The following is a 53,247-nucleotide window of genomic DNA, read 5'->3' as shown; positions in this document are numbered from 1 at the left end:
GCGCGCATGCTGTCATCGACATAGACGGGCAGCGTTCCGGCCGGGTTGAGCGCCAGGAAATCGCGTCGGTTCTCCCACGGCGCCTCCTCGGCAAGCTCCGTCTGGAAGCCGTATTCCGAAAGGATCAGGCGGACGAAGCGCGACGCGGAAGACATCGGATGATGATAGAGTGTGGGCATGTACGCTGCTTTTACTCGTCTTGCGGAAGGGGCGATGCCGGGCCTGCCGCTTCATGCGGAACTGATTTGGCGACGGCTGATTTGACGAACCTATAGAAATTTGGTGGTACAAACACAAGCGAATCGGGCTTTTTGCCGTAAGCCTGCTTCACTTTCATGCCTTCCTTTCCCAGTCTCAAGGAACTTTCATGGCAGATCAATCGATTGTCAGCGCCCTTATCCTCGGTCTCATCGAGGGCCTGACCGAATTCATCCCGGTGTCCTCCACCGCCCACATCCTGCTTGCCGGGCACTTTCTCGGCTTCAAGTCGCCGGGCAACAGCTTTGCCGTCTTGATCCAGCTCGGCGCCATCCTGGCGATCCTCTCCGTCTATGCGGCGAAACTGCTGCGCATCGCCTTCGCGCTGCCGTCGAGCCCTGAGGCCCGGCGTTTTGTGCTCACCGTGCTCGTCGCCTTCCTCCCGGCGGCGGTCATCGGCGCACTCGCGCATGATTTCATCAAGACGGTGCTGTTCGAGACGCCGATGCTCATCTGCATCGTGCTGATCATCGGCGGCGTCATTCTCTATGTGATCGACCGGCTGCCGCTGCAGCCACGCTATACGGATGCGATGACCTACCCGCCGTCGCTCGCCTTCAAGATCGGCCTCTGCCAGTGCCTCGCGATGATCCCGGGCACCTCCCGCTCGGGCGCCACGATCGCCGGCGCGCTGCTGATGGGCACCGACAAGCGTTCGGCGGCGGAATTCTCGTTCTTCCTCGCCATGCCGACCATGGTCGGTGCCTTCACGCTCGATCTCTACAAGAACCGTGATGCGCTGTCGTCGGACGACCTGCTTCTGGTCGGCGTCGGCTTTGCCGCCGCCTTCGTGGCCGGTCTGTTCGTCGTGCGCAAGCTGCTCGACTTCGTGTCGCGCCGCGGCTTCACGCTGTTTGCGATCTGGCGAATCGTCGTGGGAACGCTGGGCCTGATCGGCCTGCTGATCTGGGGCTGACGCGAAAGGTTTTGGCCGATCTCAGGATCGGCCAAAGCTTACTTGACCGATGCGGTCGTGCAGGGGTCGACGCCGTAGGCCGGCGAGCAGCCATGCTTGCCCGCGGAGACCGTCGAGGGCGCGGCAAAGGATCCGGCCACGATAATCAGAGCCGAAAATCCGAAGAAGATTGCAATTGCCTTGCCCATGGGCGGAGAAGCCTCTCAAAGTCCTGAAAATACGCCGCAGAACTGTCCTTCAGGACAACGCGACGGGGGCGGTGTTTATTCGCTGGCCCGAAGACAAGCAATATCGCGACATGCTGAATCCCGCGTAAATACCGCAACGCTTTTTTTAACCGCTGCATAAGTGCAACAGGGCGATCAAAGCGCTTTCAGAAAACGACGCGGCCGCCGCGGGGAATGCCCCTGCGGCGGCCGTTTCTTACCGTCAAAAAGCGGGATCAGGCCGTCTTGTCGACGCGCGTGAACTGGCCCTGCGTGCGGTAGCGCACGAGATAGCTCGGCAGGATCGCTTCCGCGAGGGTCGGCTCGATGCCGATGGCCTCGAGCGTGCGGCCTTCGTTCCTGGCATCATCCGAAACCACGTTGTCCGAGCGCAGCAGCGTCACCTGGTCGGCGGTGAGCGGCGGCGAAATGAAGGGCACCAGCGAGGCGATGGAGCCGATCAGCGAGGCGATGCCGAAGGGCAACGAGACGAGCGGGTTCTTGCGATCGACCACGCGCAGCATCAATTCGAGACACTGGCGGAAGGTCAGCACTTCCGGGCCGCCGAGTTCGTAGATGCGGCCGCGTTCGATCGTGCCGTCCACCGAGCGGGCGACGGCTTCCGCGACGTCGGCGACATAGACCGGCTGGAACTTCGTGTGGCCGCCGCCGATCAGCGGCAGCGCCGGCGCGTAGCGCGCCATGGTGGCGAACTTGTTGAAGAAGCCATCCTCGGGGCCGAAGACGATGGAGGGGCGCAGGATGACGGCGTCCGGCACGGTGCGCAGCACGGCGGCTTCGCCACGACCCTTGGTGCGGGCGTAGGAGGACTGCGACGTCTCGCTGGCGCCGATCGCGGAAATGTGGGTGAGCTTGGCACCGGCCGCGCGGGCGGCTTCAGCAACCGCACGGGCGCCAAAATCCTGCACGGCGTCGAAGGTGTTGCGGCCGCTCTCGAAGAGCACGCCGACACAGTTGATGACATGGTCGGCGCCTTCGACGGCGCGGTCGACCGACTGGCGGTAGCGCAGGTTTGCCTGGACGAAGGATATCTGGCCGACGCCGCCGATCGGCTGCAGGAAGCCGGCAAGGTCCGGGCGACGCACGGCGACGCGGATACGGTAGCCGCGGCGTGCCAGCGCGCGCACCACATGACGCCCGACGAAGCCCGAGCCGCCGAAGACGGTGACGAGCGGCGGAAGGTTGGACAAGGTCATGGGGCTGCTCCTGAAAGGATAGGAAAGGTAGGTAGGGCCTACATAGCCCAAAGTGCTGACAAGGTGAAGCGCGGCGAAGCGTCTCTCTCGCCGGGTTTTGTGAAGGCTTTGCGCGGGCCGGTCAGAGGCCTTCGACCACCACCATCTCGGCATCGGCCACTTCCTGGCGGATGGCAGCGGCGATCTGGTATTCCGGCGAGTTGTAACAGTCGACGGCGGCCTGCAAGGAGGGGAATTCGATGATCACGTTGCGGGCGCGCACGCGGCCTTCCAACTGTGCATAGGCACCGCCGCGGGCAACGAAGTTCGCGCCGTATTTCTCGAAGGCCGGCTTGGCGGCAGCGACATAGTCCTTGTAGCGTTCGGCATCCCGCACATCGACCTGTGCAATCCAGTAGCCCTTGGGCATGTCTTACTCCCTGCTTTGTTATCGACGTTGCTGTCGGGATTCTGCCTTATCCGCCTGCCGTCGCCAACGTCCCGTTTCCCTTCTCCCCCACGGGGAGAAGGTCGTCGAAGGCCGGATGAGGGGGACCCCTGTAGCTGGCTGTTATTTCACGCTGTCAGCGCGCCGTCCATCTCGGCGAGGATGGCCCTGGTCGCGGCGAGCGGGTCGGCGGCGTTGACGATGGGGCGGGCGACCACGAGGTGACTGGAACCGGCCTTCAAGGCGTCGAACGGCGTCATCACGCGCTTCTGGTCGCCGAGGTCTGCACCCGCCGGGCGGATGCCGGGGGTGACGATTGCCATGTCGGGGCCAACGATTTTCCGCACGGCCTTGGCCTCCTCGGCGGAGCAGACGACACCGCCCATGCCGGCGATGCGCGCCTGTTCGGCGCGGCGCAGCACCAGCGTGTGCGGATCGTATTCATAGCCGGCGTCGATGACGTCCTTGGCATCCATGGAGGTGAGTACCGTCACGCCGAGCAGGCAGAGGTCGGATCCCTTGGCGGCGGACACGGCGGCGGCCATGGCCTTGGGGTAGGCGTGCAGGGTGAGCATGGACATGCCCATCTTGACGATGTTCTCGACGCCCTTCGCCACCGTGTTGTCAATGTCGAGCAGCTTCATGTCGAGGAAGACCTTCTTGCCGTCCTTGGCAAGGTCGCGGGCGAATTCGAGACCGCCGGCGAAGACCAGCTGGTAGCCGATCTTGTAGAAAAGGGCCGTACTGCCCAGCGACCGGACCACCTTTTCCGCCTCCGCGATGGTTGGAACATCGAGGCCAACGATCAGGCGGTCGCGCGCGGACATGGTCAAATCCCTTTCCAAAACTCCATTGGCGTCCAGTCGCATGTGACGGCACGGTCTGCAAGCCGGAAAGCAAAAAGATTGCCGCCGCCCGCCGGTTGATCGCCGTCTCTGCGGATCGGGGTGCCCTTGAGGTGGCATTTCAGCAAGGTGCCGACGCCGCCATGGCCGACGAAGGCGATGGGGATTGCGGGGTCATGGTCGGCCAGCACCCGCTCGACGGCCGAAACGATGCGTGCCTGCGCATCCACCGCCCGCTCCCAGCCGCGAAAACTCTGCTCGGGATGGGCGAAGAACCAGTCGGCCGCCTCCTCGAAGGCGTCGGGCCGCAGGAAACCGGTGGCGGAACGGTCGTTCTCGCCCATGGCATGGTCGGTCTCGATGGTGAGGCGGCCGGCGGACAGGATATCCGCCGTCTCGGTCGCCTTGCGCTCTGTGCTCGCCACGAAGCGGCCGATCTGGCGTGACCAGTCGGCAGAGGCAGCAAGCAAGGCACGCTCGCGGCCGCGCTCTGACAGGCCCCAGTCGGGCACCGGCACGGCCGGGTCGATCAGCACCTGTGGATGGGTGATGTAGAGGGCGTACATCGCCGCGCCTCAATGGGTGCGGCGGTAGGTCCAGAGCTGCGCCGGCGGGATGTTGCGCACGACGAAGTCGAGATGCGTGATCTGGTAGCGGTCCGGCATGGCGACGACGGGGGAGAGCGGACCATAGGAGATCTGCACCACGGGGCGACCGGCCGGAATGCGCGACAGCAGGTCCTCGATCAGCGACACGCGTTTGTGCATCGGGAAGTTAAGGAGCGGCACGGCGGAGATGACGCTGTCGAAGGTCGCATCGCGCAACGCGCCGAGCGTCTTGTCGAGGTCGAAGGCATCGCCGTTGATGAAGTTCACGCCGTCGAAACGTTCGACGAGGTGGTTGTAAAAATCCGTCGAGAATTCGACCGAAGTCAGCTTTTCCGGGGCAAGGCCGGTTCCGAGGATCGCCTTGGTGATGACGCCGGTGCCCGGGCCGAGTTCCAGAACGGGCAGGCCGGAGGCGGGATTGACGACGCTTGCCATGCGGCGCGCGGTGATCGAGGAGGTGGGAATGATGGAACCGACGGCCCGCGTGTTGCTCATCCAGCCCTTGAAGAAACGGATTTCGTCGTCGAACTTCTTGCCCAGCCGTTCCTTGACCTTCACACGCAACGTCATGCCATTCCCCCTTCATGGTGTCATCGATGGGCCGTCGGCGGGCTTCATTCCCGTCCGCGTCGTCGGACCATGGCGAATATGTGACGCGGTTTGCGTCAAAAACAAGTCTGATTGCGCCGTCGCCCGCAAGTTTCTTGAGGGCGGCTGCGCTCACGAAAAAAAGAACCCGCCGGATGGCCGGCGGGTTCCACAACGGTTTCCCGATGTCGAGACCGCAGGCCTAGACGCGCATCGGCATGAGCACGTAGAGGGCGTCGTCGCCGGCGAGATCCCGCACCAGCGTCGGCGAGCCCGGATCGGCCAGCATGAACACGGCTTCCGTGCCGGAGAGCTGCGAGGTGATATCGAGCAGGTATTTGGCGTTGAAGCCGATTTCCAGCGGGTCGCTTTCGTAGCCAACCGCCAGCTCTTCCGTCGCACTGCCCGAATCCGGGTTGTTGACGGTGAGCGTCAGCTGGCCTTCGCCCAGCGCCAACTTCACGGCGCGGCCGCGCTCGGAGGAAATGGTGGAAACGCGGTCGACGGCCTGCGCGAAGGACTGGCAATCGATCTTCAGTTCCTTGTCGTTGCCGGTCGGGATGACGCGCTGGTAATCCGGGAAGGTGCCGTCGATCAGCTTCGAGGTCAGCACGATCGAGCCGATGGTGAAGCGGATCTTCGCATCCGAGACTTCGACGGTGACGATGAGGTCGGGGTTGTCGACCAGCTTCTGCAACTCGCCGACCGTCTTGCGCGGAATGATGATGCCCGGCATGCCTTCCGAGCCCGACGGGGCCTCGACATCGGCGCGGGCGAGGCGGTGACCGTCGGTGGCGACGGCGCGCAGCTTGAGCTGGCCGTTGCTTTCGATCGTGTGGATGAAGATGCCGTTCAGGTAATAGCGGGTCTCTTCCGTCGAGATCGCGAACTGCGTGCGATCGATCAACATTTTCAGATCCGTCGCCTTGAGGCGGAACGTGTGGGAGAAGCTGCCGGCGGTGAGGTCCGGGAAGTCGGACTGCGGCAGGCATTGCAGCGAGAATTTCGAGCGGCCGGACGTGACCGTCATGGACGAGCCGTCGGCATTGGTGGCGAGCGCCACTTCGGACCCGTCGGAGAGTTTGCGCACGATGTCGTAGAGCAAATGCGCCGGGACGGTCGTGGCACCGGCCTGTTCAACCTGCGCCGGCGTCGCCTCGGTGATCTCGAGGTCGAGGTCGGTCGCTTTCATGTCGAGGCTTGCGCCGTCCGAGCGCAGGAGCACGTTCGAGAGGATCGGGATCGTGTTGCGCCGTTCGACCACGCGATGAACGTGGTTCAGCGACTTCAGAAGATTGGACCGCTCGAGAGTAATGCGCATGAACTGTACCGCTTTCGACCGCTAGTGCGCCGGAAACCGGCGCGGCATTGCCTTGGAGTTCCGGTGGTGCCGGAAGGATGTGGACGGGCAAAATGGCAGAAACTGGCGCATCATTGCAAGTGCTAACGGCGCGGGACACAGGATAGTCAACGGCCGGACCTTGCCGGGGCATGCGCACTCGCCCATAAGGAGACAAAAGTGCGGCTCCCCGGGAGCCGGAAAGGTATCGGACAATGCGGGACGAGGGTGCGGCGAGCGGAGCGAGCGAAAACGCGAAAAGCTTTCGCCTGCACAATGCCGTCATCCCGGCCCGTCCGTTGGAACCGGCGCTCTATCTGGTCGCAACCCCGATCGGCAATCTCTCCGACATCACGCTGCGTGCGCTGGAAACGCTGGCCGGCGCCGACGTGCTCGCCTGCGAGGACACTCGCGTCACCCGCGTGCTGCTCGACCGCTACGGCATCGTCAACCGGCCCTATGCCTATCACGAGCACAATGCGGACGAGGCCGGCCCGCGCCTCATCGCCGCGCTCGAAGCGGGAAAGTCCGTGGCGCTGGTTTCGGATGCCGGCACGCCACTCGTCTCAGATCCCGGTTACCGCCTTGCGCTGCTCGCCATCGAGGCCGGCCACCGCGTCGTGCCCATTCCCGGTGCCTCCGCGCCGCTTGCCGCCCTCGTCGGCTCCGGCCTGCCGAACGATGCCTTCTTCTTCGCCGGTTTCCTGCCGACCAAGGACAAGGCCAAGCGCGATCGTCTCGCCGAGCTGGCGAATGTCCCGGCGACGCTGCTGTTCTTTGAATCGCCGCATCGCATCGCCGCGACGGTTGCTGCCGCCGCCGACGTGCTGGGCGAGGGGCGTGTCGCCTGCGTCTGCCGCGAACTGACCAAGACATTCGAGGAATTCCGTCGTGGACCCCTCGGCGATCTCGCCGCCTTTTATGGTGACGGCCACACGGTGAAGGGCGAGATCGTCTTCGTCATCGCCCCGCCGGGCGAGGCGGCGGCCCCCGAGGCGGCGGATGTCGACCGGCTGCTTTCGGCGCTCGTCAAGGACATGTCGGCCGGCAAGGCGGCGACGGAGGCGGCACGCCAGACCGGCCTGCCGCGCCGCGACCTCTACCAGCGCCTCATCGACCTGAAGGGTGGCGATGCGGGATAATAAGGCGGATCCGAGCCGGCTCAAGGCCTTCCGCCGCGGACATGTCTCCGAATACATCGCTGCACTCTATATGGTCGCCAAGGGCTACCGCATAAGTGCCATCCGCTATCGCACGAAACTTGGCGAGATCGACATCATCGCCCGGCGGGGCGACCTGGTCGTTTGCGTGGAAGTGAAAGCCCGGCGCGATATCGACAGCGCCGTCTTTGCCGTCACCGGTACGGCCCAGAACCGCATTCGCGCGGCCAGCGAACTCTGGCTCTCCCGCCAGCCGGACGCTCATCGCCTGTCGTTACGGTATGATATCGTCGCGGTGCGTCCCTGGCGTCTTCCAAAACACCTTGTGGATGCGTTTTGATCAAAAGGAAAATGTAACGAAACTGACATGAAAGCGTAACGCGCCCGTCATGGTCGCCCCTTAGTGCACCCCTCACACCAAATCCGGTGAAGAGGAGCAACCCATGTTCAAGCCGCTTTCCCTCGCAGGTTTCGCACTCGCAATCTCCGCCACGACGTCGATGGCCGCCACCAACATCACCTGGTGGCACGGCATGGCCGGCCGCAACGGCGAAGTCATCAACGAAGTCGCCCAGAAGTTCAACGCTGCCCAGTCGACCTGCGCCATCACGCCGGTTTCCAAGGGCACCTACGAAGAAGCGCTCGCTTCCGGCATCGCGGCCTTCCGTTCGGGCGAACAGCCGAACATCCTGCAGGTTTTCGACGCCGGTGCGGCGACGATCATCAATGCTCCGGGCGCCGTCATTCCGGCTGAAGATCTGATCACCCAGGCCGGCTACACCTTCGACCGCGAAGCCTTCATCGAAGGCGTGCGTTATTTCTACGCCGCGCCGGATGGCAAGTTCGTCGGTATGCCGTTCAACTCCTCGGCGCCGATCATGTATGTCAACACCGAAGCCCTCGAAAAGGCCGGTGTCGAAGCTCCGAAGACCTGGGAAGAGTTCGAGGCGGTTGCGCCGAAGCTCAAGGAAGCCGGCTACCTGCCGCTCGTCCAGTCGCAGCTGACCTGGCAGTTCACCGAGAACTTCTTCTCGCGCCACAACATCCAGTTCGCGACGAACAACAACGGTTACGACTCGGTCGTCGACACCGAGATCAACATGACCGACCCGAACCTCATCATGATGTTCACCAAGCTCAAGGCCTGGGCTGACGAAGGCTATTTCGGCTATTACGGCGCCGGCTGGAACGACAACCAGAAGCTCTTCGAAGAAGGCAAGGCCGCCTTCTGGATCGGTTCCTCGGGTTCGTTCGGCGGCCTCCAGAAGACCGCGCAGAAGCCGTTCTCGGCAACCTTCCTGCCCTACTGGAACAGCATCGAGGGTGCGGGCACCAACACCTTCATCGGTGGCGCGGCTCTCTTCGCCATGTCCGGCAAGCCGGAAGCCGAAAACAAGTGCACGGCCGACTTCTTCCAGTTCCTGACCTCGCCGGAAATCCAGAAGTTCTACCACCAGGCAACCGGCTACGTCGCCATCACCAAGGCTGCCTACGAACTCGCGAAGTCGGAAGGCTACTACAAGGAGAAGCCGGCTGCCGAAGTCGGTATCCAGCAGCTCATGCTGAAGTCGGGTGACTGGTCGAAGGGGTATCGCCTCGGCTTCTACCCGCAGATCCGCGAGATCATGGAGCGTGAATACGGCCGCATCTTCGCCGGCGAAACCTCGGTCGAGGACGCCATGAAGACGATCGAGACCGAAGCGAACGAACTGCTCGCCCGCTTCGCCAAGACCGCCGGCTGATACTGCCATCTGCTGAAATTCGTGCCGGGGGCGTCCTGCTCCCGGCACGCCGCTATGAAGGTGGCTCCATGAAGCGCGTGCAATTCTCCTCCGTCTATCTGCCCTATCTCTTCATCGCGCCGCAGATGGCGATCATCTTCGTGTTCTTCTACTGGCCCTCCGTGCAGGCGATCCAGTCGTCCTTCTATCTCGAAGACCCGTTCGGCTTCGGCGCCACCTTCGTGGGCCTCTCCAACTATTCTGATGCACTGGGCTCCGTGCAGTATCAGGCGATCGCTCGCTTCACGGTCGTCTTCACGGTGCTGGTCACCTTTCTCTCGCTGGGCATCGGCATGCTGCTCGCCGTCAAGGCCGATGCGGTGCTGAAGGGCAGCTCGACCTACAAGACGCTGCTGATCTGGGTCTATGCCATCGCCCCGCCGGTCGCCGGCCTGATGGGCATGATGTTCTTCGACCAGCATATCGGCCCGCTGGTGAAGTTCGCGGCGCTGTTCGGCTGGGATATGAAGGTCGGCCTCAACTACAACGACACGGCAATCGCCATGATCATCGTGTCGGTGTGGAAGCAGATCCCCTACAATTTCATTTTCATTCTCTCAGGGCTCCAGAGCATTCCCGTCTCGGTGCGCGAAGCCGCTGCCATCGACTGCCGCTCGGGCTTCCGCCGCTTCTGGACGATGACGTTACCGCTGCTCGCCCCCACCGCCTTCTTCCTGCTCATCATCAACATGACCTATGCGCTGTTCGACACGTTCGGCGTCATCGACGTGATGGTGAAGGACAAGGCGGCCAACAACCCGATCACGCTCGTCTACAAGGTCTATATGGACGGCTTCCGCGGCAACGACCTCGGCGGCTCCTCGGCCCAGTCCGTCATCCTGATGATCGTCGTCTTCGTGCTCACCATCTTCCAGTTCCGCTTCATCGAGCGGCGCGTCCATTACAATTGAGAGGGCGCCCGCCATGAACCGCATCCGTCTCGTCGATCACCTCGTCCTCCTGCTCGGCGTCTTCGTCATGGTGGCGCCGGTCGTGGTCGCCTTCATGACCTCGACCCACGACGCGGTCGACATCCATCGCAATGGCCTGTCGTTTACGTGGGGCGGCCATTTCACCGAGACCTACAACACCGTGCTGACGCGCAAGGGCGGTTTCACCGGCGACATCACCGGCGCGCGCATGATCCTCAATTCGCTGATCCTCGGTATCGGCTTTGCCGCCGGCAAGATCGTGTTGTCGATGCTGGCCGCCTATGCGATCGTCTATTTCCGCTTCCGCTTCGGCACGCTGTTCTTCTGGATGATCTTTACGACGCTGCTCCTGCCGCTCGAAGTGCGCATCGTTCCCTCCTACGAGGTGATGACCAAGCTCGGACTGACCAACACCTATACCGGCCTCATCGTCCCGCTGCTGGCATCCGCCACCGGCACCTTCTTCTTCCGCCAGTTCTTCAAGTCCGTGCCGGAGGAACTGCTGGAGGCCGCGCGCATTGATGGCGCCGGGCCGGTCAAGTTCTTCTTCGACATCCTGGTGCCGCTCTCGCGCACCATGATCGCCGCCATCTTCATCATCATGTTCGTCTATGGCTGGAACCAGTATCTCTGGCCGACACTGATGACCACCGACGAGCGCTTCTTCACGCTGGTGCGCGGCATCAAGCAGATCCTGCTCGTCTGGGTCGGCTCCAACATTCCCGATTACAACGAGGCCTTTGCGCTGGCGATCCTCGCCATGCTGCCACCCGTGATGATCGTGCTGATCTTCCAGCGCTGGTTCATCAAGGGCCTCACCGAAAGCGACAAGTAAGGAACCTCCCCCATGGCATCGATCGGCATCAAGGACGTATCGAAGATCTACAATGGCGGCGTGACCGCGGTCAGCGCCGTCAATATCGACATTGCCGACGGTGAATTCATCGTGCTCGTCGGCCCGTCCGGTTGCGGAAAGTCGACGCTGCTGCGCATGGTCGCCGGGTTGGAGACGATCAGCGAGGGTAGCGTGACGATCGGTGACCGGGTGGTCAACGACGTCGATCCGGCCGACCGCGACATCGCCATGGTGTTCCAGAACTACGCGCTCTACCCGCACATGTCGGTCTACGACAACCTCGCCTACGGCCTGAAGAACCGCCGCACCCCGAAGGCCGAGATCGATGCGCGTGTGGCGGAAGCCGCCCGCATGCTGGAACTCCAGCCCTATCTGGAGCGCAAGCCGCGCGCGCTTTCCGGCGGCCAGCGCCAGCGCGTCGCCATGGGCCGCGCCATCGTGCGCAAGCCGTCCGCCTTCCTGTTCGACGAACCGCTGTCGAACCTCGATGCCAAGCTGCGCGTCTCCATGCGCGGCGAGATCAAGCGCCTGCAACGCCGTGTCGGCACGACCTCGATCTATGTCACGCACGACCAACTCGAAGCCATGACGCTGGCCGACCGTCTCGTGGTGCTCTCCGGCGGAAAGATCGAGCAGATCGGCCGCCCGCTCGAAGTTTACCACCGCCCGGCCACGACCTTCGTCGCGAGCTTCATCGGCTCGCCGGCCATGAACCTCGTCAGCGGCGAAGTGCATGGCAGCAAGCTGGCACTCGGCCCGGCGCTGATCGAGCTCGGCGCGACGGTGCCCACGCAAGGGGCCGTCACCGTGGGATTGCGCGCGGAAGACCTGCGCCTGCACCAGGGGCTGGATGGCAGCATGCCGTTCCGCATCGACTATGTCGAGGAGCTGGGCGCGCAGCGCCTCGTGCACGGCCTCGTCGGCGATCAGCCGATGGTCGCTGCTCTTTCGGCGGAAATCCCGCTTCCGGAAACGGCCTCGCTGTCGATCGCGTCCTTCCGGCTGCATTTCTTCGATACGGCCAGCGGTCGCCGCATCGACTGGGCGGGCGAGAGGGCGGGAGCAGCCGCCACGTCCACCGTGGAGTTCGTGATATCATGATCCGTTCGACCGTCGACAGGCTTCCGGCACCCTCTTTGGAGGAGCGCGCGACCATTGCCGGCCTCGAAAAGTCGATCGCCGCGCACGATGCCCATATGGCGGACCTTGCCTGCATGAATGCTGTCGAGGTGGGCGGCCGGGCCGAGCGCGCCGAGCCGCTGCCCTTTCCCTTCACCGTTGCCGCCTGGAACCTGGAGCGCTGCCTGTTTCCGCTGCAAAGCGCCGAACATCTGGGGGCGACCGGCGCCGAGATCGTGCTGCTCTCCGAAATGGACGACGGCATGGCCCGCACCCGCCAGCGCCACACCACGGCGGAGGTCGCCGACGAACTCGGCATGGCCTATCTCTACGGCGTCGAATTCATCGAGCTCGGTCTCGGCTCGGAGACCGAGCTGGAATTCTGCAAGGACAGATTCAACCGGCGCGGCCTGCATGGCAACGGCCTGATGTCGACCGTGCCGCTGCACGAACCCTTTCTGCTGCGCCTGGCGGGCGAACGCCTCTGGTTCATGGGCGAGGTCGACCAGCCGCGGCTTGGCGAGCGCATGGCGATCGGCGCCGTCATCAACACGGAATCCGGCCCGCTGGTGCTTGCCTCCACCCATTTTGAGAGTGCGACCACCGCCGCCTACCGCGAGCGCCAGATGGTTGGCCTGATGGATGCGCTGGATGCCGCCTTCCCGGGGCGTCCGCTCATCATCGGCGGCGATCTCAACACCGGCAACCACGCCGACGGTGATTTCGAGGCCGAGGGCCTCTTTGCCCGCGCCGCCGAGCGTGGCTTCACCCGCCATGGTGGCCCGCTCGACACGATGACGACACGCCCCAGCCTCATCACCCGCTGGCCCGAACGGGCGATGAAGCTCGACTGGTTCCTCACCCGCGGCCTCGCGGTCTCCGAGACCCGCATCGTCTCCTCGCTCTGCCCCTCCGGCCGGCCATTGTCCGATCACGACCTCATCACCTGCCGAATCGATGGTTTTGCCTGAGGTGAGAATGTGACGAATGCTTAAAATGCCACCGATTGTTTGAACGACACCGTTACCGCTATCGCCTAGTCTCCCGCCACGACTTGCAAGGGGGATGAAATGGTACTGAAACTGATGCTTGCTGCCATGGTCGGTGTCGCCGTGCGCAACCGGCAGGCCGACATGAACGCGCCGCGGCCGCTGATCGCGTCTTCGCTCGACAAGCTGGAAATGGCGCCGAATCCGATCGAGCCCTCCTGGGTGATCGCCGGCGACCCGCAGGCACGGCTGTCGCTGCATTCGCGCGCCTACGACGACCAGGCGACGACGGCGATCTGGGATTGCACCGCTGGCACCTTCCGCTGGTATTTCGGCTGGGACGAGACCGTGATGATCCTCGACGGCGAAGTTCATGTCACCGGCGAAGACGGCAGCGAGCGCACGCTGAAGGCCGGCGACATCGCCTATTTCCCCGGCAAGAGCTGGGCGACCTGGCATATCGACAGCTACGTGCGCAAGATCGCCTTCTGCCGCAAGGAATTCCCGGCTCCAATCAATCTTGCCTTGAAGCTGCGCGATCGGCTGCGCGGCGGCCGGCAGGCGCCCGGCGGGCTGGCGGCCTGAGAAAAACCCATGGTAACGATTGACGGGGGTCGTGCTGGGCAAGCACGGCGCCCGTTGCCATTGTGCCTGCCGCATCCTACATGTGTCGGGCATTCCTGAGGGGACTTTTCATGGCAAAGATCAAGAACGTCGCGGTCCAGATGGACCACGTGTCGACCATCAACATCGCCGGCGATTCCACCTTCGCCATGAGCCTCGAGGCGCAAAGCCGCGGCTACAAGCTTTTCCACTACACGCCGGACCGTCTCAGCCTGCGCGACGGCAGGGTCTATGCCACCGTCGAGCCGATGGAGCTGCGTGACGTCAAGGGTGACCACTACACGCTGGGCACGGCCGAGCGCATCGACCTCTCGACGATGGACGTGGTGCTGCTGCGCCAGGATCCGCCCTTCGACATGTCCTACATCACCTCCACGCACCTCCTGGAGCGCATCCACCCGAAGACGCTGGTGGTCAACGATCCGGCCTGGGTGCGCAATTCGCCGGAAAAGATCTTCGTCACCGAATTCGCCGATCTGATGCCGGCAACGCTGATCACCCGCGACGCGAGCGAAATCCGTCGTTTCCGTGACGAGATGGGCGACATGATCCTGAAACCGCTCTACGGCAATGGCGGTGCGGGCGTGTTCCATTCCACCAAGGACGACCGCAATCTTTCCTCGCTGCTCGAAATGTTCGGCCAGATGTTCCGCGAGCCCTTCATCGCGCAGCAATACCTGCCGGATGTGCGCAAGGGCGACAAACGCATCATCCTCGTCAACGGCGAGCCGGTCGGCGCCATCAACCGCGTTCCCGCCGAGCACGACGCCCGCTCCAACATGCATGCCGGCGGTCGCCCCGAGCCGACGGAGCTGACGGCGCGCGAAAAGGAAATCTGCGCCCGCATCGGCCCGTCGCTGCGCGAACGCGGCTTCCTGCTCGTCGGCATCGACGTCATCGGCGACTACATGACCGAGATCAACGTGACGTCGCCCACCGGCATCCGCGAGGTCAAGAAATTTGGCGGCGCCGACATTGCAGCCCTCCTCTGGGACGCCATCGAGAAGAAGCGCTAAAGCCTTCTTCCCAGGCGATCGTGCGGCGGAAAATCCGCGGCCTTTTCCCGGCAGAATCGCCTTTCCGGGACGTTCCGTTCGCGAACGTCCCGCCTTCGTTCCGCAAAGGCAACCGGCCACAATCAGCACGCGGAAAATCCACGCGCAAGTTCTATAATTGTTCTTGTTTCATTCCGCATTTCATGCCAGATTTGCAACTGCAACCCAGGGGCGGTTGCGGGAGCCGTTTTCGGCAAAAACGTGTTGCAGTGCTCTGTGCGTCATGCGCGACGCGCGGCGCCGTGGCGCGAGCGGGGGGCAGTCATGGTGGCACGAGTCAGTACGATTGCGTTTCAGGGCATCGAGGGCGTGCCCGTCGACGTGCAGGTTATGGTGGCGCCCGGCAAGGTGGGCATGCAGATCGTCGGCCTGGCGGACAAGGCGGTCGCCGAAAGCCGCGAGCGGGTGCAGGCCGCCCTTCACGCCTCCGGTCTCTCGCTGCCGCCGAAGCGGGTCACCGTCAATCTCGCGCCCGCCGATCTTCCCAAGGAAGGCAGCCATTACGACCTCGCGATCGCGCTCGGCCTGATGATGGCGCTCGGGGCCGTGCCGGGCGATGCGGTAGAAGGTTATGTCGTCATCGGCGAACTGAACCTCGACGGCACGATCGCGCCGGTTGCCGGCGCCCTGCCCGCCGCCATGGGGGCGAATGCGCTCGGCAAGGGGCTGATCTGCCCGGCGGAAAACGGCGCGGAAGCCGCCTGGGCCGGCGGCGGCCTCGATATTCTGGCACCGCGAAGCCTCATTGCGCTTGCCAATCACTTCAAAGGCACCCAGGTGCTGTCGCGTCCCACGCCGGCAATCCGGGCCGCGGCGGGCAACCTGCCGGACCTTGCCGATATCCGGGGGCAGGAAAGCGCCAAGCGGGCCCTGGAGGTCGCGGCGGCCGGTAGCCACAATCTGCTGATGGTCGGCCCGCCGGGCTCGGGAAAATCCATGCTGGCCGCACGGCTTGCCGCCATCCTGCCGCCGCTCACGCCGGCCGAGCTGCTCGAAGTCTCGATGATCCACTCCATCGCCGGCCAGCTCTCGGGCGGTCGCCTGTCGGATCGCCGCCCGTTCCGGGCGCCGCACCATTCCGCCACCATGGCGGCGCTCGTCGGTGGTGGGTCGCGCGCGCGGCCGGGCGAAGTCTCGCTTGCACACAATGGCGTGCTCTTCCTCGACGAACTGCCGGAATTCTCGCCCCAGGCGCTCGATGCACTGCGCCAGCCGCTCGAGGCGGGTGAATGCATCATCGCGCGCGCCAACCACCGCGTGAGCTATCCCGCGGCCGTCCAGCTCGTCGCGGCCATGAACCCGTGCCGCTGCGGCATGGCGGGCGAACCGGGCCGCGCCTGTGCCCGCGGACCGCGCTGCATGAGTGATTACCAGGCCCGCGTTTCCGGTCCGCTGATGGACCGTATCGACATCCGCATCGACGTGCCGGCCGTCTCGGCGACGGACCTTATCCGCCCGATGGCGGCCGAGCCCAGCGAGACCGTTGCGCGCCGCGTCGCCCACGCCCGTGCCCTGCAGGTCGATCGGTTTGCCCGGCTCGGCATGGCGTCGGTGACGAGCAATGCCCGCGCCTCGACGGCGCTCGTCGAAAAGATCGCCGAGCCCGACCCGGCCGGCCTTCAGCTGCTCCGCGACGCGGCGGAGAAAATGCGGTTTTCCGCCCGCGGTTATCACCGTGTCCTGAAGGTTGCCCGCACGCTCGCAGATCTTGACCAGGCAACCCTTGTCGGGCGCATCCATCTGGCGGAAGCGATTTCCTATCGCATCGCGGGCGAGCGGCTGGTCGCTGCGGCGTAAGCCTGTCGTTGTGGTGATGGAGCGAGTCGACGGGAAGGCCGTCCGGAGGGCGCGCGCGACCGCATGGTTTGGACCAAGGGCCTGAGAGGGCGGGATTCGAAACCACAGAGGCGTGTGGATCGCCCTATAGAGGCTCAGCCGTTATGCCGGTGCCTTGAAAACCGCCTCGATCCGGTGTCCGTCCGGGTCGATGACGAAGGCGGCATAGTAAGTCGGGCCATAGTGCAACCGCAGGCCGGGGGCACCGTTGTCGATGCCGCCGGCGGTGAGGGCCGCCTGATGGAAGGCATCGACGGCCGCCTGGTTGGGCGCTGCAAAGGCGATGTGGAAGCCGGGGCCGGGTGCTCGGGCGCCATCGTCCTGTTTGAGCGCAAGCTTGTCGCCGCCGCCGGACGGTCCGTAGCCGATGGCCTGGTCCGGTTCGCCGGGCCGGATGTCCGACCAGACGCGGTGATAACCGAGTGGCGTCAGGGCGGCGTCATAGAAGGCGGCCGCGCGCGCCAAGTCGGTCACGCCGAGGGAAAGGTGGTGCAGCATGTTTGGACACCGGGATCATTGCGGAAAATGTGGAAAGCGGTTTGCGCCAGACCTGCCTTGAAACGCAACGCTACGCGCGTCCGCCCTTCTTGGAACAGTGGATGTATCAGCGGTGAAGGTGCCCGCCGCGGGACCGGTCCCGCGGCGGGCCGTCCGTATCAGCCGCCGAGCCCTTCGAAGAGTGCGGTGGAAAGGTAACGTTCGGCGAAGGAGGGGATGATGACGACGATGGTCTTGCCGGCATTTTCCGGACGGCTGCCGACCTCAACGGCGGCGGTCAGCGCCGCGCCCGAGGAGATGCCGACCGGAACGCCTTCGAGGCGCGCGACGAGACGCGCATTCTCGAAGGCCTGGTCGTTGCTGACAGTGACGACTTCGTCATAGACCGATTTGTCGAGGATCGCCGGGGCGAACCCGGCGCCGATGCCCTGGATCTTGTGCGGGCCGGGATTGCCACCGGACAGCACCGGGCTGTCGGCCGGCTCGACGGCAACGACCTGCAGGCCGGGTTTCCTGGCCTTCAGCACCTGGCCGACGCCGGTGATCGTACCGCCGGTGCCGATGCCGGAAACGAGAATATCGACGGCGCCTTCGGTGTCGTTCCAGATTTCCTCAGCCGTCGTCTTGCGGTGGATGTCCGGGTTGGCCGGGTTTTCGAACTGCTGGGGAATGACGGCGCCGGGGATGGTGGCAGCCAGCTCCTCGGCCATGGCGATCGCGCCCTTCATGCCCTTCGGGCCTTCGGTCAGCACCAGCTCTGCGCCGAGGAGCGCCAGCATCTTGCGCCGTTCGACGGACATGGTCTCTGGCATGGTGAGGATGAGGCGGTATCCCTTCGCGGCGGCGGCGAAGGCGAGCGCAATGCCGGTATTGCCGGAGGTCGGCTCGACGAGCGTCGACTGGCCGGGGGTGATCTTGCCCTGCGCTTCCAGCGCCTCGATCATCGCCACGCCGATACGGTCCTTGACCGAGGCGATCGGATTGAAGAATTCGAGCTTGGCGAGAAGATTGGCGACGACGCCCTTTTCCTTGGCGAACTTGTCGAGCCGCACGATCGGCGTGTCGCCGATCGTCTCGGTGATGGAGGTGTAGATGCGGCCGCGGCCGGGTTTGCGGGTGTCGGTCATCGGGTACTCCCTCGGTTCTCGTTCGAGTGAAGATAGGGGCGAACGCGGCGAGAAACGAGTCTGAATTTCGCGCCAGATGGGCCGAAGGCGGAATAATCGGGCGCCGATCCGGCAAAAGTCGGATCCTGTCGTTCAACCCGCGCGCAACATCGGTCGCCGGCGTGTCGCCTCAGGCTGCGCGGGCCGCAATATAGGCGGCAGTTCCGGCGAGAATACCGGCGGCGACGCGATTGAGCCGCTGCAACGCCTTTGGCTGTTTCAAAAGAAGCCGGGCGCGCGAAGCGAGCGCAATATAGGGGACCAGCACGATGAGCAGCACGACGAAGGTCGCGGCGAGCAGCAGGCCGTATTCCTTGAGGCCGATGGCCTGAAGATCGACGAGGGTGGGTACCAGCGCCACATAGAACAGCATGGTCTTCGGATTGCCGAGTGTCACGAACAGGCCGGACAGGAAGGACGCAGTCAGGCTGGTCGAGCGTTGCGCCGCGATGTTTTGCGGCAGCAGGCCGCTCGTCCAGAGCTTCCAGGCGATATAGCCGAGATAGAGCGCACCGGCGATCTTGATCAGCATGAAGGCCGTCGTGAAGGTCTGCGCGATGAAGGCGAGGCCGAGAATGACCGCCGTGAGATAGGCCATGTCGCCGAGGATGAGGCCGAGGCCCATGAAGAAGGTCGGCCGGAAGCCCGAGCCGAGCGCGCGGGCGACGATCGCCGTAATGCCGGGACCGGGAATGATGGCGGCGATGAACAGGGCACCGCTATAGGCGAGAAGGACGGCGAAGGTCATGGCAGGCAGGCTCCCTGGATCGGCTCCTTTTATGCCTGCCGACCCGTCCCGGCAATGGGTGCGCCGGCGCAACGGCAGGGTATGATCGCGTCATTCGGAGGGGTGGCGGTGGCCATATCGCGCTATGGGCTGACGTGAAAATGTCCGGCGATACCGGGCGAACCGTGCTGAGCACCGACAATCGGCCGGCCGAGAAAGAGGGGGTTGCAAGGCGGTCGCGGCGGGCTGGTCGTGCTGTCGGGATGCCGATCGGCAAATCCGTTGGTCGTCGCAGGCTCCCCGACAGCACGGCCCGGCAATCGAGGATGTGCCTATGCGGATTGCAGACCGCCCGGCAAATGTCGGCGACGGTCAATGAACGACCGTGTGGCAACAGCGGCACTTACACGCCGCGTGTCAAATGCGTGCAGCATTTGAAGGGCGCCGGCGGCCCCTTGCCAATCCCATGTCGGGCGACAGATGCGCAGAATAAAGACGGTAAAGAGCGCTGTGCGGGCATAGAACGACCCTCCCGGAGGGCCTATTCGTGAGGCCCTTGCCGCGATCAGCGCCGCCGGTTAATCCTATGCCGTACATCTTCCCGGAGAACCGTCGTGCCCGAACTGGCCAGCCTCGTTGCCTTCGCCTTGATCGCCCTCGGCATGGTGCTGACGCCGGGGCCGAACATGGTCTATCTGGTGTCCCGCTCGCTCTGCCAGGGGCCGGCTGCGGGCCTCGTTTCGCTCGGTGGCGTGGCGCTTGGCTTCGTCTTCTACATGCTCTCCGCAGCGCTCGGCATCACCGCGCTCCTGATGGCTGTGCCCTATGCCTATGATGCCTTGCGTTTTGCCGGTGCGCTCTATCTGGCGTGGCTTGCCTGGCAGGCGCTGCGCCCCGGCGGGCGCTCGGCCTTCGAGGTGCGGGCGCTGCCGCGCGACAGCAACCGCAAACTTTTCTTCATGGGGTTTTTGACCAATCTCCTGAATCCGAAGATCGCGGTGCTCTATCTCTCGTTGCTGCCGCAATTCATCGACCCGGCCAAAGGCAGCGTCTTCCTGCAATCGCTCGTGCTCGGCGGCATCCAGATCGTCATCAGTGTCAGCGTCAACGCGCTGATCGCCGTCTCGGCCGGTTCCATCGCCCGGCTGCTCGCCGCCCGCCCGCGCTGGCTGGTGATGCAGCGCTGGCTGATGGGCACGGTGCTGGCTGGTCTTGCCTTGCGCATGGCGACGGAAGCCCGTCGCTGATCAGAACTCCGCCATGGAGGGCAGGGCGAAAGGTCCTGCCGGCAGCAGGCTTTCCGCACCGCGCAGCATAAGCTTCATGTCACCCGCATCCGGCAGGGCCGTGCCTTCCCACGCGAGACGGTCCGGCGCGAAGCGGACGATCACCCGCGTGGTCGAAATCTCCAGGCTCGCGAGAATGTCCGCAAGGCTTGGAATGGACGTCGCAACGATGTCCAGCAGTTCAAGGCAGCCATCCTCGCCGGATCGCCAGGCGACGACGGCGTCGTCCTCCTCGAGCAGATCGAGCTTCACATCCGGCGCGAGCAGGGCGTTGAAGAGGAACATTTCCCGTTGGCGCAACGGCGCGAAACGGTTGGAAACCGGGCTGCGCGCATCCAGCAGCCGGCGAAGCAAGGTAACGTCGTCGTCGTTTTCGATATGGAGCCGCCGGACGGATCGTGCGCGCCCACCCTCCGGCGCCGGGCCGGAAAAACCATGCTGCGGCAATGTTCGAAAACCGTGGCGCGTATAAAGGTCCGGCGCTTCCGTCAGGAGCAGCACTGCCGCGAACCCCTTCGCATCGCAATGGTCGAGCGCCGCCCGCATGACGTCGCGGTAAAGCCCGCGGCCGCGATGGCTCGGTCGCACTGCGCCAGATTGCAATCCGGCGGCCTGCACGACAACGCCGTCGATGACAAGGGGCAAGGCGAAGGCGCTGATATTGGCAATGCAGGCGCCGGCATCATCGAACCAGGCAAAGGCCGTGCAGGTCGGATCCGGCCCGCCGAGCCGGTCGAGCCCGGTCACGTCGATGCCAAACGTTTCCTCGAGCAGGTCGGCCACCGCCTGCCAGGCTGCGGCATCGCCAAAATAGTCCGAGCGGAAGATCAGGCCCGACCGGTTCACGGGCATGGTTCAGCGAACGCCGGTGGAGCCGAAGCCGCCCACGCCACGGCTGGTTTCGCTCGTCTCCCTCGCCTCGCGCACGGTGACCTGCGTGACGGGGGCGATCACCATCTGGGCGATGCGCATGCCGCGCTCGATGACGAAGGGCTCATCGCCGAGATTGGCAAGCAACACCTTCACCTCGCCGCGATAGTCGCTGTCGACCGTGCCCGGCGTGTTGAGGCAGGTGATGCCGTTCTTGAAGGCGAGGCCGGAGCGGGGGCGGATCTGGCCTTCATAGCCATGCGGGATTTCGAAGACGAAGCCGGTCGGCACGAGCGCGCGTTTTCCGGGCGCAAGCGTCAGCGGCGCGTCGGTCTCGACGGCAGCGCGCAAGTCCATGCCGGCGGCACCCGTGGTTTCGTAGGCGGGCAGCTCGATATCCGCGCCATGCGGCAGGCGGACGAGGGAGAGGGTGGGCTTGGAAGGGGCGTGCGCGTTCATGGCGCCCATAAGCCGTGCCGTCGCTTGCACCGTCAATTGCATCTTCCGGGCGGAGACTGTAAAGACCGCGGCAACTCACAGGATATTGCAGAAAATGGCCGAAACCCTTGCCGAGGCGGTCTCCCGCCGCCGCACCTTCGCGATCATCGCGCACCCGGACGCCGGTAAAACCACCCTCACCGAAAAACTCCTTCTGTTCGGCGGCGCCATCCAGCTCGCCGGCGAAGTGAAGGCGAAGAAGGATCGCATCCAGACCCGCTCGGACTGGATGAAGATCGAGCGCGAACGCGGCATCTCGGTCGTCACCTCGGTGATGACCTTCGAATATGACGGCAACGTCTTCAACATTCTCGATACGCCCGGCCACGAAGACTTCGCCGACGACACCTACCGCACCCTGACGGCGGTGGATGCGGCCGTCATGGTCATCGACGCCGCCAAGGGTATCGAGCCGCGCACGTTGAAACTGTTCGAGGTTTGCCGCCTGCGCGACATCCCGATCATCACCTTCGTCAACAAGATGGACCGCGAGAGCCGCGACCCGTTCGAAATCCTCGACGAGGTGGAAGAGAAGCTGGCGCTCGACACGGCGCCGGTGACCTGGCCGGTCGGCCGGTCCAAGACGTTCTGCGGCTCCTATCACCTGGCCGACCGCACCTTCCGCGGTTCGGATACGCAGGTCCAGCCGACGAAGATCGACGATGCCGCAGTCGTTGCGAAGAACCTGCCGGAAAACGAGCGGGAGACGTTCATCGAGGAGCTGGAACTCGCGCGGGAGGCCTGCCGGCCGTTCGACCGCGAGGCCTTTCTCGAAGGGCACCTGACCCCCGTCTTCTTCGGTTCGGCGCTGCGCAACTTCGGTGTGCGTGATCTCATCAACGCACTCGGCGCCGTCGCACCGCCGCCGCGCGACCAGGTGGCGGACGTTCGCAAGGTGCATGCCGCCGAAGACAAGATGACGGCCTTCGTCTTCAAGATCCAGGCGAACATGGACCCGAATCACCGCGACCGCATCGCCTTTGCCCGCGTCTGCTCCGGCATGCTGGAACGCGGCATGAAGGTGCGCCTTGCCCGCACGGGCAAGACGATCGGCCTGTCGGCGCCGCAGTTCTTCTTCGCCTCGCAGCGCCAGTTGGCCGATACCGCCTATGCCGGCGACGTGGTGGGCATTCCGAACCACGGCACATTGCGCATCGGCGATACGCTGACGGAAGGCGAGGCGCTGGTCTTTGAAGGCGTGCCGAACTTCGCGCCGGAAATTCTGCGCCGCGTGCGGCTGGAAGACGCGATGAAGGCGAAGAAGCTGAAGGAAGCGCTCCAGCAGATGGCGGAAGAGGGCGTCGTGCAGCTCTTCTCGCCGGAAGACGGCTCGCCGGCCATCGTCGGCGTCGTCGGTGCGCTGCAGCTCGATGTGTTGAAGGAGCGCTTGTCGGCGGAATACGGCCTGCCCGTCTCCTTCGAAATGTCGCGTTTCTCCGTCTGCCGCTGGATTTCGTCGGACAGTGCTGCGGAGCTCGACAAGTTCGTCACCCAGCGCCGCGGCGATATCGCTCGCGACCTCGATGGCGATCCGGTGTTTTTGGCGCAGGACAGCTTCTCGCTGCGCTACGAGGCAGAGCGTTATCCGGCGATCAAGATGGTCGCCATCAAGGAGTATCACGTCAGCAAGGCGTGACCTGATAGCGCGCCTGTCAGTTTCGACGTGACAGGCGCGGCGGCATTTGCGAAAACCGCCCCCGAGACAGGGGCGTCTGCTGCGTGCGGGCTGAGAAGCACCCTTTGAACCTGAACCGGATCATGCCGGCGGAGGGAGTCATCGGGCGACGCTGCCCGCCGGCTGCCTCCGACCGAAGGAGGCGAAATGGCCGACACGATTGCAAACATTCTCTCGATCGCCGGATCCGATCCGTCGGGCGGCGCCGGCATCCAGGCCGACCTCAAGACCTTCGCCGCCCGCGGCACCTATGGCATGGCGGTGCTGACCGCGCTGACGGCGCAGAACACGCAGGGCGTCTCCGGCGTGCATCTCGTGCCGCCCGCCTTCGTCGCGGCGCAGATTACCGATATTTTCAGCGACATTCGCGTGCATGCGGTGAAGATCGGCATGATTGCCGCGGGTGAGATCGCCGAGGCCGTCGCCACGGCACTGTCGTCGCGGCGCGGGCTGCCGGCCGTGGTGGATCCGGTGATGGTCGCGAAGGGCGGGGCGTCCCTGCTGGAGAAACAGGCCGTCGAGGCGCTGACGCGGCGCCTGCTGCCGCTTGCGACCGTGCTGACGCCCAACCTGCCGGAGGCGGCCGCGTTGCTGGGCGAGCCGGAGGCAATCGACCGCGCCGCAATGGAGGATCAGGCGAAGCGGCTGTTGGCGCTCGGCCCGAAGGCCGTGCTGCTGAAGGGCGGCCACCTGCCGGGTGGACAGAGCCCCGATGTGCTTGCGACCGCCGAGGGACAACGCTGGTTCGAGGGTGTGCGCGTGCTGACGCGCAACACGCATGGCACCGGCTGCTCGCTGTCGAGCGCGATCGCGGCGGAACTCGGCAAGGGCAAGCCGCTTGCCGATGCCGTTGCAGCGGCAAAGAGCTTTATCGCGGGCGCCGTTCGCACGTCCGATGCGCTGTCCGTTGGCTCCGGCCATGGGCCGCTTCATCATTTCCACGCGCTTTGGACCTGATCGTCAGCGATCTGCCAGCGCCAGCCGCAGGCCCATGAGGCCAAGGGCTGCGGCAAAGCTGCGCTGCGTCCAGACCATAATCCTTGGCCGGCTAAGCACCTGGTGCCGGAACCCGGCGGCCAGGGCGCCGTAGACGGCAAAGACCAGGAAGGTGAGCAGCATGAAGATGCCACCGAGAAAGAGCATCTGTGCCGTGACGTCCGGTGCTTGCGCCGGCACGAATTGCGGCAGGAACGCCAGAAAGAACAGCGAAAGCTTCGGATTGAAGATGTTGGTGAGAATGCCCTTCCGCACGATGCGGAGCGCGCGTTCGGCAGGGGCCTTTTCCGCCCCGAGATCCAGCGCATTGCTCTCCTTCAACAGGCTCCATGCGATGAACAAGAGATAGGCGACGCCGATATAACGCAGCACCTCGAAGGCAAGCGCGCTGGCATGCAGGACGGCTGCAAGGCCGACGACGCTGGCGAGGATATGCGGAATGATGCCGAGCGTGCAGCCGAAGGCGGCAAGCACGCCGGCGCGAAAGCCGCCGCTGATGCCAAGCGCCAGCGTGTAGATCACGCCGGTGCCCGGCAGCAGGATGACGACGAGCGAGGTGATAAGGAATTCGGTGGTCATGGCAGGTCCCGTGCAGATGAGGAGGCCGCAGGGGACACTGGAAGGGGCGACCGGTCTTGAACGAAATTGCAGGTTCAGGCGCGCGCCGCGAGATAGGCGCCCGGCGTGTAGCCGTAGCGGCGCGTGAAATTGCGCGTCATGTGGCTCTGGTCGGCAAAACCGGCGGCGATGGCCGCCTCGGCCAGCGGGGTGCCGCCCGCGATCATCCGCCGGGTGAGTTCGGTGCGGCGCTGGAGCAGGTAGGCGTGCGGTGTGAGGCCGGTGGCGTGGGCGAAGTCGCGCACCAGCCGGAAGCGCCCGAGCCCGCTTTCTGCGGCGAGCTCCTCGAGGGTGACCGCAGCGGCGGGGTCGCTGTCGAGGCGGTCACGGGCGCGGCTGATGCTCGATGCGGCAGCGCCCCGACGCTGCACTGGCTGCTCGTGCAAGACGGCCGCAAGCAGCAGGAGGAGGCGCTCGTCGCGTCCAATGGATGCGGCGCGATCATTCAGCAATGCGGCGAGCGTGGCGGTGACGAGGCCCGCGATGCGCCCGTCCTTCAGCACGGGGGCATGAAACTCCTCGCGCGGCGCGCCTTCGAAAATGTCCTGCGCGGCGGCGGCAACGACAGCCGGCTGCATATAGAGCATGCGCCAGGCGCGCGGAGCATCGCCAAGCGGCGCACCATCATGCACTTCGCCGGGATTGACGGTGATCGTGTTGCCGGCTTCGGCCTCCACCATGCCGCGCCCGCTTGCCGATGTCTGTGCGCCGCGTTCGACGAGGCCGATACCATAGGTGTCGTGGCTGTGGCGCGCGAATGTGTGCCGGCTGTCGGCGATCACCACCTCGATGCCGTCCATAGCCGTCCGCACGATCTGGAAGCGCCCGGTCGCCATGGCTCAATCCCGCGGTTCGGGCGCAAGCGCCGATGTTTCGCCAAACCAGTTCATGGCCGAGGCACACCAGCTCTGGCGCGTCGGTTTGAGGGCGGCCCGTTGATTGATGCTGCCCCAGCGGATGCCCCAGGTCTGGGCATCCTCGTCCGTTCCGGTGACGAAAAGCGGCGAGCCGCACTGGGCGCAGAAATATTGCAGCCGCTTGCGGCCGCTTTCCGCCGTCTTGACGTAGAGTTTCGGCGCCTTGCCGGTGAGGGTCACGGCCTCGCGTGGCGCGCTGACGGTCACGCGATAGGGTGAGCCGGTCAGCCGCTGGCAATCCGTGCAATGGCAGATCGAAACGGCGTCCGGATCGATGTCGGCCGTATAGGTCACCTCACCGCAATGGCATTGTCCGTCGATGCGCATGCTCCATCCTCCTTTCATCGCGAGAGGATAGGCCCTCACGTCGCAGCGTCAACGGGAGGACCATGCTGTTCCGCCGGAAACTGCCGGCAGGTTACATCGTCATCAAAATGACACGCATGGTTTCGGCCCGTTTACATTCGTTAACGCATTTTTACCCATTTGCGTTGAAAATCAGGGCAGTGCCATGGTTAATGCGTCTGGTCAAACACCGGTTCGTCGCCGGTCTTCGAAAGCGAGAATAGCCTCATGTGCCGTTGGGCAGCCTATCGCGGAGAGCCGCTTTATCTCGAGGAACTGGTGTCCTCGCCGGCACACTCGCTGATCGAACAATCCCATTGCGCCACCCGCGCCAAGACGTCCACCAATGGCGACGGCTTCGGCATCGCCTGGTATGGCGAGCGCCCGGAGCCCGGCCGCTACCGCGATATCCTGCCCGCCTGGTCCGACTGCAACCTCAGAAGCATCGCCCGCCAGGTCCGCTCGCCGCTCTTCCTCGCCCATGTGCGTGCGGCAACCGGCGGCGGCACGCGGCGCGACAATTGCCATCCCTTCGTCAACGGCATCTGGTCCTTCATGCACAATGGCCAGATCGCCGATTTCGAGCACCTGCGCCGGCCGCTCGAAACCATGCTCGACAACGACCTCTACAATGCCCGCACGGGCTCGACGGATTCGGAACTGCTCTTCCTGCTGGCACTGCAATTCGGCCTGGCGCGCGATCCGCTCGGCGCCATGGCGGAGACCATCGCCTTCGTCGAGCGTCTCGCCGCCCATCTGGAGCGCCGCGTGCTCGTGCGCTTTACTGCAGCGTTCACCGATGGCGACCAGCTCTATGCCGTGCGTTACGCGACGGATTACGCCGCCCCGACGCTCTATGCGGCCCCAATGGGGGAAACGGGTGGCTACTGCCTGGTTTCGGAACCGCTGAACGACGACACGGAAGCCTGGGTGGAAATCCCGGACGGCAGCGCCGTGGTGCTTGGTGAAAACGGCGTCGACGTGCGCATCTTCACGCCGGCCGGACGCCCGGCCAGCGCGATGGAGGCAAAACTCTCGCTGGTCAAGTAAGCCGCTCAGTGATCCAGCCGGCAAGGCGGCCGGCGACGTCGTCCTTCGACAGGTCCGGCCATTGTTCGGCGCCGGCGGTGGTGATCAGCTTCACGCTGTTGCGCGTGCCGCCCATGATGCCGGTTTCCGGCGTGACGTCATTGGCGACGATGAGGTCCGCACCCTTTTTCTGAAGTTTCACCCGTCCGTTGTTCTCGACATCCTGCGTCTCGGCCGCGAAGCCGACGACCACCTTCGGACGCCTGGCATGGTGGCCGACGGTCTTCAGGATATCCGGGTTTTCCGTCAACATCAGCGGCGGCGGGCCTTCGCCCGGCTGCTTCTTGATCTTTTCTGCGTTCGGCGTCGCGACGCGCCAGTCGGCGACGGCCGCGACCATCACCGCGATGTCCGCCGGCAATGCGCCAAGCACGGCCTGCAGCATCTCGTCCGCCCGTTCCACCTTGATGACGGTGACGCCTGGCGGATCGGCGAGCGTGACAGGCCCGGAGACGAGCGTCACCTGCGCACCAAGCCGGGCAAGGGCGGCGGCGATGGCATGGCCCTGCCGGCCGGAAGAACGGTTGGCGATGTAGCGCACCGGGTCGATCGGCTCATGCGTCGGGCCTGAGGTGACGATGGCGGTGCGGCCGGCAAGCGGTTTGGCGCCACCGTCGAGAAGGCCTTCGGCGGCGGCAACGACTTCCAAGGGTTCCGCCATGCGGCCAAGGCCGGCCTCGCCGCCTTCGGCCATCTCGCCGGCATTGGGGCCGACGAAGGTCAGGCCATCCTTGCGCAGCGTCGCGACATTGCGGCGTGTCGCGGGGTTCGACCACATTTTCGGGTTCATGGCCGGCGCCAGCAGCACTGGGCGATCGGTGGCGAGCAAGAGCGTCGAGGCGAGGTCGTCGGCCAGGCCGTTCGCCATCTTGGCCATCAGGTCGGCCGTGGCGGGGGCGACGACGATGAGGTCGCAGTCGCGCGCCAGCCGGATGTGCCCGACATCCTGCTCGTCCTCGCGTGAAAAGAGATCCGTATAGACATGGCCGGCCGAGAGCGCGCCCACGGCAAGCGGCGTTACGAACTGTTGCGCGCCCGCGGTCATGACGGGCCGCACCTCCGCGCCCCGTTCCCGGAGCCGCCGGATCAGGTCGAGGCTCTTATAGGCGGCGATGCCGCCGGAGATGACGAGGAGGATGCGTTTTCCTGCAAGCGGCATGGCGGGTCCTGAACGCGTGAGGCACATGGATACCCTCCGGGAGGGCGGTCATTCCGTCCTACCCCGTTGCCGTGGCATTTCCAAGTCTTGGCTCCGGCCGCCGCCCCTCAGTGGCAGACCTTGACCTTCTTGATGATGAGATTGCCGTAATAATCGTACTTCCTGATCTTCTTCCAGAAACATTTCGGCTTGTGGCCGTAATAGTGCGTGGCGAGGTCGACGAGGCCGGCTGGTCGCATCGTCGCGGCATCCGGCATCCTGCCGGCAAAGGCCGGTGCGGAGAACGCGACGAGGGACAGGGCTGCGATAGTGGCGGATATCATGATGTTGCGCATGGACGGCTCCCCTTTGGCCCTTTGGAGAATACGGTCTTGCAGTGCAATGCGCCGGTTGTTCCGGCCTTGCTAAAATACCACGCTAACGCGCCGGCGGGAACTGCCGGCGCGGGCCAACAAGGGGGCATTCTGTCGTCAGGCGCCGTCGTCGGGAATGTTCAGCACGTGGCCGCAAGCCTTGCAATGCACGGCATCCGCCTCATGGCGCGACAGGCCACATTGCGGGCAGGGGAAGATCACCTTGTAGGGCCGTACGATCGCCTGGGCGAGCCGCACGAAGAGCGAAATGCCGATGATCATGGTGACGATGGAGGTGAGCTTACCGAGCGTACCCGGCAACACGATGTCGCCGAAGCCGGTGGTCGTGACCGTCGCAACGGAGAAGTAGAGCGCATCGACGAAGCCCGTAAAACCGTCTTCGCCGTAGAAGAAGTTGCTGTAGACGAAGCCGGTGACGAGGAAGAGGAAGACGAGGAAGTTCACGCAGGCCTGGATGACGTCTTCCTTGTCGCCATGCCCCAGCCTGCGCAGTGTCAGCGTGACGAGCTTGCTCTGGCTGATCGCCCAGATCCGCAGCACGCGCAGGAACGCGAAATTGTGCAGCTGATTGGGAAAGAGCAGCGTGCCGAGCACGACGATATCCACCCAGGTCATCGGCCGCATGGCCCAGTAGCGCAGGTTCGGCGCGATCAGCGCCCGCGCGCCAAGCTCGAAGGCGATGATGGCCGCGATGACGTAGTCGACAATGACATAGGCCGCACCCGCGCGCAGGTAGGGGCCCAGGATGAAGAAGCACAGGATCACGATATCGACAAGGAGCATCGCGACCTGGAACCGGACCGCCTCGCGGTCCCGCCCGAAATAGAGCCCGCGCAACTGCCGGCGCAGCCGTTCGATGAAAGGTGGCGGTTCGGTTATGCTGAGCGGTTCGTCGGTCATCGGCGAAAGACTAGCGCTCGTCCCGTGCCGGTCAAGCGGTCGCCGTCGCCTTAGCTGACTTGCCAGGCGATGTAGATGAGCGTTGCTGCCATGACCCAGAGCGCCAGACGGCCGGAGCGGCTGTGGCGGGCCTCGGAACGGCCGATCGCTTCGGCGGTCTCGGGGTCGAAGCGCAGGCCTTTTTCGGCCATGGCGGAGAATTCCTGCGACAGCATTTCCGCCTTGGCGGCGATCTCCGGGGCGGCTTCGGCAAGGCGCAAGGCGGCATGCGCGCCATCGCGCAAATCCGTCAGAAGACGTTTCGGGCCGAGATTGTCGCGGATCCAGTCGCCGACGACGCCTTCGGAGGCCTTCCACATGTTGAAGCGCGGGTTGAGCGTGCGCGACACGCCCTCCACCACCACCATGGTCTTCTGCAGCATGACGAGTTCGGTGCGTGTCTCCATGTCGAAGAGTTCCGTCACCTCGAACAGCAGCGTCAAAAGCTTCGCCATGGAGATGGTCTCCGCCGGCTGGCCATGGATCGGCTCGCCGATGGCGCGGATCGCCTGGGCGAAGCTCGCAGTATTGTGGTGCGATGGCACGTAACCCGCCTCGAAATGCACATTGGCGACGCGCTGGTAATCGCGGGTGATGAAGCCGAAAAGGATTTCGGCCAGGAACCGGCGCTCCTTCTTTCCTAGACGCCCGACGATGCCCATGTCGACGGCGACGATCATGCCTTGCGGGTCGACGAAGAGATTGCCCTGGTGCATGTCGGCATGGAAGAAGCCGTCGCGCAGCGTGTGGCGCAGGAAGGACTGGATCAGCGTGTCGGCGAGTTTGTCGAGGTCGAAGCCGGCGTTGCGCAGGCCCTCGACATCCGACATCTTGATGCCGTCGATCCATTCCATGGTGACGACATCGCGCCCGGTGCGCTCCCAGTCGACTTTCGGCACGCGGAAGCCGGGGTCGTCCTTGGTGTTTTCGCCCAGTTCGGACAGTGCCGCTGCTTCCAGGCGAAGGTCCATTTCGATCTTCGTCGTCTGCTCCAGCGTGCGGGTCACCTCGACCGGCTTCAGCCGGCGCGTGTTGGGCAGGATCGTCTCCTGAAGCCGGGCGGCGGCATACATCGCCTCCAGGTCATGGCCGAAACGCTGGCGCACGCCGGGACGGATGACTTTCACCGCCACGCGGCGCTCGCCATTGGCGTCGCGCACGATCGCAGGATGGACCTGCGCGATGGAGGCGGCGGCGACCGGATCGCCGAACTCGACATAGAGATCGTCGAGCGGGCGGCCGAGCGAACCCTCCACCGTGGCAACCGCCGCCTCGTGCGGAAAGGTCGCCATGCGATCCTGAAGGGCGGACAATTCCACAGCGATCTCGGCACCGACGACGTCCGGCCGGGTCGCCAGGAACTGGCCCATCTTCACATAGGACGGACCAAGGCGCTCGATGGCTCGGGCGAGGCGATCGCCGCGGTCTTCGCTTGCAGCCTTGCGGCGGGCGAAGAGGCCAGCAAAGGCGTGTGCCGTGCGGGCCAGCGGCGGCATGCCCTCGGTCGGCAGCGCCGAGACGACGCCTTCGCGCACGAGGACCCAGCCTACGCGGGCGAGGCGAAGATAGGCGCCGAAAACGCTCATGCGGGACGGTTATCCATGCGAGGGGGACGGGCCATGCTCAGAGCTTCCAGCCCGAATGCAGGGCCGCAATGCCGCCTGTGTAATTGGTAAAGTTGACGCGTGAGAAGCCGGCGGTGCGGATCATCGACGCGAAATCCTGCTGGTTCGGGAATTTGCGGATCGATTCCACAAGGTACTGGTAGGGCTCGGCTTCACCGGTGATCATCTTGCCGAATTGCGGGATCGCCTTGAACGACCAGGCTTCGTAGAACTTGTCGAGCAGCGGCATCTCCACTTCGGAGAATTCCAGAACAAGCAGCCGGCCGCCGCGCTTCAGCACGCGATAGGCTTCCGACAGCGCGACATCGATGCGCGGCACGTTGCGGATGCCAAACGCGATCGTATAGGCATCGAACGTGCCGTTTTCGAAGGGCAGCTCTTCCGCATTGGCCTCGACGAAGTCGAGATTGGCCGAAAGGCCTTTCTTCGCCGCGCGGTCGGCACCGACCCCGAGCATCGAACCGTTGATGTCGAGTACGGTGGCATGCGCCAGGCGATCGGAGGCCTCGACGATGCGGAAGGCGATGTCGCCGGTGCCGCCGGCGACATCGAGCACCTTGTAGGCCGGATCCTTGCGCGGGTTGAGGCTGGCGATCATCGCGTCCTTCCAGGCCCGGTGCAGGCCGGCGGACATGATATCGTTCATGATGTCGTAGCGCTTGGCGACCTTGTGGAACACATCGTTGACCAGCGCCTGCTTTTCGCCCTCGGCCACCTGGCGGAAGCCGTAGGAGGTTTCCATGCCGCCTGTCGCGGATGTGCGCTGTTCGGTCATCATCGTCTCCATGGGCAGGTCTCGCAGGCGAATTGCCGCAAGGACCTTGGCGAATTGGCATTGGCCGCGCTATCTGAGCAACGAACCGGGCAGTCGAGTGTCGGTACGCACGCGTATATAGGACATAGATTGCCGGGAGGGAAATGCCCGACCGCGGCAAATGCGCCCAAGGTTAAAGCGACTTCAAGGAGTGGAACATGCCGGAATTGCCGGAAGTGGAAACGGTGAAGCGCGGCCTCGCCCCCGTCATGGAAGGATCCCGGATCCGCCGTGCGGAGTTGCGTCGCCCGGATCTGCGTTTTCCCTTCCCGCCGGCCTTTGCCGAAGCCCTTGAGGGCCGTCAGGTGATCTCGCTTGGCCGGCGCGCTAAATACCTGCTGATCGATCTCGACGGGGGCGACGTGGTGATCGCCCATCTCGGCATGTCGGGCTCGTTCCGGGTCGAGGGGAACGAGGTCCCCGCCGAGACGCCCGGCGATTTCCAGATGCCGCGCAGGAAGGACCAGCGCCACGACCATGTCGTCTTCCATCTGGTAACACCGGACGGCGAGCGCCGCGTCGTCTACAATGATCCCCGTCGCTTCGGTTTCATGGATCTCGCACGCCGGGAGAATCTCGCCAGCCACGCCTTCTTCCGCGATCTCGGGGCCGAACCGACCGGCAACACGCTCGATGCCGACTACATCGCGGCCAAATTCCGCGGCCGCCAGACGCCGCTGAAGGCCGCCCTGCTCGACCAGAAGAACATTGCCGGCCTCGGCAATATCTATGTCTGCGAGGCGCTGTGGCGCGCGCATCTTTCACCGGAGCGGCTGGCCGGCTCGCTGGTGACGGCGGCGGGCAAGCCGAAGAAGGAACTGGTGGCCCTGACGCAGTCGATCCGTGCGGTGATTGCCGATGCCATCGAGGCCGGCGGCTCGACCTTGCGCGACCATATCCGCGCCGACGGGTCGCTCGGCTATTTCCAGCATTCCTTTTCCGCCTATGACCGCGAAAAGCAGCCTTGCCGCACGCCGGGCTGCCAAGGCACGATCGGCCGTATCGTCCAGAGCGGTCGGTCGACCTTTTATTGCGCAGCCTGCCAGAAGTAGAACAAGGCCGGGAAAACTGTTCAGCGGCTTTGTGTCCGACATTCCGCACCAGAAACGAGGAGAGAGACATGACCTATGAAACCCTGCTGGTGGAGACGCGCGGGCGCGTCGGGCTCATCACGCTGAACCGGCCGCAGGCGCTCAACGCGCTGAACCGCCAGCTGCTCGATGAATTGACGGGCGTGCTCGCCGGCTTCGAGGCCGATGCCGGAATCGGCGCCATCGTCATCACCGGCTCGGAAAAGGCCTTTGCCGCCGGCGCCGACATCAAGGAGATGCAGCCCTACGGCTTTGCGCAGGCCATGCTCGAGGACCTCGCCGCCGGCTGGGACGACGTGGCCGGCTGCCGCAAGCCGATGATCGCCGCCGTCAGCGGCTTTGCGCTCGGCGGCGGCTGCGAACTGGCCATGATGTGCGATTTCATCATCGCCTCCGAGACCGCGAAATTCGGCCAGCCGGAGATCACGCTCGGCGTCATTCCCGGCATGGGCGGCACGCAGCGGCTGACCCGTGCGATCGGCAAGTCGAAGGCGATGGACCTCTGCCTGACGGGCCGGCTGATGGATGCGGCGGAAGCTGAGCGCTCCGGCCTCGTGGCCCGCGTGGTGGCGCCGGAAAAACTGCTTGACGAGGCGCTGGCCGCCGCGGAGAAGATTGCCGGCTTCTCGCTCACCGCCGCCATGATGGCCAAGGAGGCCGTGGGCCGCGCCTACGAGACGGTGCTGTCGGAGGGCATGCGCGCCGAGCGCCGGCTGTTCCATGCGCTGTTTGCCACGGACGACCAGAAGGAGGGCATGACGGCCTTCATCGAGAAGCGCAAGCCGGCCTTCCGCCACCGCTGAGAGGGTTCAAGGCAGCCGGGCGGCGTTTCTTGCAGAATCCGCGTTGACGTCATCGTGGTTTCCAGCTATACGCCGCCCACAGTTTGGAAAGCCGAATTCTGAGGTTTTCCGATATTGCTCCCGAATTGCTTTGATGACAGGTCGCAGTGACCCGGCACGGCGAGGGTGGAGTTTGTGTCAGATTTCTGAAGAGAGGCATACATGGCCAATACAACCTCGGCAAAGAAGGCGACCCGCAAGATCGCCGCGCGCACCGCAGTCAACAAGTCGCGCCGCTCGCGCGTCCGCAATTTCATCCGCAAGGTCGAAGAGGCCATCGCCTCCGGCGACCAGACGCAGGCTGCCGCCGCTCTGAAGGCCGCCCAGCCGGAACTGATGCGCGCCGCCACCCGCGGTGTGCTCCATTCCAACACAGCGTCCCGCAAGGTCTCGCGTCTGGCGAACCGCGTTAAGACGATGACGGCCTGATCTGATCAGACCCATCGAGCTATGCAATATTAGAAAAAGCCCGGCGCTTGCGCCGGGCTTTTCTTTGTTTTTTCGACCCTGCTATGGTTAATGTGCAAGGCTCGATCGTGTCAAAAGCGTGACGAGGAAAATCCTTTAAATTCAGTTAGTTGCCGGAGGTTGTCCAAGTTTGACGACCTTTCGTTGCGGGAGTTTGACAGCAATTTGAGTCAAGCGAATTTTTATTTTTTTCGTTTTCCGAGCGTTCCGAAAACCACCCGAAAACAAAGCCATTGATTCCTAACAGATTCTCCTTCGAGGGGGCGATTCCGAGTCAGGAAGCACCTTGCGAGTCAACGGCTGGCCCTTAATTTTGCGTAAAATTCGCGATTGATCTTGGTGCATGATCCTGCCTAAATGCTTTCCACAGGGGGCGCGGACACAGCCTTAAAAGTAATCGCCGACAAGACTGTCTTTCGAGGCAGCGGTGATTGTTTTGTCCCTTGTAACGGAGCGGCTCCGCTTCGTAAAATCATCAAACCGGCAATGCTTGCCCCAGATGCCTCTGGCATTCTGGCGAAGGCTTTTGCGATTTTTGGTTGCGGGCCGTGAGGACGGCCCGATGATTGAGGGCAGACTTGCCGGGCGCTCGACGAGGGAGCGGACGGTAAGGATCACAGACGGGACTGCGCGATCTGGAATGACACCGGATCGGGCTGCACCGATATGTGTTTGGCAAAAAGGGTTGCGTCGGATGTAGGGGGCCGGCGTGATCGGGGCACCAGATCCCGGACCGGGCGATGGCTCGGCACGGTCGGGAGATGGCAAACATGAAAGGCGCCGGCAGGAATGCCGACGTGGCGAAGGAAGCATGAAAGGCGGCAAAATGCAGATGACTACGGCCACAAAGGCTGGTGCATTCACGAACGGGGAAAATGCACTGAAGGCACTCCCGCCAGAAGGAGTGCAGATGGCGGCGGGGGTACCATCCGATATGAAGCAAGACGCGATTTTCGAACGGGTCAGTGCGCGCCTGAAGGCGCAGGTTGGCCCAGACGTCTTCGCGAGCTGGTTCGGTCGGCTGAAGCTCCATTCGGTCTCCAAGAGCCTCGTGCGCCTTTCCGTGCCCACGACCTTCCTGAAGTCTTGGATCAACAACCGGTATCTCGATCTCATCACCAGCCTGTTCCAGCAGGAGGATGCGGAAATCCTCAAGGTGGAAATCCTGGTGCGCACCGCGACCCGCGGCGTTCGCCCGGGGTCTGTCGATGAGGCCATTGTCGAGCAGCCCGCCCCGCAGGCCCAGCCGCGCCGTTCGGCTGGTGGTCCGCAGCCGGTGGCAAGCGCCGTTGCGTCTGTTACCGCCTCCGCCCAGCCGCGTGTCCAGCATACCGGCCCGCTCTTCGGCTCGCCGCTCGACCCGCGTTATACATTCGATGCTTTCGTCGAAGGCACGTCGAACCGTGTTGCCCTTGCCGCGGCCCGCACCATCGCGGAAGCCGGCGCCGGTGCCGTGCGCTTCAACCCGCTGTTCATCCATTCGAGCGTCGGCCTCGGCAAGACGCACCTTCTGCAGGCAATCGCGCTTGGCGCGCTTTCGAGTGCCCGCAACCCGCGCGTCGTCTATCTGACGGCCGAATATTTCATGTGGCGTTTCGCAACCGCGATCCGCGACAATGATGCGCTCTCCCTCAAGGAGACGCTGCGCAACATCGATCTTCTGATCATCGACGACATGCAGTTCCTGCAGGGTAACTCGATCCAGAACGAGTTCTGCCACCTGCTCAACATGCTGCTCGATTCCGCCAAGCAGGTCGTGGTCGCCGCCGACCGTGCGCCGTGGGAGCTGGAATCGCTCGATCCGCGTGTGCGCTCCCGCCTCCAGGGCGGCGTCGCCATCGAGATGGAAGCGCCGGACTATGAGATGCGCCTTGAAATCCTCAAGCGCCGGCTCGCCGTCGCGCAGCATGAGGACCATTCGCTCGATATCTCGCCCGAGATCCTGAGCCACGTCGCGCGCAACATCACGGCCAGCGGCCGCGAGCTGGAAGGCGCCTTCAACCAGTTGCTCTTCCGTCGCTCCTTCGAGCCGAACCTGACGATCGAGCGCGTCGACGAACTGCTCGGCCATCTGGTCGCCGCCGGCGAGCCGCGCCGCGTGCGCATCGAAGACATCCAGCGCGTCGTCGCGAAACACTACAACGTGTCACGCCAGGAACTGGTCTCGAACCGTCGCACGCGCGTCATCGTCAAGCCGCGCCAGATCGCTATGTATCTGTCGAAGACGCTGACGCCGCGTTCCTTCCCGGAAATCGGCCGCCGCTTTGGCGGACGCGACCACACGACCGTGCTGCACGCCGTGCGCAAGATCGAGGACCTGATCTCGGGCGACACCAAGCTCAGCCACGAGATCGAGTTGCTGAAGCGCCTGATCAACGAATAGGCGCTTCGATCGCTATACAATGCTGGAACGCTGTGCACGGTCTTCGGACGGCACAGCGTTCTGCTTTTGGCAGGGCACTCAAGGTCGCGGCATGAATCTCCTCGTCACCTACATGGAATTGCTGACGCCGCCGCCGAGCGCTGTGGCGCACCCGGCCCCCTCCGGCAATCTGGAAATCCATGCCGAGCATCTCTCGGTGGACGACTATCTGGCGCTCTATCGCGCCATCGGCGTGCCGCTCACCTGGGATCTCCGTCTTCGCATGCCGGTGGAGGCGGTCGCGCAGTTCCTGTCCGCCCCATCGACGCGGACCTTCGTCCTGCGCGAGGCAGGGCAGCCGATCGGTCTGTGTGAATTCGATGCCGCCGAGGCGGAGGATGTCGAGCTGACGCATTTCGGCCTCGTTCCCGCCGCCTATGGCCGGCGGCTCGGGCCTTTCCTGCTGGCCAACGCCCTCTATGCGGTCTGGCGCGCGGGAACACGGCGCATCTGGCTGCATACCGACACGAACGATCATCCGAAGGCGCAGGCGGTTTATGCTCGGGCGGGTTTCCAAACCTACATGCAACGGATGGAAGATTTTCCGGATTGAGCCGGCTGTCTGTCCCGGCTCAGCTTCCGCGCACGGCGCGCGCCTCGTCCGTCAACCATTGCCGCAGCGCGGTGACCGCCGGCCGGTCGAGCGCACCCGGCGGATAGACGATGTAATAGGCTAGGCCCGTCGAGACGCCGCGCGAAAAGGGCGCGACGAGCCGCCGCTCCTGAATTTCCCGCGCCACCAGCGAGAGCCGTACCAGCCCGACGCCATCGCCCGCCTTCACCGCCTCGATGGCGCCGTTGCTGTCTTGGAAGACCGGGCCGCGCATGGCGTCGATCTCGGTCACGCCCATCGCCTCCAGCCAGAGCCGCCAGTCCTGCCGGTGCACGTCATGGATCAGCACGTGGTTTATGAGATCGCCCGGCGTGTCGAGCGGCCGGGCCTCGCGTAATGCCGGTGCTATGACAGGTACGAGGTCGTCATCGAGCAGCCGTTCGCTGACGAGACCCTGATAACGGCCGAAGCCGTGGCGGATGGCGATATCGACCCCGTCGCGCACGAAATCGACCAGGCGGTTCGAGGCGCTGATGCGGATGTCGACGCCAGGCATGCGCTCCTCGAAATGCGGTAGCCGCGGCACGAGCCATTGTGCTGCGAATGTCGGCGTGCAGCTGATCGACAGCGTTGCCGGCCGGGCGCGCGCCAGCAATTCGTCGGTTGCCTCGCGCATCAGCCGGAAGGCCGAGCGCATGGCCTTGAAATAGCCCTCGCCATCCTCCGTCAGCCTGAGCTGACGCGGCAGTCGATCGAACAGGCGCACGCCGAGCGACTGTTCGAGGTCGCGGATCTGCAGGCTCACCGCGCCGGGCGTGACGCTGAGCTCGCCAGCGGCGAGCGTGACGCTCAGATGGCGTGCCGTCGCCTCGAAGGCGCGCAGGCCGGACAGGGAGGGAAGACGGTTGCTCATGATTTAGTTTTCCTCGCTGTATCCCCGAAATATGATCGTTTGTGCAAAGCGAAAAGACGAGGAATTATAGCGTCAACGCCGGGTTTTGGCACTCGGATATCTCGTTGGATTTAGAAAAAATCGCTTAGGAGGCCGTTATGGCTAACCGTTACATGACCACCACCGAATGGGGTCTGCTCATCGCCTTGTCGATCCTCTGGGGCGGCTCGTTCCTGTTCAACGGCATTCTCGTGCGCGAGCTGCCGACGCTCACCATTGTCGCCGCCCGCGTGTCGCTGGCCGCCATGGCGCTGTGGACCATCGTTCGCCTCTCCGGCCATGCCATCCCGCGCAGCAAGGAGGTCTGGCTCGCCTTCCTCGGCATGGGCGTGCTCAACAACATCATACCCTTCTCGCTGATCGTCTGGGGGCAGACGCATATCGCGAGCGGCCTCGCCTCGATCCTCAATGCCACCACGCCCCTCTTCGCCGTGATCGCCGCGCATCTTTTGACGCAGGACGAGAAGATGACGGGAGGCAGGCTGGTCGGTGTGCTCGTCGGCTTTGCCGGTGTCGCGCTGATGATCGGTCCTGCGGTGCTGTCCGATCTCGGCTCGAACGTGCTGGCACAGCTCGCCGTGCTCGGCGCTGCCGTCTCCTATTCGATCGCCGGCATCTTCGGTCGCCGCTTCCGCCGCATGGGCCTGCCGCCGCTGCTGCCGGCTGCGGGGCAGGTCACGACCTCCGCCCTGCTGATGCTGCCGGTGGCGCTGATCGTCGACCGGCCGTGGACACTCGCCATGCCATCCGCAGAAGCGTGGGCCGCCCTCTTCGGCCTTGCCTTCCTCGCCACCGCACTCGCCTATGTCATCTTCTTCCGCATTCTCGCCACGGCCGGCGCCACGAACCTGATGCTCGTCACCTTCCTCATTCCGGTCAGCGCCATCCTGCTCGGCGCGCTGGTGCTGGGCGAGATGCTGGCGCCGAAACATTTTGCCGGCATGGCACTGATCGCCGTCGGGCTTGCCGCGATCGACGGACGGCTTCTGCGGATGGTAATGGAAAAGCGCCGGCCGCTCGGCTCGGATACCTGACGCTCAGCAGGCGAGATCGGCGACGACCGCGTCGAGGATCAGCATGCCGGCCGGCGTACAGCGCAGCCGCGAATTGCCGAGCCGTTCGATGAAGCCATGGTCGATGAGAAACTGTTCGCGATCCGGATCCAGGTCGCGACCAGACAGCGTCTGCCAGCGGACGAGATCGATGCCTTCCTTGAGGCGTAACCCCATCAGCAGCAACTCGTCCGACTGTGCCTCACGCTCCAGCAATTCCTGCTCGATCATGCCGTGGCCCTCGGCCTCGACCAGCTCAAGCCAGCCTTCCGGCCGCCGTTCCGTGGCGGTCGCGATCTTCGCGCCGCCGGTCGTCAACCGGCCATGCGCGCCGGGGCCGATGCCCACATAGTCGCCGTAGCGCCAATAGGTCAGGTTGTGGCGGCTCTCCGAGCCGGGGCGGGCATGGTTGGAGACCTCGTAGGCCGGCATGCCTTCGCGTTCGGTAATCTCTTGTGTCGCCTCGTAGAGCACGGCGGAGTGTTCGCCATCCGGCACGATCAGCTTGCCGGCCTTGTGCAGGCCATAGAAGGGCGTGCCCTCCTCGATGGTGAGCTGGTAGAGCGAGAGATGGTCGACGGCGTAGGATACGGCTTCCTTCAGCTCGCGGTCCCATTCCTCGACCGTCTGGTTGGGGCGGGCATAGATCAGGTCGAAGGACATGCGCGGGAAGATATCGCGTGCCAGCCGTATCGCCTTCAGCGCATCGGCGACATCATGCAGCCGGCCGAGGAATTTCAGGTCCCGGTCGTTCAGCGCCTGCACGCCGAGCGAAACGCGGTTGACGCCCGCCGCGCGATAGCCACGGAAGCGCTCGGCCTCGACGCTCGACGGATTGGCCTCCATGGTGATCTCGATGCCCTCAGGCACATGCCAGTGGCGGGCGATACCGTTCAGGATCGCATCGACCGTCTCCGGCGCCATCAGCGAGGGCGTGCCGCCGCCCATGAAGATGCTGGTGACGCTGCGCGAGCCGGTCATGCGGCGCATCGTCGCCATTTCCTTCAGGAAGGCCTGCACGAAACGCGGCTGGTCCACCGGCTGGTGGCGCACATGGCTGTTGAAGTCGCAATAGGGGCATTTGGCGGCACAGAACGGCCAGTGCACATAGATGCCAAAGCCGGGATCGGAAAGATCGGCTGCAGAGCTCGGCCGTATATCGAAGGGCGCCGCCGTCATTAAACCTCAAACCTTCAGGCAGGTTTCGACGAAGAGCTTGAAGGCACGGGCGCGGTGCGACAGTGCTGCCGCATCGCCCGGCTTCCAGCCGTGCTTCTCTTCGGCGCTCATTTCGCCGAAGGTCGTCTCGTAACCCTCAGGCTGGAAGACGGGGTCGTAGCCAAAGCCCTGGCTGCCGCGCGGCGGCCAGACGACCGTGCCCTCGACTTCACCGCGGAAGAGTTCGGTATGGCCATCCGGCCAGGCAAGGCAGAGCACGGAGACGAAGCGCGCGGCGCGATCCTTCGCGTCGGTCACACCCTTGTCGGCAAGCGCCTTTTCCACCTTCTCCATGGCCATGGCGAAGTCGCGCGTGCCGTCCTCTTTCTCCGCCCAGTTGGCCGTATAGACGCCGGGTGCGCCATCGAGCGCGTCCACGACAAGGCCGGAATCGTCGGAAAGGGCGGGCAGGCCCGAGGCCTTGGCCGAGGCGAGCGCCTTGATCGTGGCATTCTCCTCGAAGGTCGTGCCCGTCTCGTCCGGCTCCTCGAATTTCAGTTCGGCGGCCGATTTGGCGGAGAAACCGAACGGGCCGATCAGGTCTTCGATCTCGCGGATCTTTCCGGCATTGTGGCTGGCGACGACGATCGTCTTGGTGTCGAGCTTGCGCATAAAAGTCCCTAAGCGATGTTCCAGAGGCTCGGCTCGGCACATTCAAGGCTGTTGCCGGCAGGGTCGCGGAAATAGATGGAGCGGGCGCCGTTCGGCCAACAGAAATCCGCTTCGATGGTGATGCCGGCTTCTTCGAGCTTTTTCACCCAGAAATCAAGCGCTGGCCCCGCGACGCGGAAACAGGCATGTCCCGGCCCGGTCGCGCCGTGGACCGGCACGGGAAAGGCGTGGGCCGGTGGTGGAACGACGGTCTCCTGCGGGTTGAAGATCAGGAGAACGCCGGGGCCGCAGCGAAAGAACACGTGGCGATTGGCCTGCCGCGTGATCTTTTCAAGGCCGAGAAGGCCACCATAGAAGGCTTCCGCCGCGTCGAGGTCGTGCGCGTAGAGCGCGGTTTCGAGGATGCCTTCGATCGCGGCGGTCATCGGAACCTTCCTTATGCGATCGCCTGCTTCTGCATCTCGACCAGTTCGGCAATGCCGTTGCGGGCGAGCGCCATCAGGCTGGAGAACTCTTCCTCCGTGAACGGCTTGCCTTCGGCCGTGCCCTGGATTTCGACGATGCCGCCCGAGCCGGTCATGACAAAATTGGCATCTGTCTCGGCGGCGGAGTCCTCAAGATAGTCGAGGTCGATGACCGACTGGCTGGCGAAGATACCGCAGGAAATGGCCGCGACGTGGTCCTTGAGAACCCGTTCGACCTTGATCATGCTGCGCGCTTCCATCCATTTCAGGCAGTCGTGCAGGGCGATGAAGGCGCCGGTGATCGACGCCGTGCGGGTGCCGCCATCGGCCTGGATGACGTCGCAGTCGACGGTGATCTGGCGTTCGCCGAGCGCTTCGAGATCGACGATCGCGCGCAGCGACCGGCCGATGAGGCGCTGGATTTCCTGCGTGCGGCCGCCCTGCTTGCCGGCCGCGGCTTCACGCCGCATACGGTCGCCGGTGGCGCGCGGCAGCATGCCGTATTCGGCGGTGACCCAGCCCTTGCCGCTGTTGCGCAGCCACGGCGGCGTCTTGTCTTCCAGGCTTGCGGTGACGAGCACATGCGTGTCGCCGAACTTGACGAGACAGGAGCCTTCGGCATGCTTGGAAACGTTGCGCTCGAAGGAAACCTTGCGCATCTGGTCGGTTTTTCTGCCGGACGGCCGCATTGCGAACTCCTGTCTCGTGATATCTGGAACGCTGCTTTAGACCAGTTCGCCCGGCGAGGGAATGGCGCGGCGGTCCTGCGGGCGATTTCTGAGGATGCTGCGCCGCGAAAATCCGTTTTGCGCTTCCGCACGAAATCACTATATTCTCTGGAGATAACGAGGTTGCAGCGCAAAGATGGTTTTGAGGTCTCCGGTTCCTGATAGTCAGGCGGCGCTCGACGAGCGTTCGGGCGAAATCTTCCGCCGCATCGTGGAAAGCTATCTGGAAAGCGGCGAGCCGCTCGGTTCGCGCAACCTGTCGCGCATCCTGCCCATGTCGCTGTCGCCCGCCTCCGTGCGCAATGTGATGAGCGATCTCGAGGAACTTGGTCTTATCTATTCGCCGCATACCAGTGCCGGACGCCTGCCGACGCAACTGGGCCTGCGTTTCTTCGTTGATGCCTTCATGCAGGTCGGCAACATCTCGGCCGAGGACCGCGCCTCGATCGAGCGGCATGTGCGCCCGCACGGCCAGAAACACACCGCCGTCGAGACGATGATGAACGAGGCGAGCCAGGCGCTGTCCGGCATGTCGCGCGGCGCCGGCCTCGTCATCACCTCGAAGAACGACGCCATATTGAAACATGTCGAGTTCATCCGGCTGGAGCCGACCAAGGCGCTCGTCGTGCTGGTCGGCGACCATGACCAGGTGGAGAACCGCATCATCGAACTGCCGGCGGGTGTCACCAGCTCGCAGCTAACCGAGGCGGCAAACTTCCTCAACGCCCATCTTGCCGGCAACACGCTGTTCGAGGCGCGCGCCCAACTGGAGCGCCTGCGCGGTGAAATCAGCAGCGAGCTCGACAAGCTGTCGCAGGATCTCGTCGAGCGCGGGCTTGCGGTCTGGTCCGGAGGGTTCGACGCGGGCAAGCCGACGCGGCTCATCGTGCGCGGCCGGGCGAACCTCCTCGAGGGCCTTGCCGGCGTGGAAGACATCGATCGGCTGCGCATGCTGTTCGACGATCTGGAGCGCAAGGACAGCCTGATCGAACTCCTGAACCTTGCCGAGACCGGGCCGGGCGTGCGCATCTTCATCGGCTCGGAAAACAAGCTGTTCTCGCTTTCCGGCTCCTCGCTGATCGTCGCTCCCTACCGCGACAGCGACGAGAAGATCGTCGGCGCCGTCGGCGTCATCGGGCCGACCCGGCTCAACTATTCGCGGATCGTGCCCATGGTGGACTATACGGCCCAGCTTATGTCGCGGCTTTCGCGCTGAACTCTGGCAATCCAGCCGCCAGCCCTTGATTTTTCGGGCTCAAAGCTCGATATCGGGCCCAACCCCTTAAAAGATGCAATTCGGAGTACGTCATGACCGACGACAACAAGAAACATGGACCTGACGAAGGCGTGGAAAACGGCTTTGACGCAGAAATGTCCGCAGCGGACGACGTAGCTGCCGAGGTTGAGGCGTCTGCCGAGCCGGATCCGATCGACGTTCTGCGCGCGGAAAACAGCGACCTCAGGGACAAGTATCTTCGCCTCGCCGCGGAGATGGACAACCTGCGCCGTCGCACCGAGCGTGACGTGAAGGACGCCAAGTCTTATTCCGTTGCCGGTTTTGCGCGCGACATGCTGGCCGTATCCGACAACCTGCGCCGTGCGCTGGACGCCATTCCGGCCGACGCGCTGGAAAGCGGCGATGCCGGCCTGAAGGCGCTGGCCGAAGGTGTCGAGATGACCGAGCGCTCCATGCTCGCCGCCCTCGAGCGCCACGGCGTGCGCAAGCTCGATCCGGTCGGTGAGAAATTCGACCCGAACTTCCATCAGGCGATGTTCGAAGTGCCGAACCCTGAAGTCGCCAACAACACGGTCGTGCAGGTCGTGCAGGCCGGCTTCGTCATCGGCGAGCGCGTGCTGCGTCCCGCCATGGTCGGCGTGTCGAAGGGCGGCCCCAAGGCGCCTGCCGGCGAGACCAGTGCCGCACAGGCCTGATCATCAATCGAATGAAAAAGAAAAAACCGGCGGTCGCAAAACCGCCGGTTTTTTCATGCCAATTCGAAATGCTCAGGCTGCGTTCGACGCCTGCTCCTCGCTGAGGCAGGCGTAGATCGCGCTCTCGCTGTCGGAGGCGCGCAGCTTTGCAACCATGGTCGGATCGCGCAGCACGCGGGCGATGCGCGACAGCGCCTTCAAGTGGTCCGCACCGGCGCCTTCCGGCGCCAGAAGCAGGAAGACGAGGTCGACCGGCTGGTCGTCCAACGCTTCGAAATCCACGGGGGTTTCGAGGCGCGCGAAGAGGCCGGTGATCTGGGAAAGCTCCTTCAGCTTGCCGTGGGGGATGGCGATGCCATTGCCCACGCCGGTCGAACCGAGCCGTTCGCGCTGAAGAATGACGTCAAAAATCTCGCGTTCCGGAATTCCGGTGAGCTTCGCCGCTTTTGCCGCCAGTTCCTGAAGCATCTGCTTCTTGGAATTGGCCTTCATCGCCGGAATAATCGCACTCTGCTGCAGCAAACCTGCCAATGCCATGCTTTTGTCCTCGTGAGGCGGGTGAAGGGATTGAAGAAACGTGGTGCCGGTTTCCGGCACCACGCTCCCGTCACTCAGCCTTTGATATTGGCTGCGTCGATCCAGCCAATATTGCCGTCGTTGCGTCGGTAGACGATATTGAGCTGCTCCGATCCGGCGCTACGGAAAAGAAGAACCGGCTCGTCCGTCATATCGAGCGCCATGACGGCACTTGCGACGGACATCGTCCTCAGTTTCTTCGTGCTTTCCGCAACGATGGTCGGTGCGTAGTCCTCGGGAAGTTCATCCTCTTCGTCGGGGACCGAATCCATCACCGTGTAGGCCACTTCTGCAAAGGCATCGTGACCATTGCCATTGTGGTGTGCCTTGAGTTTGCGCTTGTATCGGCGCAGGCGTTTCTCGATCCGTTCGGAGGCCGATTGGAAGGCCACCAAGGGGTCGTTTGCTTCGCCATTTGCCTGCAAGGCCATGCCCGTATCCAGGTGGATCTTGCAGTCCGCGCTGTAGCGCGATCCCGCTTTTTCCACGGTGACCTGGCTCGAATATCCTCCGTCAAAATATTTGGTTACGGCCTCTCCGACCTGGTCTTCAATGCGCTGACGGAAAGTTTCGCCGATTTCCATATGTTTACCGGATACACGCACACTCATGGAGGTTTCCTCTCGTTCGTGATTTGCGTGCAACAGTCTATTCCAACCTTCTCCACGTTCCAAGCTTTTACGCATGTGATGGAATTTCCGTCATATGCGGCAAGAAAAGCGGGGATATGTCCGGAATTCCGGCCTGCCTTCTCTTCAGAAGAGGGGCGCGCAGTAGCCCGTCCCGGTGGCGAAGTCAATTAGCGGATTCAGGCATTGTTAATGTTTGGCGGTCTGAAACGCCGGTTCTCCCGGCTTTGTTTCAGGAGGCGGCGGCTTTGGCGAGCGCCCGTTTTTCCCGTCGCCGCTGTACTGAGGAGGGGATGTTCATCGCTTCCCGATACTTCGCGACCGTCCGGCGGGCGAGATCGACGCCGCCCTTGCGCAGGATATCCACAATGTCGTCGTCCGAAAGCACGGCCTCCGGCTGCTCCTGCGCGATCATCGTGCGGATGCGGTGGCGGACGGATTCGGCGGAATGGGAATCGCCACCCTCCGCCGAGCTAATCGAGACCGTGAAGAAATATTTGAGCTCGAACAGGCCGCGCGGCGTCAGCATGAACTTGTTGGAAGTGACGCGGCTCACGGTCGACTCGTGCATCTTGATCGCCTCGGCGACCGTCTTCAGGTTCAGCGGGCGCAGGTGGTCGACACCATGCATCAGGAAGGCATCCTGCTGGCGCACGATCTCGGCCGCCACCTTCATGATGGTGCGGGCGCGCTGGTCGAGGCTGCGCGTCAGCCAGTTGGCCGTCTGCAGACATTCGTTGAGAAAACTCTGGTCCTCGCTGTCGCGGCGCGTGCGGCTTGAGACGGACGCATAGTAGTCGCGGTTGACGAGCACGCGCGGCAAGGTGTCTACATTGAGCTCGATATGCCATGTGCCGTCGGGTGCTGCGCGCACGAGGATATCCGGCACCACCGCTTCCGAGGCGCTCGTCTCGTAACGTGTGCCGGGCTTCGGATCGAGCTTGCGGATTTCCGCCAGCATGTCGAGAAGATCTTCCTCGTTGACGCCGCAGAGCTTCTTCAGCGTCGCGAAGTCGCGCCGCGCGAGAAGTTCGAGATTGTCGATGAGGGCTGCCATGGCCGGATCGTACCGATCCCGGGCCCGCAACTGGATCGCCAGGCATTCGCTGAGCGAACGCGCGAAGACGCCGGGCGGATCGAGTTCCTGGAGCCGGTAGAGAACGCGGTCGACCTCGGCCAGGGGCTTGCCGAGGCGAACCGCCGTCTCCGTCGTGCTGCCCTGAAGGTAGCCGGCTTCGTCGAGTTGATCGACGAGATGCTGGGCGATCAGCCTGTCGATCGGGTCCGACAGGAGGAAGGGAATCTGCTCGTGGAGTACGTCTCGCAGCGTCTTGCGGCTTGCCACGAAGTCGTCGAGGTCGTAGCCCTCGCCGTCTCCACCACCACCCGGCATAGACTTCCACTGGTCGGCGAGTTCAGGCGCATCGGCGGCCCGTGGCCCGGCATCGTCCGGGAACATGTTGTCGAGGCCGCCGTCGAGCGTTTCGGATACGCTTCCCGCGCTGGCGGAATCGTAGAGGTCGGGCTGGAAGCCCTCGTCGCCGCCAGCCGTTTCGGCATGTGCGCGATCTTCGCTGGGCGTGGAATAGTCCTCGGCAGCCCGCTCAGGGTCGCGTGCGCCCTCATCGCCGGAGACGACCTCCAGCAGCGGGTTTCTCTCGACTTCCTGCTCGATGAACTGGTTCAGCTCGACATGCGTCATCTGCAGCAGCTGGATGGACTGCATGAGCTGGGGGGTCATCACCAGCGACTGGTTTTGGCGCAGGAAAAGGCTGGCTGCGAGTGCCATGCGGACGCTTTACTCCCCGGAGAAGCGGCCCTCGGCCATGGTGGCGGGGCGACAAAATCCAACTGGCCCAAAAATTGCTTTTTTGAGAAGTTTGGTCAAGTCGCAGCCGCGAACTTGGTGAAGATCGCGGCGAAGAGGCGCCTATTTGCCCTACAGGCTGAAATTATCGCCAAGATAGAGGCGGCGCACATCGGGATTGGCGACGATGTCGTTCGCGCGGCCATGCGTCAGCACTTCGCCGGCATGGATGATATAGGCGCGGTCGATGAGGCCGAGCGTTTCACGCACATTGTGATCCGTGATGAGCACGCCGATGCCGCGCGAGGTGAGGTGGCGCACCAGCGCCTGGATGTCGGCGACCGAAATCGGATCGACGCCGGCAAACGGCTCGTCGAGCAGCATGAAGGTCGGGTCGGTGGCAAGCGCGCGGGCAATTTCGAGACGGCGGCGCTCACCACCCGACAGCGCGATGGCCGGCGACTTCCTGAGATGCGAGATCGAGAATTCGGCAAGCAGGCTGTCGAGCTTGTGCTCGCGCTCCGCCTTGTCCTTGTGGTGCACTTCGAGCACGGCGCGAATGTTGTCTTCGACCGTCAGGCCGCGAAAGATCGAGGCTTCCTGCGGCAGGTAGCCGACGCCGAGGCGGGCACGGCGGTACATCGGCATGGTGGTGACGTCGTTGCCGTTGATCTCGATCGAGCCTTCATCCACCGGCACGAGACCGGTGATCATGTAGAAACAGGTCGTCTTGCCCGCACCGTTCGGCCCAAGCAGGCCGACGGCCTCGCCACGGCGCACGACAAGCGACACGCCATTGACGACACGACGGTCGCGATAGGTCTTGGTCAGCCCGCGCGCAATGAGGGTCCCGTCATAGCGCGAAAGATCGGCGCTGCGCTGGGGTTCCTGCGCAGCTTTCTTCGGGCGGCGCGTCAGGCGGTTGATGAGGGAAGAAGTCACGGGCGGGACGCTATATCAGTTCGTTTGCTTGCGGGACTTCGGGTCCAGCTGGATCATCACTCGGCCGCCGCAGGCGTCGAGCTTGGCTTCGCCGGTGCGCATGGTCACCAGAAGCTGGCAGCCGACGAAAACGTTCTTGCCTTCCGACAGCACGACCTTCTCGCCCTTCAGCAGCAGCGTCTCGTTGACGAGGTTGAACGTGCCGGTATCGGCGGTTGCTTCCTGCGTGCCGGACTTCAGGTAGACTTTCTCCGAAACGTCGATCTTCTCGATATCCGCGTCGCCGCTTGCCACCGAACCACTGCCGCCGGCGGCATAATAGACCGTCATCTTGCCGGCCTGGAGCGTCGTCGTGCCCTGCACGACCTTCACATTGCCGCTGAACTCCGCCTTGTTCTCCTGATCGCGGATCTCGAGCTTGTCGCTCTGGATCTGGATCGGCTTGTCGTTTGACAGCTGCATGCCCTGCATTCGGCTTGACGTCTGCTGGGCGCCCGCAGGAACCGAGATGAGCGCAAGGCCTGCTGCAAGAACGGTAATGCTGGCGGCCCGGACGGGGGCGGAGAGACTGGCGAACATGGCGCTCTTACTTTGCTCGGTTGCGGATGGCGGCGGGATCGACGTCGACGACGACCTTGCCTTCGAAGATGACGATCCTGCCTTTATCCGTCATTCGCAGCGACTGCGCAACAATGGATGCTTCGCGCGAGCGGATGGAGACGGGCTCCTCCGTCGACATGTTTCCGCCGTCGATATCGAGATGGGCCGAGCGGAAGGCAGCTTCGAGGCCGGTATTCAGATTGATGGTGAAGGGGGCGATCATGTCGAGCAGGTTCTTGCCGCGATCATAGATGCCGGTCGCGGCGATCACCTCGGCGATCGTGCTCTCGTTGACCGGCACCTTCGCCTTGATATTTTCCAGCGTGAGCACATCGGGCTGCTTGATGTCCTGCAGCGCCCGCTCCGCCTTCATGGAATAGCTGATACCGTCCTTGTTGCGCCCGGAAATCGCCGGGTTGCGCATCACGATCTTGCCATCCTCGATGGAAGCACTTTCCACCTGCAGATTATCGGGCACGTAGGTGCGCACGATCGAGACGATGATGAAGATGACACCGATGATGATGGCGGCAACCGGCAGGGCGACCTTCAGAAAGCGCACACGGGAAGAGTGCCGCGTCGCGAGGCGGTAAGCCTCGGCGGATACGCCTATGCCCTGTGCACCCGTTATCGGTGCTTCTGTCACGGTGTCCAGCATGCTGCCTGCTAAAATCTCGCGGTATGGCCTTCGCTGCGAAACGGGGGGCCGCCTCGGATAACGGGCCCCATATGGCGATTATTCCTGAACAAACAATGCTTGTCCAAGAATGTTCAGCGACGAATTGCCATTTGCGTCTGGAATGCCATATCGATAGGGGCTTCTGCAAGCCACCTCAACGGATAGGCGGCCTTTAGCATCGAGGACTGGGAATGGATCACTCCGCCATCGCCGATCGCCGGCACTTGCGCCGCAAGCTCACCTTCTGGCGGGTCGTCGCCGTCCTGATTGCGCTCATCGCCGTCTTTGCCGCCGCCGCCTGGCGCTGGCCGGGGAGCGGTGCGCGCGATCACATCGCGCGGGTCAGCATTTCCGGCATCATCCAGGACGATGCCGAGCTTCTCGAACGCCTCGACCGCATCGCCCGCAACGACCGGGCGAAGGCGCTCATCGTCACCATTTCCTCGCCCGGCGGCACGACCTACGGCGGCGAAGTCATCTTCAAGGCGCTGCGCAAAGTGGCGGAAAAGAAGCCGGTCGTCTCCGACGTGCGCACGCTCGCCGCCTCCGCCGGCTACATGATCGCGACGGCCGGCGACACGATCATCGCGGGCGAAAGCTCGATCACCGGCTCGATCGGCGTGCTCTTCCAGTATCCGCAGATGAAGGAGTTGATGGACAAGATCGGCGTGTCGCTCGAGGAAATCAAATCCGCGCCGCTGAAAGCCGAGCCCTCGCCGTTCCATCCGGCAAGCGAGGAGGCGAAGACGATGATCCGCGCCATGGTGATGGACAGCTACGACTGGTTCGTCGATCTCGTCGTCGAACGCCGCAAATTGCCGCGCGACGAGGTTCTGCGCCTTGCTGACGGCAGCATCTTCACCGGCCGCCAGGCGCTTGCCGCCAAGCTCGTCGACCGACTCGGCGGGCCGGAGGAAATCCGCGCCTATCTCGACGAACGCGAGGTCGCGGCCGATCTGCCGGTCGTCGACTACGAGGCCCCCAAACGCTCGGGTTTCGGGTTGCTGGGCAGCAATGTGGCCGATCTTGCACGCTCCATTCTCGGATTGCCGCTCGAGCTTCAACCGACGATCGAAAAACTGGCTGGCCAAAAGTTGTTTCTTGACGGTCTGGTCTCGGTTTGGCAGGTTGCTCGTGATTGAAAAACAAGAATTTTTGAGGGGGACACAGTGATCAAGTCGGAATTGGTTCAGATTGTCGCCGCGCGCAATCCCCACCTCTACCACCGCGACGTCGAGAATATTGTCAACGCGGTGCTCGACGAAATCACCGACGCGCTGGCGGGCGGAAACCGCGTCGAGCTGCGCGGCTTCGGCGCCTTCTCCGTGAAGAACCGGCCGTCCCGTTCGGGCCGCAATCCGCGCACGGGAGATGCCGTCTTCGTCGAGGAGAAGTGGGTTCCGTTCTTCAAGACCGGCAAGGAGCTGCGCGAGCGGCTCAATCCCGGTCAGGCCGACCAAGATGATTAAAGCCCTGGGCGCCTGATCGGCGCCTTGCGCCAAGCAGGTGATGCCATGATCAAGAGAGTCGTCAATATCCTCGTCCTCATCCCGGTCGCCATCGTGCTGATCGTGCTGTCGGTGGCGAATCGCCAGCCGGTGACCCTGGCGCTCAATCCGTTCCGGCCCGAGGACAGCGTGCTCTCCGTCACCGCGCCGTTCTTCGTCTATCTGTTTCTCGCGGTGATCTTCGGCCTCGTTCTCGGTGCGCTCATCACGTGGTTCACGCAAGGCAAATACCGCAAGCGTGCCCGCATCGAGGCGCATGAGGCCGTGAAATGGCACGGCGAGGCGGAAAAGCACCGCACGCGCGCCGAAGCGATCGCCTCGCAGGCCGTCCTGCCGGCCTCGGCAAAATAAGCTAGGCCGCCCCGCCGTTCAGTTTCGCGCCGAGATCGGCGAAGAATTGTGCCGCGAGTTTCTTCGATGACGAATCGATCAGCCGCGAGCCGAGCTGCGCGAGCTTGCCGCCGATCTGCGCCTTGACGTCATAGGCGAGGATCGTGCCGTCGCCATCTTCGGTGAGTTGCACGTCCGCGCCGCCCTTGGCGAAACCGGCAATGCCGCCCTTGCCTTCGCCGGAGATCGTGTAGCCGAGCGGCGGGTTGAGGTTGGAGAGCGTCACTTCGCCGCTGAAGGTCGCCGAGACCGGGCCGATCTTGATCTTGACCGTCGCCTCAAGCTCCGTCGGCGATTTCATGGTGAGCGCCTGACAGCCCGGAATACAGGCCTTCAGGATGTCCGGATCGTTGAGCGCCGCCCAGACGGCGTCGCGCGGGGCGGCAATGCGTTCTTCGCCGGACATGTCCATGATCGGTCCTCCCTGGAGCTGCCCCGATTGTCGCAATCGGAAAGCGCTTTGCCAAGAGGGGGAGGGATGGTATGGGGACCGCTCGTTTTCCGGCGCTGCCGGCCTGTATTCAACCGACGACGGACGATCAATCGTGAAGGACAGACACCGCCGGCCGAAGATCGGCTCCGCCGCTCCCGCCAAGGCGCAGGCCCAAAGGGCGCCGGTCATGAAGGCGCCGGCACCCAAGAAGGAGCCACGCCCGGCCCCCGATATGCCCACCCGCCCGCTGATGCGCCGCGAGGGCGAAAAGCCGGCCGAGCGCCTGCCTGTCATCCTGGAAACCGCTGGCTCCGACCAGTACCGCCTCATCGACACCGGTGCGGGCGAAAAGCTCGAACAATACGGTCCCTACCGCATCGTGCGGCCGGAAGCACAGGCGCTCTGGCAGCGCAGCCTCGCCGACGGCATCTGGGACAAGGCAGACGCCCTCTTCACCGGCGATACGGACGAAGACGGCATGGGACGCTGGAAGTTCCCCAAGGACATGCTCGGTGAAACCTGGCCGATGCAGCTGCTCGACGTGGATTTCCACGGCCGCTTCACCGCCTTCCGCCATGTCGGCGTCTTCCCGGAACAGCTCGCCCATTGGAGCTGGATGAAGGAGAAGGTCGAGACGGCCGGCCGCCCGGTCAAGGTGCTGAACCTTTTTGGCTATACCGGTGTCGCCTCGCTGATCGCGGCGGCTGCGGGCGCAGAAGTTACCCATGTCGACGCCTCCAAGAAGGCGATCGGCTGGGCGCGCGAAAACCAGGCACTCGGCCGCATGGAAAAGCTGCCGATCCGCTGGATCTGCGAAGACGCGATGAAATTCATCCAGCGCGAGGAGCGTCGCGGCAGCACATACGACATCATCCTGACCGATCCGCCGAAATTCGGCCGCGGCCCGAACGGCGAGGTCTGGCACCTGTTCGACCACCTGCCGCTGATGCTCGATATCTGCCGCGAAATCCTGTCGCCGAAGGCCATCGGCCTCGTG

At 64.0% G+C, this 53,247-nt stretch carries 60 protein-coding genes and 1 riboswitch (2 of these 61 only partly in view); of the genes, 27 read left to right on the top strand and 33 right to left on the bottom strand.

Annotated elements, in window-relative coordinates; all coding sequences use genetic code 11:
* Positions 1-179, bottom strand: partial view of a glutathione S-transferase family protein gene (locus GR138_RS06645; RefSeq protein ID WP_160857824.1) — the 5' portion only. It extends 514 nt beyond the left edge of the window; only the first 179 of its 693 coding nucleotides appear in the window; its start codon is at positions 177-179; its stop codon lies off the left edge, out of view.
* Between the two features lie 11 nt (positions 180-190).
* Positions 191-337, bottom strand: a complete 147-nt coding sequence (locus GR138_RS06640) for a hypothetical protein (RefSeq protein WP_160857823.1) — start codon at positions 335-337, stop codon at positions 191-193.
* A gap of 30 nt (positions 338-367) precedes the next feature.
* On the opposite strand from GR138_RS06640, the gene GR138_RS06635 reads away from it, so the two are divergent.
* Positions 368-1,174 (top strand): undecaprenyl-diphosphate phosphatase, encoded by an 807-nt coding sequence (locus GR138_RS06635; RefSeq protein WP_160857822.1) that lies wholly within the window; start codon positions 368-370, stop codon positions 1,172-1,174.
* A gap of 442 nt (positions 1,175-1,616) precedes the next feature.
* Here the strand turns inward: GR138_RS06635 and GR138_RS06630 are convergent, their stop codons facing one another.
* The 6 genes from GR138_RS06630 to dnaN form a co-directional block, all read right to left on the bottom strand.
* Positions 1,617-2,597 (bottom strand): complex I NDUFA9 subunit family protein, encoded by a 981-nt coding sequence (locus tag GR138_RS06630; RefSeq protein ID WP_160857821.1) that lies wholly within the window; start codon positions 2,595-2,597, stop codon positions 1,617-1,619.
* 121 nt (positions 2,598-2,718) lie between these two features.
* Complete coding sequence (locus tag GR138_RS06625) at positions 2,719-3,006, bottom strand: DUF1330 domain-containing protein (protein ID WP_160857820.1); 288 nt, start codon at positions 3,004-3,006, stop codon at positions 2,719-2,721.
* 146 nt (positions 3,007-3,152) lie between these two features.
* On the bottom strand, positions 3,153-3,851 hold the full coding sequence (gene pyrF / locus GR138_RS06620; protein WP_160857819.1) for an orotidine-5'-phosphate decarboxylase: 699 nt from the start codon (positions 3,849-3,851) through the stop codon (positions 3,153-3,155).
* 2 nt (positions 3,852-3,853) lie between these two features.
* A complete protein-coding gene (locus GR138_RS06615) occupies positions 3,854-4,435 on the bottom strand; it encodes a histidine phosphatase family protein (protein WP_160857818.1) in 582 nt (193 codons plus the stop codon).
* Between the two features lie 9 nt (positions 4,436-4,444).
* Positions 4,445-5,047 carry a phospholipid N-methyltransferase PmtA gene (gene pmtA, locus GR138_RS06610; RefSeq protein ID WP_160857817.1) on the bottom strand — a complete coding sequence of 201 codons (603 nt, stop codon included), beginning with the start codon at positions 5,045-5,047 and terminating at the stop codon, positions 4,445-4,447.
* A 220-nt stretch (positions 5,048-5,267) separates the two neighbouring features.
* Positions 5,268-6,386: a DNA polymerase III subunit beta gene (dnaN, locus tag GR138_RS06605; protein WP_160857816.1), complete on the bottom strand. Its 1,119-nt coding sequence runs from the start codon at positions 6,384-6,386 to the stop codon at positions 5,268-5,270.
* Between the two features lie 233 nt (positions 6,387-6,619).
* Here dnaN and rsmI point away from each other — a divergent pair, with 233 nt between their 5' ends.
* From rsmI to GR138_RS06555, 10 genes are all read left to right on the top strand, one after another.
* The gene (gene rsmI, locus GR138_RS06600; protein ID WP_160857815.1) at positions 6,620-7,546 is read left to right on the top strand and encodes a 16S rRNA (cytidine(1402)-2'-O)-methyltransferase; all 927 of its coding nucleotides are present in this window, start codon (positions 6,620-6,622) and stop codon (positions 7,544-7,546) included.
* Positions 7,536-7,904, top strand: coding sequence for a YraN family protein (locus GR138_RS06595; RefSeq protein ID WP_160857814.1), 369 nt, complete (start codon positions 7,536-7,538; stop codon positions 7,902-7,904). Before rsmI ends, GR138_RS06595 begins: the two co-directional genes overlap by 11 nt.
* Before the next feature lie 103 nt (positions 7,905-8,007).
* On the top strand, positions 8,008-9,306 hold the full coding sequence (locus GR138_RS06590; RefSeq protein WP_160857813.1) for an extracellular solute-binding protein: 1,299 nt from the start codon (positions 8,008-8,010) through the stop codon (positions 9,304-9,306).
* Positions 9,307-9,374: 68 nt separating this feature from the next.
* Positions 9,375-10,256 (top strand): ABC transporter permease subunit, encoded by an 882-nt coding sequence (locus GR138_RS06585; protein WP_160857812.1) that lies wholly within the window; start codon positions 9,375-9,377, stop codon positions 10,254-10,256.
* A gap of 13 nt (positions 10,257-10,269) precedes the next feature.
* Positions 10,270-11,112: a sn-glycerol-3-phosphate ABC transporter permease UgpE gene (gene ugpE / locus GR138_RS06580; protein ID WP_160857811.1), complete on the top strand. Its 843-nt coding sequence runs from the start codon at positions 10,270-10,272 to the stop codon at positions 11,110-11,112.
* 12 nt (positions 11,113-11,124) lie between these two features.
* The gene (locus GR138_RS06575) at positions 11,125-12,234 is read left to right on the top strand and encodes a sn-glycerol-3-phosphate import ATP-binding protein UgpC (protein WP_160857810.1); all 1,110 of its coding nucleotides are present in this window, start codon (positions 11,125-11,127) and stop codon (positions 12,232-12,234) included.
* Complete coding sequence (locus tag GR138_RS06570; RefSeq protein ID WP_160857809.1) at positions 12,231-13,223, top strand: endonuclease/exonuclease/phosphatase family protein; 993 nt, start codon at positions 12,231-12,233, stop codon at positions 13,221-13,223. The genes GR138_RS06575 and GR138_RS06570 overlap by 4 nt, the downstream gene beginning before the upstream one ends.
* Positions 13,224-13,322: 99 nt before the next feature.
* Positions 13,323-13,826 (top strand): cupin domain-containing protein, encoded by a 504-nt coding sequence (locus GR138_RS06565; protein WP_160857808.1) that lies wholly within the window; start codon positions 13,323-13,325, stop codon positions 13,824-13,826.
* A 110-nt stretch (positions 13,827-13,936) separates the two neighbouring features.
* The gene (gshB, locus tag GR138_RS06560) at positions 13,937-14,881 is read left to right on the top strand and encodes a glutathione synthase (protein WP_160857807.1); all 945 of its coding nucleotides are present in this window, start codon (positions 13,937-13,939) and stop codon (positions 14,879-14,881) included.
* A 303-nt stretch (positions 14,882-15,184) separates the two neighbouring features.
* Complete coding sequence (locus GR138_RS06555; protein WP_160857806.1) at positions 15,185-16,717, top strand: YifB family Mg chelatase-like AAA ATPase; 1,533 nt, start codon at positions 15,185-15,187, stop codon at positions 16,715-16,717.
* Positions 16,718-16,858: 141 nt separating this feature from the next.
* On the opposite strand, the gene GR138_RS06550 is transcribed toward GR138_RS06555, so the two are convergent.
* The 3 genes from GR138_RS06550 to GR138_RS06540 form a co-directional block, all read right to left on the bottom strand.
* Positions 16,859-17,254 (bottom strand): VOC family protein, encoded by a 396-nt coding sequence (locus GR138_RS06550; RefSeq protein WP_160857805.1) that lies wholly within the window; start codon positions 17,252-17,254, stop codon positions 16,859-16,861.
* A gap of 158 nt (positions 17,255-17,412) precedes the next feature.
* On the bottom strand, positions 17,413-18,381 hold the full coding sequence (cysK, locus tag GR138_RS06545) for a cysteine synthase A (protein WP_160857804.1): 969 nt from the start codon (positions 18,379-18,381) through the stop codon (positions 17,413-17,415).
* 169 nt (positions 18,382-18,550) lie between these two features.
* Positions 18,551-19,168, bottom strand: a complete 618-nt coding sequence (locus tag GR138_RS06540) for a LysE family translocator (RefSeq protein ID WP_160857803.1) — start codon at positions 19,166-19,168, stop codon at positions 18,551-18,553.
* A 641-nt stretch (positions 19,169-19,809) separates the two neighbouring features.
* Here GR138_RS06540 and GR138_RS06535 point away from each other — a divergent pair.
* On the top strand, positions 19,810-20,394 hold the full coding sequence (locus GR138_RS06535; RefSeq protein WP_160858085.1) for a LysE family translocator: 585 nt from the start codon (positions 19,810-19,812) through the stop codon (positions 20,392-20,394).
* On the opposite strand, the gene GR138_RS06530 is transcribed toward GR138_RS06535, so the two are convergent.
* Both GR138_RS06530 and dut read right to left on the bottom strand, forming a co-directional pair.
* Entirely contained in the window at positions 20,395-21,285 is an 891-nt protein-coding gene (locus tag GR138_RS06530; protein ID WP_210253448.1) for a GNAT family N-acetyltransferase, read from the bottom strand.
* Positions 21,286-21,288: 3 nt separating this feature from the next.
* Positions 21,289-21,762, bottom strand: a complete 474-nt coding sequence (gene dut / locus GR138_RS06525; protein WP_160858083.1) for a dUTP diphosphatase — start codon at positions 21,760-21,762, stop codon at positions 21,289-21,291.
* A 94-nt stretch (positions 21,763-21,856) separates the two neighbouring features.
* Here dut and GR138_RS06520 point away from each other — a divergent pair, with 94 nt between their 5' ends.
* Both GR138_RS06520 and thiD read left to right on the top strand, forming a co-directional pair.
* Positions 21,857-23,437: a peptide chain release factor 3 gene (locus GR138_RS06520; RefSeq protein ID WP_160857801.1), complete on the top strand. Its 1,581-nt coding sequence runs from the start codon at positions 21,857-21,859 to the stop codon at positions 23,435-23,437.
* A 58-nt stretch (positions 23,438-23,495) separates the two neighbouring features.
* Positions 23,496-23,591: riboswitch (TPP riboswitch) on the top strand.
* A gap of 32 nt (positions 23,592-23,623) precedes the next feature.
* Complete coding sequence (gene thiD / locus GR138_RS06515) at positions 23,624-24,433, top strand: bifunctional hydroxymethylpyrimidine kinase/phosphomethylpyrimidine kinase (protein ID WP_160857800.1); 810 nt, start codon at positions 23,624-23,626, stop codon at positions 24,431-24,433.
* Positions 24,434-24,436: 3 nt separating this feature from the next.
* On the opposite strand, the gene GR138_RS06510 is transcribed toward thiD, so the two are convergent.
* The 3 genes from GR138_RS06510 to GR138_RS06500 all read right to left on the bottom strand — a co-directional run bounded on the left by GR138_RS06510 (position 24,437) and on the right by GR138_RS06500 (position 26,334).
* On the bottom strand, positions 24,437-25,051 hold the full coding sequence (locus GR138_RS06510; RefSeq protein ID WP_160857799.1) for a LysE family translocator: 615 nt from the start codon (positions 25,049-25,051) through the stop codon (positions 24,437-24,439).
* Between the two features lie 74 nt (positions 25,052-25,125).
* Complete coding sequence (locus GR138_RS06505; protein WP_160857798.1) at positions 25,126-25,926, bottom strand: AraC family transcriptional regulator; 801 nt, start codon at positions 25,924-25,926, stop codon at positions 25,126-25,128.
* Between the two features lie 3 nt (positions 25,927-25,929).
* On the bottom strand, positions 25,930-26,334 hold the full coding sequence (locus tag GR138_RS06500) for a GFA family protein (protein WP_160857797.1): 405 nt from the start codon (positions 26,332-26,334) through the stop codon (positions 25,930-25,932).
* Between the two features lie 246 nt (positions 26,335-26,580).
* On the opposite strand from GR138_RS06500, the gene GR138_RS06495 reads away from it, so the two are divergent.
* Positions 26,581-27,402 carry a class II glutamine amidotransferase gene (locus GR138_RS06495; protein ID WP_160857796.1) on the top strand — a complete coding sequence of 274 codons (822 nt, stop codon included), beginning with the start codon at positions 26,581-26,583 and terminating at the stop codon, positions 27,400-27,402.
* On the opposite strand, the gene coaBC is transcribed toward GR138_RS06495, so the two are convergent.
* The 5 genes from coaBC to ubiE all read right to left on the bottom strand — a co-directional run bounded on the left by coaBC (position 27,395) and on the right by ubiE (position 32,313).
* The gene (gene coaBC, locus GR138_RS06490) at positions 27,395-28,600 is read right to left on the bottom strand and encodes a bifunctional phosphopantothenoylcysteine decarboxylase/phosphopantothenate--cysteine ligase CoaBC (protein ID WP_160857795.1); all 1,206 of its coding nucleotides are present in this window, start codon (positions 28,598-28,600) and stop codon (positions 27,395-27,397) included. The genes GR138_RS06495 and coaBC overlap by 8 nt on opposite strands.
* A gap of 107 nt (positions 28,601-28,707) precedes the next feature.
* The gene (locus GR138_RS06485; RefSeq protein WP_160857794.1) at positions 28,708-28,935 is read right to left on the bottom strand and encodes a hypothetical protein; all 228 of its coding nucleotides are present in this window, start codon (positions 28,933-28,935) and stop codon (positions 28,708-28,710) included.
* A gap of 135 nt (positions 28,936-29,070) precedes the next feature.
* Complete coding sequence (locus GR138_RS06480; protein ID WP_160857793.1) at positions 29,071-29,874, bottom strand: potassium channel family protein; 804 nt, start codon at positions 29,872-29,874, stop codon at positions 29,071-29,073.
* A 50-nt stretch (positions 29,875-29,924) separates the two neighbouring features.
* Positions 29,925-31,499 (bottom strand): 2-polyprenylphenol 6-hydroxylase, encoded by a 1,575-nt coding sequence (ubiB, locus tag GR138_RS06475; protein ID WP_160857792.1) that lies wholly within the window; start codon positions 31,497-31,499, stop codon positions 29,925-29,927.
* 37 nt (positions 31,500-31,536) lie between these two features.
* Entirely contained in the window at positions 31,537-32,313 is a 777-nt protein-coding gene (gene ubiE, locus GR138_RS06470) for a bifunctional demethylmenaquinone methyltransferase/2-methoxy-6-polyprenyl-1,4-benzoquinol methylase UbiE (protein WP_160857791.1), read from the bottom strand.
* Positions 32,314-32,510: 197 nt separating this feature from the next.
* Here ubiE and mutM point away from each other — a divergent pair, with 197 nt between their 5' ends.
* The 5 genes from mutM (at position 32,511) to GR138_RS06445 (ending at position 37,728) form a co-directional block, all read left to right on the top strand.
* On the top strand, positions 32,511-33,404 hold the full coding sequence (gene mutM, locus GR138_RS06465) for a bifunctional DNA-formamidopyrimidine glycosylase/DNA-(apurinic or apyrimidinic site) lyase (protein ID WP_160857790.1): 894 nt from the start codon (positions 32,511-32,513) through the stop codon (positions 33,402-33,404).
* 68 nt (positions 33,405-33,472) lie between these two features.
* Positions 33,473-34,246: an enoyl-CoA hydratase gene (locus tag GR138_RS06460; RefSeq protein WP_160857789.1), complete on the top strand. Its 774-nt coding sequence runs from the start codon at positions 33,473-33,475 to the stop codon at positions 34,244-34,246.
* A gap of 201 nt (positions 34,247-34,447) precedes the next feature.
* Positions 34,448-34,714 (top strand): 30S ribosomal protein S20, encoded by a 267-nt coding sequence (gene rpsT / locus GR138_RS06455; protein ID WP_069060219.1) that lies wholly within the window; start codon positions 34,448-34,450, stop codon positions 34,712-34,714.
* An 850-nt stretch (positions 34,715-35,564) separates the two neighbouring features.
* Positions 35,565-37,136: a chromosomal replication initiator protein DnaA gene (dnaA, locus tag GR138_RS06450; RefSeq protein WP_246200315.1), complete on the top strand. Its 1,572-nt coding sequence runs from the start codon at positions 35,565-35,567 to the stop codon at positions 37,134-37,136.
* Positions 37,137-37,227: 91 nt separating this feature from the next.
* Positions 37,228-37,728 (top strand): GNAT family N-acetyltransferase, encoded by a 501-nt coding sequence (locus GR138_RS06445; RefSeq protein ID WP_160857787.1) that lies wholly within the window; start codon positions 37,228-37,230, stop codon positions 37,726-37,728.
* A gap of 19 nt (positions 37,729-37,747) precedes the next feature.
* On the opposite strand, the gene gcvA is transcribed toward GR138_RS06445, so the two are convergent.
* Complete coding sequence (gcvA, locus tag GR138_RS06440) at positions 37,748-38,641, bottom strand: transcriptional regulator GcvA (protein ID WP_160857786.1); 894 nt, start codon at positions 38,639-38,641, stop codon at positions 37,748-37,750.
* Between the two features lie 137 nt (positions 38,642-38,778).
* On the opposite strand from gcvA, the gene GR138_RS06435 reads away from it, so the two are divergent.
* Positions 38,779-39,714: a DMT family transporter gene (locus tag GR138_RS06435; protein ID WP_246200314.1), complete on the top strand. Its 936-nt coding sequence runs from the start codon at positions 38,779-38,781 to the stop codon at positions 39,712-39,714.
* A gap of 3 nt (positions 39,715-39,717) precedes the next feature.
* Here GR138_RS06435 and hemW read toward each other — a convergent pair whose 3' ends face one another.
* Genes hemW through rph form a run of 4 tightly spaced genes read right to left on the bottom strand, consistent with a single transcriptional unit; the run spans position 39,718 to position 42,715 of the window.
* Positions 39,718-40,911, bottom strand: coding sequence for a radical SAM family heme chaperone HemW (gene hemW / locus GR138_RS06430; RefSeq protein WP_160857785.1), 1,194 nt, complete (start codon positions 40,909-40,911; stop codon positions 39,718-39,720).
* A 6-nt stretch (positions 40,912-40,917) separates the two neighbouring features.
* The gene (gene rdgB, locus GR138_RS06425) at positions 40,918-41,562 is read right to left on the bottom strand and encodes an RdgB/HAM1 family non-canonical purine NTP pyrophosphatase (RefSeq protein ID WP_160857784.1); all 645 of its coding nucleotides are present in this window, start codon (positions 41,560-41,562) and stop codon (positions 40,918-40,920) included.
* An 8-nt stretch (positions 41,563-41,570) separates the two neighbouring features.
* Complete coding sequence (locus tag GR138_RS06420) at positions 41,571-41,987, bottom strand: VOC family protein (protein WP_160857783.1); 417 nt, start codon at positions 41,985-41,987, stop codon at positions 41,571-41,573.
* Between the two features lie 11 nt (positions 41,988-41,998).
* Positions 41,999-42,715, bottom strand: coding sequence for a ribonuclease PH (gene rph / locus GR138_RS06415; protein ID WP_160857782.1), 717 nt, complete (start codon positions 42,713-42,715; stop codon positions 41,999-42,001).
* A 175-nt stretch (positions 42,716-42,890) separates the two neighbouring features.
* On the opposite strand from rph, the gene hrcA reads away from it, so the two are divergent.
* Positions 42,891-43,970: a heat-inducible transcriptional repressor HrcA gene (hrcA, locus tag GR138_RS06410; protein WP_160857781.1), complete on the top strand. Its 1,080-nt coding sequence runs from the start codon at positions 42,891-42,893 to the stop codon at positions 43,968-43,970.
* Between the two features lie 92 nt (positions 43,971-44,062).
* Entirely contained in the window at positions 44,063-44,686 is a 624-nt protein-coding gene (gene grpE / locus GR138_RS06405) for a nucleotide exchange factor GrpE (RefSeq protein WP_160857780.1), read from the top strand.
* Positions 44,687-44,758: 72 nt separating this feature from the next.
* On the opposite strand, the gene ptsN is transcribed toward grpE, so the two are convergent.
* The 6 genes from ptsN to lptC form a co-directional block, all read right to left on the bottom strand.
* Entirely contained in the window at positions 44,759-45,223 is a 465-nt protein-coding gene (gene ptsN, locus GR138_RS06400) for a PTS IIA-like nitrogen regulatory protein PtsN (RefSeq protein WP_160857779.1), read from the bottom strand.
* Positions 45,224-45,297: 74 nt separating this feature from the next.
* Entirely contained in the window at positions 45,298-45,873 is a 576-nt protein-coding gene (gene hpf, locus GR138_RS06395; protein ID WP_069060208.1) for a ribosome hibernation-promoting factor, HPF/YfiA family, read from the bottom strand.
* A 250-nt stretch (positions 45,874-46,123) separates the two neighbouring features.
* Positions 46,124-47,680: an RNA polymerase factor sigma-54 gene (gene rpoN / locus GR138_RS06390; RefSeq protein WP_160857778.1), complete on the bottom strand. Its 1,557-nt coding sequence runs from the start codon at positions 47,678-47,680 to the stop codon at positions 46,124-46,126.
* A gap of 150 nt (positions 47,681-47,830) precedes the next feature.
* Positions 47,831-48,616 (bottom strand): LPS export ABC transporter ATP-binding protein, encoded by a 786-nt coding sequence (lptB, locus tag GR138_RS06385; protein ID WP_160858079.1) that lies wholly within the window; start codon positions 48,614-48,616, stop codon positions 47,831-47,833.
* A gap of 39 nt (positions 48,617-48,655) precedes the next feature.
* Complete coding sequence (locus GR138_RS06380; RefSeq protein WP_160857777.1) at positions 48,656-49,219, bottom strand: LptA/OstA family protein; 564 nt, start codon at positions 49,217-49,219, stop codon at positions 48,656-48,658.
* A gap of 7 nt (positions 49,220-49,226) precedes the next feature.
* Positions 49,227-49,898, bottom strand: coding sequence for an LPS export ABC transporter periplasmic protein LptC (gene lptC / locus GR138_RS06375; RefSeq protein WP_160857776.1), 672 nt, complete (start codon positions 49,896-49,898; stop codon positions 49,227-49,229).
* A 212-nt stretch (positions 49,899-50,110) separates the two neighbouring features.
* Here lptC and sppA point away from each other — a divergent pair, with 212 nt between their 5' ends.
* The 3 genes from sppA to GR138_RS06360 are packed head-to-tail and all read left to right on the top strand — an operon-like array spanning position 50,111 to position 51,778.
* Positions 50,111-51,061, top strand: a complete 951-nt coding sequence (gene sppA / locus GR138_RS06370; RefSeq protein ID WP_160857775.1) for a signal peptide peptidase SppA — start codon at positions 50,111-50,113, stop codon at positions 51,059-51,061.
* Between the two features lie 9 nt (positions 51,062-51,070).
* Positions 51,071-51,388 carry an integration host factor subunit beta gene (locus GR138_RS06365; protein WP_160858077.1) on the top strand — a complete coding sequence of 106 codons (318 nt, stop codon included), beginning with the start codon at positions 51,071-51,073 and terminating at the stop codon, positions 51,386-51,388.
* A gap of 45 nt (positions 51,389-51,433) precedes the next feature.
* Complete coding sequence (locus GR138_RS06360) at positions 51,434-51,778, top strand: lipopolysaccharide assembly protein LapA domain-containing protein (protein ID WP_160857774.1); 345 nt, start codon at positions 51,434-51,436, stop codon at positions 51,776-51,778.
* Position 51,779: 1 nt separating this feature from the next.
* Here the strand turns inward: GR138_RS06360 and GR138_RS06355 are convergent, their stop codons facing one another.
* On the bottom strand, positions 51,780-52,229 hold the full coding sequence (locus tag GR138_RS06355) for an SRPBCC family protein (protein ID WP_160857773.1): 450 nt from the start codon (positions 52,227-52,229) through the stop codon (positions 51,780-51,782).
* Here GR138_RS06355 and GR138_RS06350 point away from each other — a divergent pair.
* A protein-coding gene (locus GR138_RS06350) for a class I SAM-dependent methyltransferase (protein WP_420853614.1) crosses the window boundary here: on the top strand, positions 52,228-53,247 show its 5' portion. It continues 183 nt past the right edge of the window; 1,020 of the gene's 1,203 nt are visible here — the first part of the coding sequence; it begins with the start codon at positions 52,228-52,230; its stop codon lies off the right edge, out of view. The two genes, GR138_RS06355 and GR138_RS06350, sit on opposite strands and share 2 nt — an antisense overlap.

It is taken from the genome of Shinella kummerowiae (genome assembly GCF_009827055.1).
Taxonomy (GTDB): domain Bacteria; phylum Pseudomonadota; class Alphaproteobacteria; order Rhizobiales; family Rhizobiaceae; genus Shinella; species Shinella kummerowiae.
The sequence above is the reverse complement of the archived record's forward strand: the minus strand, read 5'-3'. Positions and strand labels throughout refer to the sequence as shown.

What these genes read in the sequence shown, in the direction of transcription:
- GR138_RS06590 (WP_160857813.1), top strand. Translation starts at nt 8,008, where the DNA reads ATGTTCAAGCCGCTTTCCCTCGCAGGTTTCGCACTCGCAATCTCCGCC.
- dnaN (WP_160857816.1), bottom strand. Translation starts at nt 6,386, where the DNA reads ATGCGCATTACTCTCGAGCGGTCCAATCTTCTGAAGTCGCTGAACCAC.
- grpE (WP_160857780.1), top strand. Translation starts at nt 44,063, where the DNA reads ATGACCGACGACAACAAGAAACATGGACCTGACGAAGGCGTGGAAAAC.
- GR138_RS06500 (WP_160857797.1), bottom strand. Translation starts at nt 26,334, where the DNA reads ATGCGCATCGACGGACAATGCCATTGCGGTGAGGTGACCTATACGGCC.
- coaBC (WP_160857795.1), bottom strand. Translation starts at nt 28,600, where the DNA reads ATGCCGCTTGCAGGAAAACGCATCCTCCTCGTCATCTCCGGCGGCATC.
- thiD (WP_160857800.1), top strand. Translation starts at nt 23,624, where the DNA reads ATGGCCGACACGATTGCAAACATTCTCTCGATCGCCGGATCCGATCCG.
- GR138_RS06550 (WP_160857805.1), bottom strand. Translation starts at nt 17,254, where the DNA reads ATGCTGCACCACCTTTCCCTCGGCGTGACCGACTTGGCGCGCGCGGCC.
- pyrF (WP_160857819.1), bottom strand. Translation starts at nt 3,851, where the DNA reads ATGTCCGCGCGCGACCGCCTGATCGTTGGCCTCGATGTTCCAACCATC.
- rdgB (WP_160857784.1), bottom strand. Translation starts at nt 41,562, where the DNA reads ATGCGCAAGCTCGACACCAAGACGATCGTCGTCGCCAGCCACAATGCC.
- gcvA (WP_160857786.1), bottom strand. Translation starts at nt 38,641, where the DNA reads ATGAGCAACCGTCTTCCCTCCCTGTCCGGCCTGCGCGCCTTCGAGGCG.
- rpsT (WP_069060219.1), top strand. Translation starts at nt 34,448, where the DNA reads ATGGCCAATACAACCTCGGCAAAGAAGGCGACCCGCAAGATCGCCGCG.
- GR138_RS06535 (WP_160858085.1), top strand. Translation starts at nt 19,810, where the DNA reads ATGGTGCTGACGCCGGGGCCGAACATGGTCTATCTGGTGTCCCGCTCG.
- GR138_RS06630 (WP_160857821.1), bottom strand. Translation starts at nt 2,597, where the DNA reads ATGACCTTGTCCAACCTTCCGCCGCTCGTCACCGTCTTCGGCGGCTCG.
- GR138_RS06625 (WP_160857820.1), bottom strand. Translation starts at nt 3,006, where the DNA reads ATGCCCAAGGGCTACTGGATTGCACAGGTCGATGTGCGGGATGCCGAA.
- GR138_RS06505 (WP_160857798.1), bottom strand. Translation starts at nt 25,926, where the DNA reads ATGGCGACCGGGCGCTTCCAGATCGTGCGGACGGCTATGGACGGCATC.
- hemW (WP_160857785.1), bottom strand. Translation starts at nt 40,911, where the DNA reads ATGACGGCGGCGCCCTTCGATATACGGCCGAGCTCTGCAGCCGATCTT.
- GR138_RS06445 (WP_160857787.1), top strand. Translation starts at nt 37,228, where the DNA reads ATGAATCTCCTCGTCACCTACATGGAATTGCTGACGCCGCCGCCGAGC.
- GR138_RS06530 (WP_210253448.1), bottom strand. Translation starts at nt 21,285, where the DNA reads ATGCCCGTGAACCGGTCGGGCCTGATCTTCCGCTCGGACTATTTTGGC.
- ptsN (WP_160857779.1), bottom strand. Translation starts at nt 45,223, where the DNA reads ATGGCATTGGCAGGTTTGCTGCAGCAGAGTGCGATTATTCCGGCGATG.
- GR138_RS06380 (WP_160857777.1), bottom strand. Translation starts at nt 49,219, where the DNA reads ATGTTCGCCAGTCTCTCCGCCCCCGTCCGGGCCGCCAGCATTACCGTT.
- rpoN (WP_160857778.1), bottom strand. Translation starts at nt 47,680, where the DNA reads ATGGCACTCGCAGCCAGCCTTTTCCTGCGCCAAAACCAGTCGCTGGTG.
- ubiB (WP_160857792.1), bottom strand. Translation starts at nt 31,499, where the DNA reads ATGAGCGTTTTCGGCGCCTATCTTCGCCTCGCCCGCGTAGGCTGGGTC.
- GR138_RS06360 (WP_160857774.1), top strand. Translation starts at nt 51,434, where the DNA reads ATGATCAAGAGAGTCGTCAATATCCTCGTCCTCATCCCGGTCGCCATC.
- cysK (WP_160857804.1), bottom strand. Translation starts at nt 18,381, where the DNA reads ATGACCGACACCCGCAAACCCGGCCGCGGCCGCATCTACACCTCCATC.
- GR138_RS06555 (WP_160857806.1), top strand. Translation starts at nt 15,185, where the DNA reads ATGGTGGCACGAGTCAGTACGATTGCGTTTCAGGGCATCGAGGGCGTG.
- GR138_RS06615 (WP_160857818.1), bottom strand. Translation starts at nt 4,435, where the DNA reads ATGTACGCCCTCTACATCACCCATCCACAGGTGCTGATCGACCCGGCC.
- gshB (WP_160857807.1), top strand. Translation starts at nt 13,937, where the DNA reads ATGGCAAAGATCAAGAACGTCGCGGTCCAGATGGACCACGTGTCGACC.
- lptC (WP_160857776.1), bottom strand. Translation starts at nt 49,898, where the DNA reads ATGCTGGACACCGTGACAGAAGCACCGATAACGGGTGCACAGGGCATA.
- dnaA (WP_246200315.1), top strand. Translation starts at nt 35,565, where the DNA reads ATGAAAGGCGGCAAAATGCAGATGACTACGGCCACAAAGGCTGGTGCA.
- GR138_RS06595 (WP_160857814.1), top strand. Translation starts at nt 7,536, where the DNA reads ATGCGGGATAATAAGGCGGATCCGAGCCGGCTCAAGGCCTTCCGCCGC.
- ubiE (WP_160857791.1), bottom strand. Translation starts at nt 32,313, where the DNA reads ATGACCGAACAGCGCACATCCGCGACAGGCGGCATGGAAACCTCCTAC.
- mutM (WP_160857790.1), top strand. Translation starts at nt 32,511, where the DNA reads ATGCCGGAATTGCCGGAAGTGGAAACGGTGAAGCGCGGCCTCGCCCCC.
- GR138_RS06585 (WP_160857812.1), top strand. Translation starts at nt 9,375, where the DNA reads ATGAAGCGCGTGCAATTCTCCTCCGTCTATCTGCCCTATCTCTTCATC.
- GR138_RS06485 (WP_160857794.1), bottom strand. Translation starts at nt 28,935, where the DNA reads ATGCGCAACATCATGATATCCGCCACTATCGCAGCCCTGTCCCTCGTC.
- hpf (WP_069060208.1), bottom strand. Translation starts at nt 45,873, where the DNA reads ATGAGTGTGCGTGTATCCGGTAAACATATGGAAATCGGCGAAACTTTC.
- GR138_RS06495 (WP_160857796.1), top strand. Translation starts at nt 26,581, where the DNA reads ATGTGCCGTTGGGCAGCCTATCGCGGAGAGCCGCTTTATCTCGAGGAA.
- pmtA (WP_160857817.1), bottom strand. Translation starts at nt 5,047, where the DNA reads ATGACGTTGCGTGTGAAGGTCAAGGAACGGCTGGGCAAGAAGTTCGAC.
- GR138_RS06460 (WP_160857789.1), top strand. Translation starts at nt 33,473, where the DNA reads ATGACCTATGAAACCCTGCTGGTGGAGACGCGCGGGCGCGTCGGGCTC.
- GR138_RS06435 (WP_246200314.1), top strand. Translation starts at nt 38,779, where the DNA reads ATGGCTAACCGTTACATGACCACCACCGAATGGGGTCTGCTCATCGCC.
- GR138_RS06520 (WP_160857801.1), top strand. Translation starts at nt 21,857, where the DNA reads ATGGCCGAAACCCTTGCCGAGGCGGTCTCCCGCCGCCGCACCTTCGCG.
- GR138_RS06565 (WP_160857808.1), top strand. Translation starts at nt 13,323, where the DNA reads ATGGTACTGAAACTGATGCTTGCTGCCATGGTCGGTGTCGCCGTGCGC.
- GR138_RS06640 (WP_160857823.1), bottom strand. Translation starts at nt 337, where the DNA reads ATGAAAGTGAAGCAGGCTTACGGCAAAAAGCCCGATTCGCTTGTGTTT.
- GR138_RS06570 (WP_160857809.1), top strand. Translation starts at nt 12,231, where the DNA reads ATGATCCGTTCGACCGTCGACAGGCTTCCGGCACCCTCTTTGGAGGAG.
- hrcA (WP_160857781.1), top strand. Translation starts at nt 42,891, where the DNA reads ATGGTTTTGAGGTCTCCGGTTCCTGATAGTCAGGCGGCGCTCGACGAG.
- GR138_RS06575 (WP_160857810.1), top strand. Translation starts at nt 11,125, where the DNA reads ATGGCATCGATCGGCATCAAGGACGTATCGAAGATCTACAATGGCGGC.
- dut (WP_160858083.1), bottom strand. Translation starts at nt 21,762, where the DNA reads ATGAACGCGCACGCCCCTTCCAAGCCCACCCTCTCCCTCGTCCGCCTG.
- GR138_RS06635 (WP_160857822.1), top strand. Translation starts at nt 368, where the DNA reads ATGGCAGATCAATCGATTGTCAGCGCCCTTATCCTCGGTCTCATCGAG.
- GR138_RS06510 (WP_160857799.1), bottom strand. Translation starts at nt 25,051, where the DNA reads ATGACCACCGAATTCCTTATCACCTCGCTCGTCGTCATCCTGCTGCCG.
- GR138_RS06540 (WP_160857803.1), bottom strand. Translation starts at nt 19,168, where the DNA reads ATGACCTTCGCCGTCCTTCTCGCCTATAGCGGTGCCCTGTTCATCGCC.
- GR138_RS06420 (WP_160857783.1), bottom strand. Translation starts at nt 41,987, where the DNA reads ATGACCGCCGCGATCGAAGGCATCCTCGAAACCGCGCTCTACGCGCAC.
- GR138_RS06355 (WP_160857773.1), bottom strand. Translation starts at nt 52,229, where the DNA reads ATGGACATGTCCGGCGAAGAACGCATTGCCGCCCCGCGCGACGCCGTC.
- rph (WP_160857782.1), bottom strand. Translation starts at nt 42,715, where the DNA reads ATGCGGCCGTCCGGCAGAAAAACCGACCAGATGCGCAAGGTTTCCTTC.
- GR138_RS06480 (WP_160857793.1), bottom strand. Translation starts at nt 29,874, where the DNA reads ATGACCGACGAACCGCTCAGCATAACCGAACCGCCACCTTTCATCGAA.
- rsmI (WP_160857815.1), top strand. Translation starts at nt 6,620, where the DNA reads ATGCGGGACGAGGGTGCGGCGAGCGGAGCGAGCGAAAACGCGAAAAGC.
- sppA (WP_160857775.1), top strand. Translation starts at nt 50,111, where the DNA reads ATGGATCACTCCGCCATCGCCGATCGCCGGCACTTGCGCCGCAAGCTC.
- ugpE (WP_160857811.1), top strand. Translation starts at nt 10,270, where the DNA reads ATGAACCGCATCCGTCTCGTCGATCACCTCGTCCTCCTGCTCGGCGTC.